General features: G+C 57.6%; 48 protein-coding genes and 1 riboswitch (1 of these 49 running past the window's edge). Of the genes, 34 read left to right on the plus strand and 14 right to left on the minus strand.

Going from position 1 to position 57,671, the window contains the following annotated elements; genetic code table 11:
* Positions 1-208 precede the first annotated feature (208 nt).
* The 5 genes from G6L28_RS11415 (at position 209) to G6L28_RS11435 (ending at position 7,931) form a co-directional block, all read left to right on the plus strand.
* Positions 209-1,159 carry a phosphoribosylaminoimidazolesuccinocarboxamide synthase gene (locus G6L28_RS11415; RefSeq protein WP_174063900.1) on the plus strand — a complete coding sequence of 317 codons (951 nt, stop codon included), beginning with the start codon at positions 209-211 and terminating at the stop codon, positions 1,157-1,159.
* Positions 1,160-1,275: 116 nt separating this feature from the next.
* Positions 1,276-1,836, plus strand: a complete 561-nt coding sequence (locus G6L28_RS11420; RefSeq protein WP_337795761.1) for a TetR family transcriptional regulator — start codon at positions 1,276-1,278, stop codon at positions 1,834-1,836.
* A 166-nt stretch (positions 1,837-2,002) separates the two neighbouring features.
* Positions 2,003-3,199: an efflux RND transporter periplasmic adaptor subunit gene (locus tag G6L28_RS11425; RefSeq protein WP_174063902.1), complete on the plus strand. Its 1,197-nt coding sequence runs from the start codon at positions 2,003-2,005 to the stop codon at positions 3,197-3,199.
* Positions 3,200-3,244: 45 nt separating this feature from the next.
* Positions 3,245-6,334: an efflux RND transporter permease subunit gene (locus G6L28_RS11430; protein ID WP_174063903.1), complete on the plus strand. Its 3,090-nt coding sequence runs from the start codon at positions 3,245-3,247 to the stop codon at positions 6,332-6,334.
* 148 nt (positions 6,335-6,482) lie between these two features.
* A complete protein-coding gene (locus tag G6L28_RS11435) occupies positions 6,483-7,931 on the plus strand; it encodes an efflux transporter outer membrane subunit (RefSeq protein WP_174063904.1) in 1,449 nt (482 codons plus the stop codon).
* 379 nt (positions 7,932-8,310) lie between these two features.
* On the opposite strand, the gene efp is transcribed toward G6L28_RS11435, so the two are convergent.
* Positions 8,311-8,880 carry an elongation factor P gene (efp, locus tag G6L28_RS11440; RefSeq protein WP_174063905.1) on the minus strand — a complete coding sequence of 190 codons (570 nt, stop codon included), beginning with the start codon at positions 8,878-8,880 and terminating at the stop codon, positions 8,311-8,313.
* A gap of 243 nt (positions 8,881-9,123) precedes the next feature.
* Between efp and epmA the strand changes: the two genes are divergently transcribed.
* The 3 genes from epmA (at position 9,124) to G6L28_RS11455 (ending at position 11,818) form a co-directional block, all read left to right on the plus strand.
* Complete coding sequence (gene epmA, locus G6L28_RS11445; RefSeq protein WP_174063906.1) at positions 9,124-10,188, plus strand: EF-P lysine aminoacylase EpmA; 1,065 nt, start codon at positions 9,124-9,126, stop codon at positions 10,186-10,188.
* On the plus strand, positions 10,185-11,237 hold the full coding sequence (locus tag G6L28_RS11450; RefSeq protein ID WP_174063907.1) for a lysine-2,3-aminomutase-like protein: 1,053 nt from the start codon (positions 10,185-10,187) through the stop codon (positions 11,235-11,237). Before epmA ends, G6L28_RS11450 begins: the two co-directional genes overlap by 4 nt.
* Positions 11,238-11,626: 389 nt before the next feature.
* The gene (locus tag G6L28_RS11455) at positions 11,627-11,818 is read left to right on the plus strand and encodes a hypothetical protein (RefSeq protein WP_174063908.1); all 192 of its coding nucleotides are present in this window, start codon (positions 11,627-11,629) and stop codon (positions 11,816-11,818) included.
* A 99-nt stretch (positions 11,819-11,917) separates the two neighbouring features.
* Here the strand turns inward: G6L28_RS11455 and G6L28_RS11460 are convergent, their stop codons facing one another.
* Positions 11,918-12,154 (minus strand): Lrp/AsnC ligand binding domain-containing protein, encoded by a 237-nt coding sequence (locus tag G6L28_RS11460; protein ID WP_174063909.1) that lies wholly within the window; start codon positions 12,152-12,154, stop codon positions 11,918-11,920.
* Positions 12,155-12,427: 273 nt separating this feature from the next.
* On the opposite strand from G6L28_RS11460, the gene modA reads away from it, so the two are divergent.
* The 3 genes from modA (at position 12,428) to modC (ending at position 15,084) form a co-directional block, all read left to right on the plus strand.
* Positions 12,428-13,222, plus strand: a complete 795-nt coding sequence (gene modA, locus G6L28_RS11465; RefSeq protein ID WP_174063910.1) for a molybdate ABC transporter substrate-binding protein — start codon at positions 12,428-12,430, stop codon at positions 13,220-13,222.
* An 87-nt stretch (positions 13,223-13,309) separates the two neighbouring features.
* A complete protein-coding gene (modB, locus tag G6L28_RS11470; protein ID WP_174063911.1) occupies positions 13,310-14,011 on the plus strand; it encodes a molybdate ABC transporter permease subunit in 702 nt (233 codons plus the stop codon).
* A complete protein-coding gene (modC, locus tag G6L28_RS11475; RefSeq protein WP_174063912.1) occupies positions 14,008-15,084 on the plus strand; it encodes a molybdenum ABC transporter ATP-binding protein in 1,077 nt (358 codons plus the stop codon). The genes modB and modC overlap by 4 nt, the downstream gene beginning before the upstream one ends.
* Here modC and G6L28_RS11480 read toward each other — a convergent pair.
* Genes G6L28_RS11480 through thiC form a run of 6 tightly spaced genes read right to left on the minus strand, consistent with a single transcriptional unit; the run spans position 15,078 to position 20,257 of the window.
* Positions 15,078-15,443 (minus strand): winged helix-turn-helix domain-containing protein, encoded by a 366-nt coding sequence (locus tag G6L28_RS11480; protein WP_174063913.1) that lies wholly within the window; start codon positions 15,441-15,443, stop codon positions 15,078-15,080. The two genes, modC and G6L28_RS11480, sit on opposite strands and share 7 nt — an antisense overlap.
* On the minus strand, positions 15,440-16,447 hold the full coding sequence (locus G6L28_RS11485) for a P1 family peptidase (protein WP_174063914.1): 1,008 nt from the start codon (positions 16,445-16,447) through the stop codon (positions 15,440-15,442). The genes G6L28_RS11480 and G6L28_RS11485 overlap by 4 nt, the downstream gene beginning before the upstream one ends.
* 51 nt (positions 16,448-16,498) lie before the next feature.
* Positions 16,499-17,272: a thiazole synthase gene (locus tag G6L28_RS11490; protein ID WP_174063915.1), complete on the minus strand. Its 774-nt coding sequence runs from the start codon at positions 17,270-17,272 to the stop codon at positions 16,499-16,501.
* A gap of 1 nt (position 17,273) precedes the next feature.
* The gene (gene thiS, locus G6L28_RS11495; RefSeq protein ID WP_174063916.1) at positions 17,274-17,471 is read right to left on the minus strand and encodes a sulfur carrier protein ThiS; all 198 of its coding nucleotides are present in this window, start codon (positions 17,469-17,471) and stop codon (positions 17,274-17,276) included.
* On the minus strand, positions 17,440-18,432 hold the full coding sequence (thiO, locus tag G6L28_RS11500) for a glycine oxidase ThiO (protein WP_174063917.1): 993 nt from the start codon (positions 18,430-18,432) through the stop codon (positions 17,440-17,442). Before thiO ends, thiS begins: the two co-directional genes overlap by 32 nt.
* A 1-nt stretch (position 18,433) precedes the next feature.
* Positions 18,434-20,257 carry a phosphomethylpyrimidine synthase ThiC gene (gene thiC / locus G6L28_RS11505; RefSeq protein WP_174063918.1) on the minus strand — a complete coding sequence of 608 codons (1,824 nt, stop codon included), beginning with the start codon at positions 20,255-20,257 and terminating at the stop codon, positions 18,434-18,436.
* 107 nt (positions 20,258-20,364) lie between these two features.
* Positions 20,365-20,477: riboswitch (TPP riboswitch) on the minus strand.
* A gap of 172 nt (positions 20,478-20,649) precedes the next feature.
* Here thiC and G6L28_RS11510 point away from each other — a divergent pair.
* From G6L28_RS11510 to G6L28_RS11550, 9 genes are all read left to right on the plus strand, one after another.
* Positions 20,650-20,901: an acyl carrier protein gene (locus G6L28_RS11510; RefSeq protein WP_174063919.1), complete on the plus strand. Its 252-nt coding sequence runs from the start codon at positions 20,650-20,652 to the stop codon at positions 20,899-20,901.
* Complete coding sequence (locus tag G6L28_RS11515; RefSeq protein ID WP_174063920.1) at positions 20,901-22,082, plus strand: acyl-CoA dehydrogenase family protein; 1,182 nt, start codon at positions 20,901-20,903, stop codon at positions 22,080-22,082. Before G6L28_RS11510 ends, G6L28_RS11515 begins: the two co-directional genes overlap by 1 nt.
* A gap of 4 nt (positions 22,083-22,086) precedes the next feature.
* Positions 22,087-22,995 (plus strand): amino acid--[acyl-carrier-protein] ligase, encoded by a 909-nt coding sequence (locus G6L28_RS11520; RefSeq protein WP_174063921.1) that lies wholly within the window; start codon positions 22,087-22,089, stop codon positions 22,993-22,995.
* 7 nt (positions 22,996-23,002) lie between these two features.
* A complete protein-coding gene (locus G6L28_RS11525) occupies positions 23,003-23,989 on the plus strand; it encodes a DUF1839 family protein (RefSeq protein WP_174063922.1) in 987 nt (328 codons plus the stop codon).
* Positions 23,986-26,475: a glycoside hydrolase family 2 protein gene (locus G6L28_RS11530; RefSeq protein ID WP_174063923.1), complete on the plus strand. Its 2,490-nt coding sequence runs from the start codon at positions 23,986-23,988 to the stop codon at positions 26,473-26,475. Before G6L28_RS11525 ends, G6L28_RS11530 begins: the two co-directional genes overlap by 4 nt.
* A gap of 208 nt (positions 26,476-26,683) precedes the next feature.
* Positions 26,684-29,401 (plus strand): ABC transporter ATP-binding protein, encoded by a 2,718-nt coding sequence (locus G6L28_RS11535; RefSeq protein ID WP_174063924.1) that lies wholly within the window; start codon positions 26,684-26,686, stop codon positions 29,399-29,401.
* A 46-nt stretch (positions 29,402-29,447) separates the two neighbouring features.
* The gene (locus tag G6L28_RS11540) at positions 29,448-29,900 is read left to right on the plus strand and encodes a cyclic nucleotide-binding domain-containing protein (RefSeq protein ID WP_174063925.1); all 453 of its coding nucleotides are present in this window, start codon (positions 29,448-29,450) and stop codon (positions 29,898-29,900) included.
* Positions 29,901-30,102: 202 nt separating this feature from the next.
* Complete coding sequence (locus G6L28_RS11545; RefSeq protein WP_174063926.1) at positions 30,103-30,963, plus strand: MBL fold metallo-hydrolase; 861 nt, start codon at positions 30,103-30,105, stop codon at positions 30,961-30,963.
* A gap of 212 nt (positions 30,964-31,175) precedes the next feature.
* Complete coding sequence (locus G6L28_RS11550) at positions 31,176-32,834, plus strand: adenylate/guanylate cyclase domain-containing protein (RefSeq protein WP_174063927.1); 1,659 nt, start codon at positions 31,176-31,178, stop codon at positions 32,832-32,834.
* A 3-nt stretch (positions 32,835-32,837) separates the two neighbouring features.
* Here the strand turns inward: G6L28_RS11550 and G6L28_RS11555 are convergent, their stop codons facing one another.
* Together G6L28_RS11555 and G6L28_RS11560 are read right to left on the minus strand one after the other, a co-directional pair.
* Positions 32,838-33,320 carry a class I SAM-dependent methyltransferase gene (locus G6L28_RS11555; RefSeq protein WP_174063928.1) on the minus strand — a complete coding sequence of 161 codons (483 nt, stop codon included), beginning with the start codon at positions 33,318-33,320 and terminating at the stop codon, positions 32,838-32,840.
* 13 nt (positions 33,321-33,333) lie between these two features.
* A complete protein-coding gene (locus G6L28_RS11560) occupies positions 33,334-34,695 on the minus strand; it encodes a nucleotide sugar dehydrogenase (RefSeq protein WP_174063929.1) in 1,362 nt (453 codons plus the stop codon).
* A gap of 106 nt (positions 34,696-34,801) precedes the next feature.
* Here G6L28_RS11560 and G6L28_RS11565 point away from each other — a divergent pair, with 106 nt between their 5' ends.
* Both G6L28_RS11565 and G6L28_RS11570 read left to right on the plus strand, forming a co-directional pair.
* On the plus strand, positions 34,802-35,899 hold the full coding sequence (locus G6L28_RS11565) for a glycosyltransferase family 4 protein (RefSeq protein WP_174063930.1): 1,098 nt from the start codon (positions 34,802-34,804) through the stop codon (positions 35,897-35,899).
* Entirely contained in the window at positions 35,896-36,639 is a 744-nt protein-coding gene (locus G6L28_RS11570) for a polysaccharide deacetylase family protein (protein WP_174063931.1), read from the plus strand. Before G6L28_RS11565 ends, G6L28_RS11570 begins: the two co-directional genes overlap by 4 nt.
* Here the strand turns inward: G6L28_RS11570 and G6L28_RS11575 are convergent.
* On the minus strand, positions 36,631-37,593 hold the full coding sequence (locus G6L28_RS11575) for a glycosyltransferase family 32 protein (RefSeq protein WP_174063932.1): 963 nt from the start codon (positions 37,591-37,593) through the stop codon (positions 36,631-36,633). The genes G6L28_RS11570 and G6L28_RS11575 overlap by 9 nt on opposite strands.
* 186 nt (positions 37,594-37,779) lie before the next feature.
* Here G6L28_RS11575 and G6L28_RS11580 point away from each other — a divergent pair, with 186 nt between their 5' ends.
* The 7 genes from G6L28_RS11580 to G6L28_RS11610 all read left to right on the plus strand — a co-directional run bounded on the left by G6L28_RS11580 (position 37,780) and on the right by G6L28_RS11610 (position 47,479).
* Positions 37,780-39,672 carry an ABC transporter ATP-binding protein gene (locus G6L28_RS11580; RefSeq protein ID WP_174063933.1) on the plus strand — a complete coding sequence of 631 codons (1,893 nt, stop codon included), beginning with the start codon at positions 37,780-37,782 and terminating at the stop codon, positions 39,670-39,672.
* On the plus strand, positions 39,669-41,570 hold the full coding sequence (locus G6L28_RS11585) for an ABC transporter substrate-binding protein (protein WP_174063934.1): 1,902 nt from the start codon (positions 39,669-39,671) through the stop codon (positions 41,568-41,570). Before G6L28_RS11580 ends, G6L28_RS11585 begins: the two co-directional genes overlap by 4 nt.
* A gap of 1 nt (position 41,571) precedes the next feature.
* Complete coding sequence (locus G6L28_RS11590) at positions 41,572-42,570, plus strand: ABC transporter permease (RefSeq protein WP_174063935.1); 999 nt, start codon at positions 41,572-41,574, stop codon at positions 42,568-42,570.
* Positions 42,567-43,742 carry an ABC transporter permease gene (locus G6L28_RS11595; RefSeq protein WP_174063936.1) on the plus strand — a complete coding sequence of 392 codons (1,176 nt, stop codon included), beginning with the start codon at positions 42,567-42,569 and terminating at the stop codon, positions 43,740-43,742. Before G6L28_RS11590 ends, G6L28_RS11595 begins: the two co-directional genes overlap by 4 nt.
* An 87-nt stretch (positions 43,743-43,829) precedes the next feature.
* Positions 43,830-45,035, plus strand: a complete 1,206-nt coding sequence (locus G6L28_RS11600) for a glycosyltransferase (RefSeq protein ID WP_174063937.1) — start codon at positions 43,830-43,832, stop codon at positions 45,033-45,035.
* A 36-nt stretch (positions 45,036-45,071) separates the two neighbouring features.
* Positions 45,072-46,319, plus strand: a complete 1,248-nt coding sequence (locus G6L28_RS11605) for a glycosyltransferase (protein WP_174063938.1) — start codon at positions 45,072-45,074, stop codon at positions 46,317-46,319.
* The gene (locus tag G6L28_RS11610; RefSeq protein ID WP_174063939.1) at positions 46,301-47,479 is read left to right on the plus strand and encodes a glycosyltransferase family protein; all 1,179 of its coding nucleotides are present in this window, start codon (positions 46,301-46,303) and stop codon (positions 47,477-47,479) included. The genes G6L28_RS11605 and G6L28_RS11610 overlap by 19 nt, the downstream gene beginning before the upstream one ends.
* Before the next feature lie 12 nt (positions 47,480-47,491).
* On the opposite strand, the gene G6L28_RS11615 is transcribed toward G6L28_RS11610, so the two are convergent.
* Entirely contained in the window at positions 47,492-48,733 is a 1,242-nt protein-coding gene (locus G6L28_RS11615; protein WP_174063940.1) for an FAD-dependent oxidoreductase, read from the minus strand.
* A 12-nt stretch (positions 48,734-48,745) separates the two neighbouring features.
* Positions 48,746-49,438, minus strand: coding sequence for a phosphatase PAP2 family protein (locus tag G6L28_RS11620; protein ID WP_174063941.1), 693 nt, complete (start codon positions 49,436-49,438; stop codon positions 48,746-48,748).
* Positions 49,439-49,578: 140 nt separating this feature from the next.
* Here G6L28_RS11620 and dxr point away from each other — a divergent pair, with 140 nt between their 5' ends.
* Together dxr and G6L28_RS11630 are read left to right on the plus strand one after the other, a co-directional pair.
* Positions 49,579-50,772, plus strand: a complete 1,194-nt coding sequence (dxr, locus tag G6L28_RS11625) for a 1-deoxy-D-xylulose-5-phosphate reductoisomerase (RefSeq protein ID WP_425292672.1) — start codon at positions 49,579-49,581, stop codon at positions 50,770-50,772.
* A 115-nt stretch (positions 50,773-50,887) separates the two neighbouring features.
* Positions 50,888-51,556: a ZinT family metal-binding protein gene (locus G6L28_RS11630; RefSeq protein WP_174063943.1), complete on the plus strand. Its 669-nt coding sequence runs from the start codon at positions 50,888-50,890 to the stop codon at positions 51,554-51,556.
* A 61-nt stretch (positions 51,557-51,617) separates the two neighbouring features.
* Here the strand turns inward: G6L28_RS11630 and hemA are convergent, their stop codons facing one another.
* Positions 51,618-52,835: a 5-aminolevulinate synthase gene (gene hemA, locus G6L28_RS11635; protein ID WP_174063944.1), complete on the minus strand. Its 1,218-nt coding sequence runs from the start codon at positions 52,833-52,835 to the stop codon at positions 51,618-51,620.
* 376 nt (positions 52,836-53,211) lie between these two features.
* Between hemA and G6L28_RS11640 the strand changes: the two genes are divergently transcribed.
* The 3 genes from G6L28_RS11640 to G6L28_RS11650 form a co-directional block, all read left to right on the plus strand.
* Positions 53,212-53,463, plus strand: coding sequence for a glycine zipper domain-containing protein (locus G6L28_RS11640; protein WP_174063945.1), 252 nt, complete (start codon positions 53,212-53,214; stop codon positions 53,461-53,463).
* Positions 53,464-53,632: 169 nt separating this feature from the next.
* Entirely contained in the window at positions 53,633-55,558 is a 1,926-nt protein-coding gene (locus tag G6L28_RS11645) for an autotransporter assembly complex protein TamA (protein WP_174063946.1), read from the plus strand.
* Between the two features lie 121 nt (positions 55,559-55,679).
* Positions 55,680-57,671, plus strand: partial view of a translocation/assembly module TamB domain-containing protein gene (locus G6L28_RS11650; RefSeq protein ID WP_174063947.1) — the beginning only. Its footprint extends 2,169 nt past the window's final position; only the first 1,992 of its 4,161 coding nucleotides appear in the window; its start codon is at positions 55,680-55,682; the stop codon falls past the right edge of the window.

A 57,671-nucleotide genomic window follows, 5' to 3' on the forward strand; every position in this document is an offset into this window, starting at 1 on the left:
ATAGTCAACAGCGCTTTTTCATAAAAATGAGAAAAACAAATATCCATATGTTTTTGCTAGGCTATTTCAAATTTTACCACCAACTCACCTAACGAAAGCCCCTCAAACACCTCTTCTGGCCCTTCAAACGGAAACATGCGATAGGTGATCTCGATATCCCGGTGCGAAAAGCACCCCGAGGCAGCTATTATAAGAGATTGGAAAAGCCGTGCGTGTTCTGCAAGAAGCCGTCATCCCCGAACTTCCCAACTATTATCGCGGCAAGGTTCGCGAGAATTACGATCTGCCAGACGGCAACCGCATTATCATTTCCACGGATCGACTGAGCGCCTTCGACCGTATTCTGACCTGCATTCCCTATAAGGGCCAAGTGCTGACGCAGACGGCTCACTACTGGTTCGAGCAGACACAAGACATCTGCCCCAACCATGTCGTCTCCTATCCTGATCCGAATGTGGTCATTGGAAAGCGGCTGAATATCCTTCCGGTGGAAGTGGTCGTTCGCGGATATCTGGCTGGGACGACGGGCACGTCCATCCTTACGCTCTATAAGAAGGGCGAGCGGTCGATGTATGGCGTAACCTTCCCCGATGGTATGCGCGACAATCAGGCCCTTCCCGAGCCGATAATCACGCCGACCAGCAAGGAGTTCGACGGCGGTCACGATGAGCCGTTGACGCCTGCCGAGATCATCGAAAAGAAACTTCTGAGCGAGGAGCAATGGCAGACGCTGTCCACCTATGCGTTGGCGCTCTTCAAACGCGGGCAGGAGATTGCTGCCAAGCGCGGCCTTATTCTGGTCGATACCAAATATGAGTTCGGCACGGATGAGACCGGTAAGATCATTCTGGCGGATGAAATCCACACCCCCGACAGCAGCCGCTACTGGATGGCCGACAGCTATCAGGACGCCTTCGAAAAGGGGACCCGCCCGACGAGCTTCGACAAGGATTTCGTGCGCGCGTGGGTGGCCGAACGCTGCGACCCTTACAAGGATGAGATTCCCGAGATACCACAGGAACTGGTGTCGGAAACCGCCCGCGTCTATATAGAAGCCTATGAGCGCATTACCGGCCAGACTTTCCAGCCGGATGACAGCGGGGCAACGCCGCTGGAACGGGTAAGAACCAATCTGGAGCCTTTTTTCGCGAGGGCATGAGCTTGACCAGAACATCGGCAGTCAAATCGAACCCTTGTAAAGAGGACGCGAGCCAAGCAGAAGCGGGCAAACGCCATGTCCGCCCTCGCCGCTCGGCCGAGGAAACACGCCGACATATTCTCATTACGGCCGAAGCGCTTTTCCGCAAACGCGGCTTCGCTGCGGTATCGATTGCCGATATCGCGACGGCCATGGACATGTCACCCGCAAACGTCTTCAAGCATTTCCACTCCAAGAATGCGCTCGTCGACGCTATTTTCATGCAGCAGATTCGTCTGCTCGAACAGAAAATCCATACTCTGGACGGCACGCACCCACCGTTGGAGCGGTTACGCCACCTGGCACGCGCCCTGATGGAGAACCACCGGGGGGATCTGAACGACAATCCATATTTGTTCGAGATGATTTTGCTGACGGTGAAGAAAGAACTGGCCTGCGGTGTCGTCTATCGGGACATCATGGTGGCGCATGTTGCCGCGATCATCCGCGACGGGGTAAAGACAGGCGATTATCATGCCGACGATGCGGTGCATGCGGCATCAACGGTGCTCGACGCGCTCAAGGGCGTTCTGCACCCGCTTATGATCGCTCATGAAGATATCGAAGAGTTGAACGCGCGCTGTGAAGCTCTCGTTGTTTTGATTGATGCTGCACTGCGATATAAGCTTGCCAAGTGACGATTTCGGTACTACGTCACTTCAGCTCTTTCGGATGGCTGGTTCCAGCGCCCAGAGCGGCCATTGCAACTTTGATGTAATTGATCGCTAATAACAGACTTTGCAGCCATACGATCTACCCTGCCAAAACGGTCATTCTGGATTTTCGACGCCGATGAGAAAAACGATGAAAAGACGTATCTTTCCTCTGTTCACCACTTTGCTCATGGCAGGCGTCATCGCCGGATGCAGCGATAGCGGCGACGGCAAGCAGGTTGGTGCGCAAACCAACCAGCGGCCGCCATCTCCCGTCAGTGTCGTGACAATGAAGACGGGCGAGCATCCGCTGACCACGGTTCTGCCGGGGCGCGCCAGTGCCTACCAGATGGCTGAAATTCGCCCGCGCGTGACCGGCATCATCCGTGAAATCCCATTCAAGGAAGGCAGCGAAGTCCGACAGGGCGACGTTCTCTACCAGATCGAAGACAATACATACCGTGCCGAGGTTGCCCAGGCAGAGGCAACGCTTGCCAGAGCGCAGGCCGGGATTCCCGGCGCGCAGGCCAACCTCACCCGCTATGAGCGGCTGGTAAACAGTGGCGCGACGCAGATCGAATTCGAAAACGCCAAGACGACGCTGGCGCAGGCGCAGGCCGATGTAGCACAGGCGAAGGCCACGCTGGAAACGGCGCAGATCAATCTCGACCTGACGAAGATCCGCGCGCCATTCGACGGTATCACCTCGTCCACCGCCTTCAGCATCGGCAACGTGGTGACCGCCAACCAGACATCTGCACTGACGTCGTTGCGTCGCATCGATCCGATTTATATCGAACTGATCGAGTCCAGCGCCAATCTGCTGCGCCTTCGTAGCGCAATCGCGTCTGGCCGTCTCGGCAGCACGGACCAGAGAGCCGACATTCATCTGACACTGGAAGATGGAACCGAGTATTCCCAGAAGGGCGAACTCGACATGGCGGACATGGCGGTGAGCGAAACGACCGGTACCTACTCCATCCGCACCCTGTTCCAGAATCCGAACGACCTGATCCTGCCAGGCATGTATGTGCGTGCAACACTCAATATCGGCAGCGAAACGGGCTTTCTCATTCCCCAGCGCGCCGCCACGAGAAGCGCCAATGGCGAGCTGACGGCGAAATTCGTCAGCGCCGACAACAAGGTCGAGACGCGGACGTTTCCAGACGGGCAGCAATCCGGCAATTCCTGGCTGGTGGCGGAAAACATAAAGGATGGCGACAAGCTGATCGTCGATGGCTTCCAGTGGATCGCCGATGGCGCGACAGTGGCCCCCGTCGAAGCCACCATCGATGAGCGCGGTATCGTCGTGCCCCAGCAACCGGCTCAGCCGGCTGCGTCCAAATAATCGCGACCCATCGTCAGATATTCATAAAGGTAAGGCGCAGCTCCTATGGCTCACTTCTTTATAACGCGCCCCGTTTTTGCATGGGTTATTGCAATCGTCATCATGCTGGGTGGCGTCCTGGCGATTTCCACGCTGTCCATTTCGCAATATCCCGATATCGCCCCGACCACGGTCCGCATCAGCACCAGCTATAATGGTGCGAGCGCGGAAACCGTCGAGAAATCGGTGACGACCATTATCGAAGACGGCATGACCGGTCTGGACGATCTGACCTACATGACGTCGACCTCCTCAACCGGCAGCTCCAGTGTGACGCTGACTTTCGGCAACAGCATCATGCCGGATATTGCGCAGGTGCAGGTGCAGAACAAGCTTCAGCTCGTCCAGTCCCAATTGCCTGACGTGGTGCAGCAACAGGGCGTCGACGTCAGCCGGTCCACCTCCAGTATCCTGATGGTCGGCGCGCTGATCTCAACCGATGGCAAACGCTCATCCGTCGATCTCGGCGATATCTTTTCCAGCCGTATCGAAGACCAGATCAAACGCCTCGAAGGCGTCGGCAACATCAACATCTTCGGCACCGGTTACGCCATGCGCGTCTGGCTCGACCCCTTCAAGCTGAACAAGTACCAGTTGACGACCTCTGACGTAACCGGCGCGATCCAGAGCCAGAACACGCAGGTTTCCGTGGGTTCGCTCGGCGCGCTGCCAGCCGTGCAGGGTCAGCAGTTGAACGTGACCATCACCGCGCAAAGCCAGCTGACCACGGTTTCGGACTTCGAAAATATCATTCTCAGGGTTGAACGCGACGGCGCAACCGTGCGCTTGAGCGATGTCGCACGTGTCGAAATCGGCCAGGAAACCTATGGCGGCGGCTCCCGCTCCAACAGCAGACCGTCGGCGGGCTTTGCCGTAAACCTTGCGACCGGTGCGAACGCCCTCGATACGGCAGCGCGCGTCCGGGAGGCGCTCAACGCGTCCGCAGGCTCGCTGCCGGAAAACGTCGTAATCGAATATCCTTACGACACGACCCCTTTCGTTCAGCTTTCCATCGAGAAAGTGGTTCACACGCTGATCGAGGCCATCGTTCTGGTCTTCGTTGTTCTGCTGGTCTTCCTCCAGAACCTGCGAGCCACACTCATTCCCATGATTGCAGTGCCAGTCGTGCTGTTGGGAACCTTTGGGGTTCTGGCGTTGACCGGATATTCCATCAACACGCTCACCATGTTCGCCATGGTGCTTGCCATCGGCCTTCTCGTCGATGACGCCATCGTGGTGGTCGAAAACGTCGAACGCATCATGTCCGAGGAGGGCTTGTCGCCGCTGGAAGCGACGGAAAAATCCATGGGTGAAATCACCGGCGCCATCATCGGCATCGCGCTGGTTCTGACCGCCGTGTTCATCCCAATGGCCTTCTTCGGTGGCTCGACCGGCATCATCTATCGCCAGTTCTCCGTTACCATCGTTTCGGCCATGCTACTTTCCGCGGTCGTCGCCATCGTGCTGACACCAGCGCTTTGCGCGACGATGCTGAAGCCGATCGACCATCACAAAAAGCAGCGTGGACCCGGAGCATGGTTCAACCGCAACTTCAATCGCACCACTGACGGCTACGTATCGAGCATCGGCTATCTGCTGGGTCGTCCGCTTCGCGTCATGATCATGTTCGCGATCATCATCGGCGGATGCGTCTGGTTCTTCACGAAACTGCCAAGCTCGTTCCTGCCACAGGAAGACCAGGGCGTTCTCTTTACCATCATCCAGACGCCAACGGGTTCGACCATGGAGCGCACCAATGAGGTGATGAAGCAGGTGGAAACCTATTTCCGTGAAAAGGAAGGCAACAACGTCGACTCGGTGTTTGGCGTTCTCGGCTTCAGCTTCACCGGTTCCGGTCAGAACAACGCTATGGTCTTCACCAAGCTCAAGGACTTTTCCGTACGCACGGCACCCGAACAGCACGCAGGCGCCATCGTGCAGCGGGCGATGGGAACATTCCTGACATTCCGCGATGCGCAGGTCTTCCCGCTCCTGCCTCCTGCCATTCAGGGCATGGGTACTTCCAGCGGATTTTCCATGTATCTGGTCGATAGCGGCCGGAACGGTACGGAGGCCCTGACTGCTGCATCGAAGGAGCTGATCGGTCTCGCCACCGGCAATTCGAACATCAGTTCGCTGCGTTCCAACAGCCGCGACGCGGAATCGCAGATGAAGATCAATCTTGATCAGGAAAAGATGGGAGCGATGGGTGTGGATCTGGCCTCCGTCAACCTTATGCTGTCCACGATCTTTGCGGGCCGCGATGTCAACGACTTCACGCTGAACGGCGAATTGAAGCCGGTCTACGTGCAGGGCGACGCGCCCTACCGCATGCAGCCGGACGACCTGAAATACTGGTATGCCCGTAACGCCAACGGCGAAATGGTCCCCTTCTCCTCATTCAGCGAGATCAGCTGGATCAACGGCCCGCCCACGCTTGCGCGTTATAACGGCACCAGCGCCATTTCTATGGAAGGTGCTGCGGGTCCGGGCATCGCATCGGGTGTGGCCATGGATGAGATGGAGCGTCTGACGGCCTCGATGCCTGGCGGCTATACCGTCGCTTGGCAGGGCATTTCCTATCAGGAACGCCTTTCCGGCTCCCAGGCCCCAATGCTCTATGCGCTTTCCGTCCTGATCGTATTCCTCTGCCTGGCCGCTCTTTATGAAAGCTGGTCCATCCCGTTCTCGGTCATCATGGCCGTGCCGGTGGGCGTGCTCGGGGCACTCGCGGCGGCGCACTTCTTTGGTCAGTCGAACGACGTCTACTTCAAGGTGGGCCTACTGACGACCATCGGCCTTGCCGCGAAGAACGCGATCCTCATCGTGGAATTTGCCAAGGAGAGGCAGGAACACGGGCTTAGTCTCATGGAGGCGACGCTGGAAGCGGCAAAACTGCGCCTGCGTCCAATCATCATGACCTCTCTTGCCTTCATCCTCGGCGTCGTGCCTCTGGCAATCGCCAGCGGTGCGGGCTCTGCGGCACAAAATGCAATCGGTTTGGGCGTTCTGGGTGGTATGCTTTCTGCAACACTCCTCGGAATTTTCTTCGTACCATCGTTTTTCGTCATTATTCGGCGGCTATCAAAGCGTTAACAAACTTAAAATATGCTAGTAATGGATGAGTTCGCTGGTAAGAAGTGTGACGGATTCGTAAACCCGCATGTTTCATCAGCACACAGCTACGCTACGCTCGCTTTGACTGAGGCTGCTAAAGGCGCCAACATAAATTTGGGATAACTACATGCTGTCTATTCGCGCTACCATTCCTCTCACGATGCTTCTGCTTTCCGGTTGCGTCGTAGGCCCAGACCACAAGGCGCCTGAAATTTCTCTTCCAGCAAAATTTGGTGAGGGTGGCAAAACCAGCAATGGCGACGTAGCAACCGTTGCTTGGTGGAATGCCTTCAACGACAGCCGCTTGAATGGCTACGTGTCGACAGGCCTCGTTCAGAACCTTACCGTGCTGCAGGCCATCGAGCGTATCAACCAGGCGGAATCCAACATCACGGTTGCCGGCGCAGGTGCATTGCCAAGCCTGACCACGACGTTCCGTCATAATACGCAGGGCAGCGGTGGCAGCCTTCCCTCGACGAACGACCGCGTCAACAACACGACCAGCAACGCATTCAACGTTTCCTGGCTGTTTGATCTGTTCGGTCAGTACCGCCGCGCCAAGGAAAGCGCGAGCGCGTCTCTCGATGCGGCATATGCGGGTGCAGATGTCCAGCGCCTGACGCTGATCTCTGCCGTGACGTCTGCCTATATCGACGTGCGTTACTATCAGGAACGCCTCGCAATTGCCCGCCAGAACCTCGGTTCCCGCCGTGAAACGTTGAACCTGACGAAGCTTCAGCTGGAAGCTGGCGCAGCGTCCCGTCTGGATGTCGTCCAGTCCGAAGGTCTGGTAAACTCCACGCTGGCCGAAATGCCGGCGCTGGAAACCAACTTCCGCCGCGCGGCGCATCGCATCGCAACCCTTCTCGGCATGCCAGCGGATTCGCTCGTCGTCGAACTTCAGCGTGGTTCGCGTCAGCCAGTGGCGCGCAGCATTCCGCGCACCGGCATTCCGGCAGATCTGATCCGCAACCGTCCGGATATTCGCGCGGCAGAGCGCAATCTGGCTGCTGCAATCGCCGATATTGGTGTTGCCGAGTCGCAGCTTTACCCAAGCATCACACTTAGCGGTTCGATTACGCCAAGCTTTACCCGCATCAGCGGCGGTGCCAGCGGCACTGCAAACGGCTGGGGCTTCGGTCCGACCATCACCTTGCCGATCCTTGATGGCGGCAGACTGCGTGCCGGTGTCGATATCCAGAAATCTGTTGCACGCGAGCAGTATCTCGCCTGGAAGTCGACCGTTCTTAACGCCGTCGAAGAAGTCGAAAACGCTCTGACCGCGCTCAATCGCGATCAGCAGACCGTCAATGCATATCGCAGAACCGTAACGTCCTATCAGGAAGCCCTGTCGCTCGCGACGGCCAGCTATCGTGACGGCGCGTCCTCGCTGCTGGACGTTCTCGATGCACAGCGTCAGGTCTCCACGGCCCAGTCCAACCTCGCAACAGCGATCCAGCAGGCGGCGCAGGATTATGTCGCGCTCAGCATCGCGCTCGGCGGCGGCTATGCCGTCGGCGCACCGAACTCCGTTGCTGCCGTAAAGGTTGCTGCGAACGTGCCCAAGGGCCTGTAAGCGGTTTTCAGCTTGACCAATCAGAAAATCCCGCGACCTCGGTTGCGGGATTTTTTTATTATCTGTTTGCGCCATCCTGATGAATGACGCTGCCTGAGAGCGCTTCCTCGCCTCCTCATTCCTGTCCCTGTGACAGAAATCCAACCAGCCCAAATCCTTGGTTGAAAAGGCTCTACCCCGTTGAGCAGACGCGCAACTGCTGAATCCCTGTGACTGATCCCCGGATCAGGTCCGAGGACAGGGATGAGGACGAGGCGGCGTATGAACCTATGACGTCATGTGCCGAAACCGTCTAAACCAGACCACTCGCACCATCACCGCAAAACAAAAAGCCCCGGATCGCTCCGAGGCTTCTGATATTCCAAATGATACGGACCAATCAGTTCTTGGCGCGCTCGACGTAGGAATTGTCTTCGGTCGCGATGACGACGCGGATGCCGGCGTCGATATGCGGCGGAACCATGGTGCGGATGCCGTTGGAGAGGATCGCAGGCTTGTAGGAAGACGATGCCGTCTGGCCCTTTACGACCGGCTCCGTTTCCGTGATTTCCAGCGTGACGTGACGCGGCAGTTCGACGGCGAGCGGATTGCCTTCATGGATCGACAGAACGCATGTCATGCCTTCCTGGAGATAAGCCTTCTGCTCACCCATGGTTTCGGCATCGACCACGACCTGATCGTAGTTTTCCGGGTTCATGAAGTGGAAGCCTTCGCCGTCTTCATAGAGGAACTGGAAGTTCAGGTCTTCGACGAATGCGCGTTCGACCTGCTCGGTCGTGCGCCAGCGCTCGGAAACCTTTACGCCATCGACGATGCGACGCATATCGACCTGCGTAACAGGCGTGCCCTTGCCGGGGTGGAAGTTGTTGGCGGTAAGAACCACGTAGAGCTTGCCGTCAACTTCAAGAACATTACCCTTGCGAACGGATGAGGCGATAACCTTGACCATATGATTTCCTTGTAACTCAATGAAATGCGTCGTAAGGACGGCGCGGCTGCACTGACCCGATGGACGTTTTATCTGTTTTCTGGGGCGCAACTACCTTAAATCCGGGACAATTGCCAGCCTTTCAGACGTACGAACCGAAACTCTTGCGGTTTCTGGTGAATTCGATGCTGAAACATCCATTTTAACATCGGAACGGCGGCCTCCCACTGCCAGTTCGGCGACAGACAGCGGAAACGGCGGGCGATGGGCACAGCTTCAAACACAACGTCACCATGGTGGACACCGGATGTTCATCTGGACCGCCGCCCGTTTTTGATGGGCCGAAACGCTATTCAGGCAGCGTTTCGCAGCTTCTTCGCCTCCCAGGATTTCATTGAGGTCGACACAGCGACGCTGCAAATCTCTCCCGGCAATGAAGCGCATCTCCACGCATTCGCGACCACCGGCATCACGACCAGCGGAGAGCAGTCGCCGCTTTATCTACACACCTCGCCGGAGTTTGCCTGCAAGAAGCTGCTCGCCGCTGGTGAACAGCGGATCGCCTGCTTCGCGCATGTCTATCGAAACCGCGAGCGCGGGCCGCTCCACCACCCCGAATTCACCATGCTGGAATGGTATCGGGCAGATGAAACCTACGAAGCCCTGATGCGCGACAGTGCGGAACTACTGGCACTTGCAGCCGAAACGGCAAAAACGAAATCCTTCAGCTACCGCGGTGGCGAGGCCGATCCCTTTCTGGAACCGGAGCGTCTCAGCGTCGCTGAAGCATTCCAGCGCCATGCGAAGATCGATCTGCTCGCGACCATCGACCAGAACGGTGAGACGGATCGCGATCATCTTGCGCGGATTACAAAAGACGCAGGCATCCGCGTTTCGGATGACGACAGCTGGGCCGATATTTTCAGCCGTGTGATCGTTGAGCGGGTGGAGCCAAAGCTCGGCTTCGGCAGGACGACAATTCTGGACGAGTACCCGACCAGCGAGGCGGCGCTGGCCCGTCCTTCGCCGCGCGACAGCCGCGTGTCTGAACGTTTCGAGCTATACGCCTGCGGTGTGGAACTGGCGAATGCCTTCGGGGAATTGACGGACGCAACGGAACAGCGCCGCCGTTTCGAGATGGAGATGCGTGAGAAGCAGCGTGTCTATGGCGAGACCTATCCACTGGACGAAGACTTTCTGGCGGCGCTCTCGATCATGCCCGCCGCTAGCGGCATCGCGCTCGGTTTCGATCGTCTGGTGATGCTGGCCACGGGTGCGCCGCGCATAGACCTCGTCATGTGGGCGCCAGTCGCTATATATGGGTCATGAAATCACAAGCGCTGAAATCGGTTGACGATCTTTTGGGTGCAGGTCTGATCGACCGCGCCACGCTGGAGCGCGTGCGCCCGGTCGCGGAACGTTATGCGGTCGCGCTAACGCCCGCCATCGCCAGCCTGATCGATCCGCAGGATGTCAACGACCCGATCGCACGGCAATTCATCCCCAGCGAAGTCGAACTGATCCAGACCAATGAAGAGCGCGGCGACCCGATTGGCGATGAGGCACACAGCCCCGTTCCCGGGATTGTCCACCGTTATCCAGACCGGGTGCTGCTGAAGGCGGTCCACGTCTGCCCCGTTTATTGCCGCTTCTGCTTCCGCCGCGAAATGGTCGGCCCGCAAGGCAATGGCACGATGAGCAATGACGAGTTGAATGTCGCCTTTGATTATATCCGCGCCAACAGCCAGATCTGGGAGGTGATACTCACCGGTGGCGACCCGCTGGTGCTCTCCCCGCGCCGCCTGACAGCCATTATGGAAGGGCTGCACGCCATTCAACATGTGAAAATCGTGCGCTTCCACACACGCGTGCCGGTGGTCGATCCCTTGAAGGTCGATGGCGAACTCATCGCCGCATTGAAAGCCAGCGGCAAGACCACCTATGTCGCGCTCCACGCCAACCACGCAAAAGAATTTACGGACGAGGCGAAACAGGCCTGCGCGCGGCTGGTCGATGCCGGTATCGCGATAGTCAGCCAGACCGTGCTGCTCAAGGGTATCAACGACGACCCAGAGACGCTGGCGGCGCTGATGCGTGTATTCGTGGAAAACCGCATCAAGCCCTATTACCTGCACCACCCTGATCTTGCCCCTGGGACCAGCCATTTCCGGCTGGATATAGAAGAAGGACAACGGATCGTCGCCGCTCTGCGCGGTCGTGTCTCAGGTCTCTGCCAGCCGACCTATGTGCTTGATATTCCCGGCGGTCATGGAAAAGCCGTCATCGGTCAGAATGCGGCGACGAAACATGCCGAAGGTTGCTACTCCGTGTCGGATTTCAACGGCAACGATCACACCTATCCGCCGTCCGCAGAATAAAACTTGGGCTTAAGTTTCGTGTTTTCAGGCAAAGTTAGCACAACCGGATACACGAAATAAAAATTTCACAATTCCGCCTCGATCCTGTCATCGTAAAGAAAAATATTCTACCTATATTGATAATCGTTGATCCAGACTGAAATCCGGTATATCAGTTACTCAACTGGAGAGTGATTCTTCGGTATTCCGGGCAAAACACGAGCGAAAGGGAGAGTGTCATGTCGAAATCTACGCGCATTATCACGATCCCTGATCATCGGGTCGTGAAAGCCGGACACACATCCATGTGTTCCCGCTGCTGTCGAATGTGGCGACTTTAACAGTCCCTCAATCCTGAAATTCAGTTCGACGAAATGCTGTGCGATCAAGCCACAGCGGGAGTATGTACTATGCAAAAGCAAGTTATCGAATTCGCGGGCGAACCTGTTGGTATCGTCGTACCGGACAACAACCGTCTGAAGTTCATCGCCGTGAAATTCCACGTTCACGATCTCGACGAGCAACGCTTTGACAGCGCGGACGATGTCCGCATCGCAATCCGCAACCTCGTGCGCGACCGCAACGTGGCAGCTCTGGTTTGAAAAAAACCGAAGCGGCTGGCACATGTTATCGGGCAATGAGCGCCCCTACACCAAAACACCAGGCGTTGCCCGCATGAAGCCGGCGGCGCCTTCGACTTTTTAGAACGCCGTAAACGTCAAGGTCGTAAGAGACCGCGCAATGCCGGGAATATTGACGATATTCTCATTGATGAACTTGCCGATATCCTGTTCCGGCTCCAGATAAATCTTCAAAAGCAGATCGAATTCGCCACTGGTCGAATAAAGCTCGGACACCAGTTCCGTCTTGTAAATGGCATCGGCTACCTCATAGGTCTTGCCCGGTGCGCATTGGAGCTGAACGAAAATGGGCTTCATGGATTTTTTCCCCGTCGATATGCTGTGCCAAGCGGCACTATTGTCTGAGGCAGGCATCTCTTTCAAGCCCGCAAACAAGCTTGCACTGTAACGTCGGCCACATTCCAGGTGGAATGAAGGAGTGCAATATTCGGCATACTTAGACTCATGCGAGATTTGTAACGTCAGAATTCTAGTCCTCCCCCACCAGTGTCGTTATATCCTTGAAAACATAATGCTCGCCCTTTATCACCGATATATCTGGATGGATATTTCGATTGAGAGGGCTGAGTTATGGGAATTTTGAAACGTATCGTTCTAAAAACTGCATTCGCCGCCGTTGCGGGTGCATGGCTGTCGATGGCTGGACTTTCGACAACCGCCGTGGCGCAGGACAAGGTGACTGTCTTTGCTGCCGCCAGCATGAAAAATGCGCTGGATGCCGCCAATGCGGAATGGGCCAAGGAGAGCGGCAATGAGGCAACCGCTTCCTATGCCGCAAGTTCGGCGCTGGCAAAGCAGATCGAGGCCGGTGCGCCCGCCGATCTCTTCATCTCCGCCGATCTGGCGTGGATGGATTATGTCGCGGGCAAGAAGCTGATCAGGCAAGATACGCGCAGCAATCTGCTCGGCAACCGCCTCGTTCTGGTGGCCCCAGCAGACAAGGCAAAGCCGGTCGAGATCAAACAGGGCTTCGATCTTGCTGCCCTCGTGGGTGACGGCAAGCTCGCCATGGGCGCGGTCGATTCAGTCCCGGCTGGCAAATACGGCAAGGCTGCGCTCGAAAAGCTCGGCGTATGGTCTTCCGTCGAGAGCAAGGTTGCCGGTGCGGAAAGCGTGCGCGCTGCCCTCGTTCTGGTATCACGCGGCGAAGCGCCCTACGGCATCGTATATCAGACGGATGCCGCCGCCGATCCCGGCGTGAAAATCGTCGGCACTTTTCCGCAGGACAGCCACGAGCCGATCATCTATCCGGTTGCTGTGCTTACCGAATCCAAGAGCCCGGCAGCGGCGGCTTATCTTGAGTTTCTCAAATCCGCCAAGGCTGCCCCGTTCTTCGAAAGCCAAGGCTTTACCATTTTGAAATAAGCTTGGATTTCAGTGTTTGTCTCAACCCTCTGCCCGTACACGCGGCAGAGGGACACATGCACAACATAAAACCATGGGAACGGCAATTTGGACTGGCTATCGCTGAGCGCGGAAGAATGGACGGCGATACGGCTTAGCCTTTGGGTTTCCACCATCGCGATGTTCGCAAGCCTTCCCTTCGGCATTCTGATTGCGCTGGCGCTGGCCCGTGGCCGGTTCTGGGGAAAATCGCTTCTGAACGGAATCGTCCATCTGCCGCTGATCCTGCCGCCGGTGGTGACCGGCTTCATTCTGCTGGTCATGTTCGGGCGGCGCGGCGTGATCGGCCAGTTTCTGGATCAGTATTTCGGCATCGTCTTTTCCTTCCGCTGGACGGGCGCGGCACTGGCCTGCGCCGTCATGGCCTTCCCCTTGATGGTTCGCTCCATAAGGCTTTCGATAGACGCCGTTGATCGCAAGCTGGAAGAAGCGGCAGAAACGCTTGGGGCAAGCCCCCTTTGGGTGTTTCTGACCGTAACGCTGCCATTGACGCTACCCGGCATTATCGCAGGCATGATCCTCGCCTTCGCCAAGGCCATGGGTGAGTTCGGCGCAACGATTACCTTCGTGTCCAACATTCCCGGTGAAACGCAGACACTCTCGGCAGCCATCTACACCTTCACACAGGTACCGGGTGGCGATGCAGGGGCACTGAGGCTGACACTTGTGGCTGTCGCCATCTCGATGGCTGCGCTGCTGGCCTCCGAATTTCTGGCGCGCATTATCGGCAGAAGAGTGATGGCCGAATGACACTTCTTTTTGATGTCAAACACACGCTGGGTTCCTTTGCGCTGGAAGCGAAGCTGACGGCGGAAGGAGGCGTTACCGCTCTTTTCGGTCGCTCGGGTTCTGGCAAAACGTCGGTCATCCGCATGATTGCTGGCCTGACGAAACCGCATCAGGGTCGGATCGCGCTTGATGGAGAGGTTCTGAGCGATAGCGACAGACGCATCTTCACTGCATGCCACAGACGGCGTTTCGGCTATGTGTTTCAAGAGGCGCGGCTGTTTCCACACCTCACCGTGGAGCAAAACCTGCATTATGGCCGATGGTTTTCCAACCAGACGACAGCAACGAATGAAAGTACGAAAGTCGTAGAAATGCTCGGCATCGGCGACGTGTTGAAACGCCGCCCGGAGAAACTGTCGGGCGGGGAAAAGCAGCGGGTTGCCATCGGTCGCGCGCTTTTGTCTTCCCCACGGCTGCTATTGATGGATGAGCCGCTCGCGGCGCTGGACGAGGCGCGTAAGGCAGAGATCATTCCCTATCTGGAGCGGCTGCGTGACGAGACAAAAATCCCCATCATCTATGTCAGCCATTCGGTCAGCGAAGTGTCCCGGTTGGCTGACCGCGTTGTCGTGATGAAGGATGGCAGGGTGGATGCGGAAGGCCCAGCGGCGCAAATCCTGTCGCGTCCCGCCTTCAGCGGATATCTCGAGCGTCGCGAAGCAGGCAGCATTCTTTCAGGCAGAGTGGAGACATTCGACGGTCAACACGGTCTGGCTACCGTTCGGCTGAACGGGACGAGCCTGCAGGTTCCGGCAAAGGCGGCAGAGCCCGGCAAGGCGGTGCGCGTTCATGTGCCCGCGCGCGATGTGATGCTGGCAACGGTGCGGCCCGAGGGGCTGAGTGCCCTGAACATTCTCCAAGGTCGCATCGTGGATATCGCGATATCCGATGACGGCATGGCCATGGTCCAGGTGGATTGCGGCGGTGACATCATCATGTCCCGCATCACAAAACTCTCTGTCGAGCGGCTGTCGCTCACCCCCGGAAGCGAGATCTTTGCCATCGTCAAATCGGCGGCGCTCGATCCCTACTGATCGGCTCTGGAGCTCTTCCGGTTCGCTTCCAACCAGTCGAGATCGGCATTAATCGCGTCGCGCATACGGCTTTCCATAGCGCGACATCGTGCTAGCAATTCTTCTCCGAAGGGCGTGAGACCGGCACCGCCACCCTGCTTTCCGCCGCGTTGGGATTCGATGACGGGCTGGGTGAACATGTGGTTCAACGCATCTACCAGAAGCCACGCCCGACGATAGGACATATCCATGGCCCGCCCCGCCGCGGAGATGGAGCCGGTGGAGGCGATCAGTTCCATCAACTCGATCTTGCCGCGTCCAAGGCGTTCGCCCGAAGGAAAATCGACGCGCAGGACGGGCTTTAAAGGCTGATCGCTCATGGATGCACCGCTCCAAACCAATCCCGCCATGACGGCTGCGCACCCTCATGCGGCAGTGCCGTTGCCTCGAACACGCCGCGCGCGATGGCACGGGCCATGACGAGCGCGGTGAGGTGGCAAAGTTCATGAAACTCAGAAGCCTCTCGCAGCGTTGCCCGGCACGTTGCGGCAGCAAACATTGTGTCGCCATCGCTCGCAAGATGCGAAGGCAGGATGGCGCGTGCCAAACCGCCATGTGCCATGATAGACAGGCGATGCACCTGCGCCTTGGTCAAAACCGCATCCGTCACCACCGCGCCGATGGTGGTTGCAGTCAGCGTGACGCCCTTGATGCGCATAGCGCTGTCAACGTCTGTGAATTGCGGTGGCAAGCTGAGCCCACCAAATTCGCCATTCTTCTCAAAAGGCGCAGCCCAGAAATGCTTGCCGGAGCCGACCGTCGCAGAGCCCATGGCATTGACGGCGACGATAGCCGCTACGGTGATCCCGAACGATGTTTTCGCGCTGGCGGAGCCGAGACCGCCTTTGAAGGTAGCGGTCGTGGCGCCGGTACCCGCACCCACGGTTCCGAGCAAAAATGGATCGCGGGATACAGCCTTGAAGGCATCATAGCCCATGTCCCTATAGGGCGAATGAAGACCCCAATCCTTGTTTCCACCATTCAGCAAATCCATCAAAATGGCCTGCGGGACGATGGGAACGCGCGTGGCTCCGACCTGAAAACCGCGCCCGATTTCCCGCAAGCCCGCCTGCACCCCACCGGCTGCATCCAGACCGAAAGCGGAACCACCGGACAGAACGAAAGCATCGACGGTTTCCACCGTCATCGATGGATCGAGCAATGCCGTATCACGCCCACCCGGCGCACCGCCGAGCGTGGAGCCGGAGGCGATTGCGGGCTCATCGAAGACAATAGCGGTGACGCCAGAACCGAGCGTAAGGTCCGTCGCATGACCCACCGAAACGCCGTCGATATCGATCAGGAGATTGTGCAAGGGCGGCATTCCTTCTCTATAGTTATGCCGGTATCCCGCCCCTGCTCAATCTTGTCAACGTCAGGAGAACACTGCCGTACCGATGACAGGGGTGGAGGGAACCGCCATATCGCGTGGTTCCAGCATGCCCGAAAGGAACGCTTCACGCCCAGCCGTTACGGCCTTGGCGAATGCACCGGCCATGATGACAGGGTTACCCGCCCCAGCCACCGCCGTATTCAGCAGCACGGCATCATAACCAAGCTCCATCACGGTTGCCGCATGGGATGGACGGCCAAGGCCTGCATCCACGATCATCGGCACATCGGGGAAATGCGCCCGCATGGATCGAAGCGCGGATATATTGAGCGGCCCCATGGCGCTGCCGATGGGCGCGCACCACGGCATCAGCACCTTGCAGCCCGCATCGATCAGCTTTTCCGCCACGACCAGATCGTCGGTCGTATAGGGGAAGACCTCGAAACCTTCGTCGGAGAGAATACGTGCAGCTTCCACCAGCCCGAACACATCCGGCTGAAGCGTATCGTGATGGCCGATCACTTCCAGCTTGATCCAGTTGGTTTTAAATACCTCCCGCGCCATCTTCGCCGTCAGCACGGCTTCCTTTGCCGTGTGGCATCCTGCCGTGTTGGATAGAATAAGGCGGTCCAGCTCGCGGATGAGTTCAAAAAACTGCCCGCCCTTTTTACCACCCGCGGTTTCGCGACGGAGAGAAATGGTCAGAATATCCGTCTTGGCTGCGCGCACGGCATCGGCAAGCACGGCAGGCGACGGGTAACGAGCAGTGCCGAGCAGGAGCCGGGAACTGACGTCGCGATCATAAAGTCTCAGCATATCATCCTCCCTGCATGGGCGAGAGAATTTCGATCCTGTCGAAATCCTTGAGGTGGAAACCGGGGCGGTCCTCGGCATGGACGAGATCGCCATTCACCGCGGTTGCCAGCCAGTCGCCTTCATATTCGAGCGTTGCCAAGAGCTGGGAAAGAGTTTCTGCGGCGAGATCATGCTCTTCGCCGTTGACGTGAATCCGCATGGGAAACCTCCTTTTTCTCGATAATATCGGCAGCCTGCCGCGCCATGGCAGGCGAGAGCAAAAATCCGTGCCGATGCGCACCATTGATGAAGAGCGTGTTGCCCTCCTCTTTGATGCAGGGAAGATTGTTGGGAAAAGCGGGCCGGATACCGGTTCCCGTCTCGATGATTTGCGCTTCACCGAAGGAAGGATGAAGTGCGTAAGCGGCGTTGAGAAACTCCATCATCGAACGCGCCGAAATCGGTCCTTCGTCTTCGGACTCGATCATGGTCGCGCCGACCATGAAGCGCCCCGGCTCTCGCGGCACGATATAAAGCGGGATGCGTGGATGCAGCAGGCGTATTGGCCGGGAGAGCGAAATCTCGTTGCTTGCAAGATAGAGCATCTCGCCGCGCACACCGCGAAGCGCTGGCAGTGAACCCACCTGCGCAGGGCCGGTGCAATCCACGATAAGGTCGAAGTCATTTTCATCGATGGTCGCGCCAAGATGGAACGCTACACCCATCGACACCAGCCGGTGATGCAACGCATATATGGCAAGGCGCGGATCGAGATGGCCTTCGCCTTCGAAGAAAAGCCCGTGCCGGAAGCGACCGGCAAGATCGGGCTCCAGCGCAGCAATCTCATCCTCCCCGACAGGACGATAGCCCGAAGTGCGCGAGGCGAAGCGGGAAAGCTCAGCCCTGTCACGCGCGGGTGCGACGACCAGCGTGCCGTTGCGGGTGACAAGCCCCGGCGTAGCCTCCTCCCACCAGTCGAGCGCGGATTGGCCAAGTGTGAGAACGGCCTCTTCGGCACTCTCCCGCTCGCACCACGGTGCCAGCATTCCGCCCGCATACCATGACGCCCCACGGCCGATTCCCGGCGAGATGTCGAACACCTCCACCGAGACACCACGCTTCGCCAGTTCAAGGGCAGCCGTCAGACCGGCGACGCCTGCCCCCTTGATGAGAATACGCATCTCACTCTCCGGCTACGGGGTGGTTCAGCGGCATATAGAGCTCGCCGCCCTGCTTGAACTTCTCCGCCATGGCCTCAAGCCCCTCCTTCTGCGCCTCGGCCCGGATGTCGTGAGAAATCCGCATGGAGCAGAATTTTGGCCCGCACATGGAGCAGAAATGTGCGACCTTGTGCGCTTCTTTCGGCAAGGTCTCATCATGGAAGGACCGCGCCGTTTCCGGGTCGAGCGAAAGGTTGAACTGGTCTTCCCAACGGAACTCGAAACGGGCGCGTGATAGCGCATCGTCACGCACCTGCGCTGCCGGATGGCCCTTGGCAAGATCGGCTGCATGGGCGGCGATCTTGTAGGTGATGACGCCCACTTTCACGTCGTTACGGTCAGGCAGACCCAGATGCTCCTTCGGTGTCACGTAGCACAGCATGGCGGTGCCGAACCAGCCGATCATCGCCGCACCTATGCCGGAGGTGATGTGGTCGTAACCGGGCGCGATATCGGTCGTCAGCGGTCCAAGCGTGTAGAACGGCGCTTCGCCGCAGGTCTTCAGCTGCTTGTCCATGTTTTCCTTGATCTTGTGCATCGGCACATGGCCGGGGCCTTCGATCATGACCTGGCAATCCTTGGCCCAGGCGATCTGCGTGAGCTCGCCCAGCGCTTCCAGCTCGGCAAACTGCGCCGCATCGTTTGCATCGGCAATGGAGCCCGGACGCAGGCCATCGCCCAGCGAGAAGGACACGTCGTAGGCGCGACAAATATCGCAAATCTCGTCGAAATGCTCGTAAAGGAAGCTTTCCTTGTGATGATGCAGACACCACTTCGCCATGATCGAGCCGCCGCGCGAGACGATGCCCGTGACACGATTGACGGTGAGCGGGATATAGTGGAGCCGCACACCGGCATGGATCGTGAAGTAATCCACCCCCTGCTCCGCCTGCTCGATCAGCGTATCGCGGAAAACCTCCCAGGTCAGGTCTTCGGCAATGCCATTGACCTTCTCCAGCGCCTGATAGAGCGGCACCGTACCAATCGGCACCGGCGAATTGCGGATGATCCATTCGCGGATATTGTGAATGTTGCGACCGGTGGACAGGTCCATCACCGTATCGGCACCCCAGCGGGTGGCCCAGACCATCTTCTCTACCTCTTCCGCCATGGAGGAGGTGACCGCCGAATTACCGATATTGGCGTTGATCTTCACCAGAAAATTCCGCCCGATGATCATCGGCTCGGCTTCCGGGTGGTTGATGTTGGCGGGGATGATGGCGCGGCCCGAGGCTACTTCATGCCGCACAAACTCTGGTGTCACGAAGTCCGGCACATTTGCTCCAAAACTTTCGCCATCGCGGATGAGCTTTTCCTTCGCAGCCTCGCGTCCGAGATTTTCGCGGATCGCGATATATTCCATTTCCGGCGTGATGATACCGGCCCGCGCATAGGCAAGCTGCGTCACTGCCTTGCCGTCTCTGGCGCGCAGGGGCTGGTTGCGAACGGGAAATTCCGGCGTCAGGCGTTCGCCGGTAGCAAAACCGTTGTCTTCCGGCTTGACGTGGCGACCCTCGTAAATCTCGACATCCCCACGCGCCAGAACCCATTGCTGGCGAAGGCGTGGCAGACCACCGTCAATATCGAGCAAATGCGAGGGATCGGTATAGGGACCGGAAGAATCGTAGACCGTAACCGGCGGCTCACCCGCAGTCGGATGCACCGCGATTTCCCGCATCGGTACACGGATGTGAGGATGGAGGATGCCCGGCTTATGGACCTTGGTGGAGGCGGGCAACTGACCGGTGGTAACGGTTGGTGTGATAGTCTTGGCAGCAATGTTCATCGTGAGGCTCCAAAGCAAAACATTTGGAGACCCAGTTCGAGCATGAAGACGAAAAAGCGCGGATGATAGACAATGGCAGTTGTCCGACGCTTGGCCGATACTGCTGTTCTTCCGCGTTTGCACCGTCCCTACGCCAGTATGAACTGGATCAGGTTCAACGGGTCACTGCGCTTCGATAGCAGTATCTCAGCCCCTTGACGGGACACCCCTGGTTAACGCGACAATGAGAAACCTGACACGATGATTTGTCAAGCTGTACTGATGACAGCTTATGGAGAGGAAAAATTGGCGGTCATACCAAATTAACCTCACCATTTATTAGAATGTTATTTTTTCGGGTTTAACTCCAAGAATGCGTTATGATGACGCCTGTTCAGGGGAGATTACTTGGGATGAATTCAACTATTCGTGAAATACTGTCGAAATTCGGCCAGCTCCCGGTGCCTGTCGATACCATCGCAGACGATGCCGATCTTTACGCTGCCGGTCTTTCTTCTTTCGCATCGGTGCAGTTGATGCTTGGTCTGGAAGAAGCTTTCGACATAGAGTTTCCAGATAGCATGCTGAACCGCAAATCTTTTGCGAGCGTCGGGGCCATCGAATCTACCGTTAAGGCAATTCTCGACGGTAAAGAGGCCGCCTGATGGACGCGGCCGTCGTTACACTGGACGCAGCATTAGCAGTGCGCGCCAAGCGCGTCGCCGCCATTGCCGCAAAATTTGCCGACGATGTGGACGCGGCTGGACGTTTTCCAAAAGAAGCAGTCGATGCCTTGAAGAGCGAGCGCCTGCTTGGCATTCAGGTTCCCCGTCATCTGGGTGGTGAAGGCGCAAGTCTTCTGGAGATCGCAGATATTTGCTGCACGCTGGGTCAGGCCTGCTCCGCGACCGCGATGATTTTCGCCATGCACCATATCAAGGCATCCAGTCTTGTAGAGCATGGAGAGGAAAGCGCGTGGCACGCAGGGTTCATGCGCCGCGTGGCGAGCGAACAGCTGCTTCTCGGCTCCGCAACGACCGAAGGCGGCATCGGCGGAAATCTGCGTAATTCAATTTGTGCCATCGAAGTCGACGGTGACCAGTGCCGTCTGGAAAAGGACGCGACTGTCATTTCCTACGGCAGCGAGGCAGATGCCATTCTCATCACCTCCCGCGCTCGCGCGGATGCGGCGCCTGCCGATCAGGTGATGACGGTTTTCCTGAAGAGCCAGTACACGCTGGAAAAGACGCATGTCTGGAACACGCTCGGCATGCGTGGAACCTGCTCGGACGGGTTTCTGTTCAAGGGGCAAGCGCCTGCCGAACAAATCTTCCAGAAGCCATTTGCTGAAATCGCGGCGCAATCCATGCTCGCCACCTCGCATCTTTTGTGGAGCGGTGTTTGGTACGGCATTGCAGCCGATGCAGTTGCCCGCGCTCAAAGTTTCATCCGCGCCGCCGCCCGCAAGTCTCCCGGTGTCGCACCGCCCGGCGCGCTCCGGCTGGCGGAAGTCTCGAACAAGCTGCAGATCGTCAAATCCAACGTCATTGCCGGCATCAAGGCTTACGAAGACACAAAGACGGACCCGGACAAATTGATGTCCATGGCTTTCGCTATCGCCATGAACAATGTTAAAATCTGCTCTTCCGAGACCATTCTCGAAATCATCAACCATGCCATGCTGATCTGCGGCATCATGGGTTACAAGAACGGCACGCCTTACAGCTTGGGACGGCACTTGCGCGACGCGCATTCGGCCCAGCTGATGATTTCAAACGACAGAATCCTGAGCAATTCCGCCAATCTCCTGCTGGTTCAGAAGCAGGACACGAGCCTTCTGGGATAAGACCATGGACATGCAAACATCGTTTCTCGATCGCCTGTTCGACAAGGGCCTGCTGATCGATACCGGCGTGGATGGACTTTATGGCCGTAGCGGTCAGTTCGAAGACGTCATTACCGCGTTCGAACGGCTGATCGACAAGGTCGGCGGTGGCGACAAGGCGGAAGCCATCCGCTTCCCGCCTGGCATCAACCGCGCCTATTTCGAAAAAAGCGGTTACATGAAAAGCTTCCCGCAGCTCGCTGGCACCGTTCATTCCTTTTGCGGCTGCGAGCTCGATCATGTCAGCCTGATCAAAAGCATGGATGAAGGTACCGACTGGACGAAAGACCAGAAGATCACCGATATCGTTCTGACGCCAGCCGCCTGCTATCCGCTTTATCCGACCATCGCAAAACGCGGAAACCTGCCGGAAAATGGCGGTCTTTACGACATCCAGTCCTATTGCTTCCGCCACGAGCCTTCCAAGGACCCGGCGCGCCAGCAGCTTTTCCGCATGCGCGAATATGTGCGCATGGGCACCGAAAGCGACGTCACCGAATTCCGCCAGATCTGGATGGATCGCGGCGTCGAGATGATGGAGAAGCTCGGTCTCGATGTGAAGATCGACATCGCCAATGACCCGTTCTTCGGGCGCGCTGGCCGAATGCTGGTCAACAATCAGCGCGATCAGAACCTCAAATTCGAGCTGCTGATCCCGGTCACGTCCACGACCAACCTGACCGCCTGCATGAGCTTCAACTACCATCAGGATTCTTTCGGCACAAAATGGGGTCTGAACCTTGCCGATGGCGAAGTTGCCCACACGGCCTGCGTCGGCTTCGGTCTCGAGCGCATCGCGCTGGCGCTGTTCGCCAAGCATGGTCTGGATGTGGATCAGTGGCCGCAATCGGTTCGCGAAACGCTCTGGGGCTGAGGTCTGCATGACGGCAATATTTCCGAGCTTGAGCGCTGAAAACTACGCCCCTCACCCGCTCCATGCGTCTGACCGGATGTGGCCGGAAACCAACTGCTATGTCGATCTCTGGATCGAGCTTCTGGCATCCAGCGGATTGCCGCCGGAAGCCATGCTCGGCTTTACGCTGACACAGGATTTCGAGGGCGACCAGTTCACCTTCTTCAAGGTGCCGCTGGAAGACCTCGAAGCACTCTACGGCATCCGCGTCACCGAACTTGCCATTTTCGACAGCATCGAAAACCACGTCGAAACCCAGCTGGAACGCGGCCGCATCTGCCTCATCGAAATGGACAGCTTCTACATGCCCGATACTCAAGGGGTCGGCTACCGCAAGGAGCATGGCAAGACGACGGTCGCGATCAACCGAATGGATCGCGAAAATCGCAGGCTGGAATATTTCCACAATGCGGGTTACTTCGCGCTGGAAGGCGACGATTATGCCGGCATCTTCCAGCATCACCTCAGCGAAGCGGATGCGCCATTCCTGCCCTATACGGAATTCGCCAAATTTGCCGATGAGCGTATGTCCAAGAAGCATCGGCAGGCTGTCGCAGAGCGTCTTCTGGCCCAGCATTTTGCCAAGCGCCCAAGAGAGAACCCTATCCGCGCCTTTGCAAAAGTGTTTCCGGCGCAGGTGGAAAAGGTGGCGGATCGGCCCTTCGGCTATTTCCACAAATATGCTTTCAATACGCTGAGGCAATTCGGGGCGAATTTCGAGCTTCTGGCCAGCCATCTGGAGTGGCTGGGCGGCGAGCAGCGTTTCGGCAATGCGCAGGCTCAGGCGCTTCGTATTTCGGAAGTGGCAAAATCCGTGCAATTCCAGCTTGCCCGCGCAGTCACCCGCCGCAAGTTCGATGCTTTGGCGACCGTGCTCGCTCCCGCCGCCGATGCATGGGACGAGTTGATGGCCACACTCGCCACCTCCCTTGACAAGAGCAGTGAGGCGGCGTGACGGCGCAAGCTTCCACCCCCAGCACGCTTCAGCCTTCATACGGGGGCGAGCTCTTGAGCGAGGGCTGGACGCTGACGCTGACGCCTGCCGACGCCTACGCACGACCTGCCGATATTCCGCCCGATGCCGACACTATCACCGCACCGGTGCCGGGAACGGTGGCCCAAGCGCTGGAAGCGGTCGGCCAGTTCGACCGTCTCGCACCGAAACCATTGAACGGTCTCGACGCATGGTATCGGCTGACGCTGATTTCCGATGAAGCGGGACGCGGCACGCTTCATTTCCGCGGGCTTGCCACCATTGCTGAAATTTTCCTGAATGGCGCATTGGTCGCCAACAGCTCCAGCATGTTCGAGGCGCAAGATGTGTCCGTCGAACTGACCGGCGCGGACGAGCTTGCTATCTGCTTTCGCGCACTCGCTCCACGGCTGGAAAGAACCGGTCCCCGTGCCCGCTGGCGACCGCAGATGATGAGCACGCAGGGCCTGCGCCTCATCAGAACGACAGCGCTCGGCTACATGCCCGGCTGGTGCCCCGAAATCCACGCCGCCGGACCCTGGCGGCCTATCCGCCTGCTGCGCGACATCCAACGTCGTTTCGATCTTCGCTCGTTTCATTCGGAATTGAGTTCAGACGGCACAGGCATTGTGCGGGTGTCGATCAATGTTGCCAACGCCCCCGCCTCCGTGGAAATCGGTTGCGGGGATCAATGGAGCGCACTGGCGACATCAGGCAACGGCGTCGTGTTCGAAGGCGAGATTAGGCTCGTTGATGTCGAGCCATGGTGGCCAGCCACCCATGGCAAACCAGCGCTTCACGAGATTACCCTACGCATCGATGGCGAGATTTTTCCTCTCGGCAGAACCGGTTTTCGCCGCATCGAGATCGACCATGGTTTAGATGGCAAGGGCTTTGGGCTCAAGATCAACGGCGCGCCGGTGTTCTGCCGCGGTGCAGTCTGGACCAATGCCGATATCGTTCGCTTGCCTGGCCGCCGACAGGATTACGAACCGTGGCTGCGCCTTGCCGCAGAAGCCGGAATGAACATGATCCGCATCGGCGGCACCATGGCCTACGAGACGCCGGAGTTCTTCGCTTTGTGCGACGAGTTGGGTCTGATGGTGTGGCAGGATATGATGCTCGCCAATTTCGATTATCCGGCTAAGGATCAAGCGTTTCTCAGCCATATCGAAACAGAAATCACCCAGTTTCTGCGCAATACCGCCCTCTCGCCTTCGCTCGTCGTTTCGTGCGGCGGCAGCGAAATGTACCAGCAGGGCGCTATGCTGGGACTATCCGAGCAGTTCTGGAAAGGCCCGCTGACGGAGGAAATCCTTCCGGCGCGTGTGCGCGAACTTCGCCCTGACATCGCTTACGTTCCCAACTCTCCGTTTGGCGGCGCTCTTCCGTTCTTCCCGAACGAGAAAGTCGGCCACTACTATGGTGTCGGAGCCTATTGCCGTCCACTGGAGGACGCACGTCGCGCGGACCTCCGGTTTGCAGGTGAGTGTCTGGCCTTTGCCAACATCCCGCAACAAAGAACCCTCGACATGCATCTATCCGCAAGGCCTGTCCATGATCCGGCCTGGAAGGCCCGCGTGCCGAGAGACAGGGGCGCGTCATGGGATTTCGAAGATGTGCGCGACCATTATCTGTCGCTTCTCTACGATGTCGATCCGGCGAAGCTGCGCCGGGAAAACGTCGAAAAATACCTCGACCTCTCCCGTGCCGCCATTGCCGAGGTAATGGAGGCGACGTTCGGAGAATGGCGTCGGAACGGCTCTTCCTGCCAGGGCGCGCTGGTGTGGACGCTTCAGGATCTGGTTCCCGGTCCCGGCTGGGGCGTGATCGATGCAACGGGCGAACCGAAATCCACCTGGTATGCGCTAAAACGGGCGTTCCGTCCGGTTCAGATCATATTGACCGACGAAGGCACCAATGGGCTCCATGTGCATCTCGTCAACGAAACATCGAATGACCTCCAACTGATCCTGGAGCTCACCTGCCTGCGTGACGGCGCGCAGCCGGTCGTGACCGGGAGACGACAACTGAACCTTACTGCGCGAAGCAAGGAGACGATAGCCGCAACCGATCTATTCGGTGCTTTCTTCGATACGACGTATGCCTATCGCTTCGGCCCTCCGTCGCATGATGTGACAGTGGCAAAGCTGCGCCACGCGGAAACAGGGGAGCTGGTTGCCGACGCGTTTCACTTCCCGCTGGGCAGGGGCTCGGCAATGCACCCGACAACGCTTGCAACGACCGTCGAGCGAAAAGATGGACGGTGGTTCATCAATGTCGCGACCGACCGCTTCGCGCAGTCGGTGCATATCGACGCGGAAGGCTATCGCCCAGCCGAAGACTGGTTTCATTTGGACCCCGGCGAGACCCGCAGCATAGAACTTTTGCCCCTCGACCCCAGCCAGACACACGAGCCCCATGGGGAAATTCGCTCTGTTGGCGGTGGGCAGCGGTTCCGTTTTTGAAGAAATGCGCTATAACTCAGCGCAACCGACAGTGCCGGGACGAACCGGATCGTTCGACAGAAGCAGTCGTGCGCCGTTTCACCGCTGGCAAAACATGCATTCATCCCCATTTCCCCGCGATACTGGCCGCTTCTCCCACAAGCGGTTTTGACGCAACCGAAAACATCAATTACCTTCCAGTCAGTCCGGCAAGGCATAGAAGTCCTACATGGAAAAAAGTCTGACGCGTTACATATGGACGCATACGAAGCGCCAGCAGCTTTACATTCTGCTGATCGTCGCCTTGTCCATGATACCCTATTTTCTGGCGTTCGATCTTCCCAAGCAGATCGTCAACGGACCCATTCAGGGCGACGGCTTCGAAGGCGCGAGCGCAACGCAGCTGTTCATGCACCTCACGGTGGACATTCCCTATCTCGGAACGATCACCCTTTTTCCGGGCATCGAACTGGACCGCATGTCGACGCTGATGGGGCTTAGCCTGACGTTTCTTGCGCTCGTCATCGTCAACGGCCTCTTCAAATACTATATCAATACCTACAAGGGCCGCCTCGGGGAGCGCCTGCTTCGCCGTATCCGCTTCGAACTGATCGACCGGATCCTGCTGTTTCCACCTTCTCACTTCAAGCGGGTGAAGGGCGCGGAAATCTCCAGCATGATCAAGGACGAGGTCGAGCCTATGGGTGGCTTTACCGGAGACGCCTTCGTTCAACCCGCGCTTCTTGGCGGACAGGCGCTTGCCGCGCTGTTCTTCATCCTCATCCAGAACTTCTGGCTGGGTCTGATCGCCGCCTTCATGGCGGCCATCCAGGTCGGTATCATTCCGAAGATGCGCCGCCGCCTGATCGATCTCGGTCGCCAACGGCAATTGACCGCAAGACAGCTTGCAGGTCGCATCGGTGAAATGGTCGAGGGCATCGGCACCATTCACGCCTATGATACATCCAATTACGAGCGTGCGGACGCGGCCCACCGTCTGGGTGAAATGTTCAAGATCCGTTACGACCTCTATCAGTGGAAGTTTCTGGTCAAGTTCATCAACAATTTCCTGGCCCAGCTGACGCCGTTCTTCTTCTATGCGCTTGGTGGTTATCTGACGCTACGCGGCAGCCTCGATGTCGGTCAGCTGGTGGCCGTCATCAATGCCTACAAGGAGCTTCCCGGCCCGCTGAAGGAGCTGATAGACTGGGATCAGGCGCGGCAGGACGTGCAGGTCAAATACGAACAGGTCTTCGAACAGTTCGATAGCCCGAGCATGATCGATCCGAAGATTCAGGCCGTTTCCGCAGCCTCTGCTGCCGCAATCGCGGGCCCGATCGTGATCCAGGGTCTCTCGCTGGACGATGACAGCGGCACGCGGTTGCTGGATCAGGCCAACCTGACCATCAATCCCGGAGAAACGATTGCCGTCGTCGGCAGCGCGGGTGGGGAAGCGCTGGCCGATGCGCTGGGGCGCACGCTCTGGCCGACATCGGGAAAGATTTCCATCGGCGATATCGACCTGCACGAACTGCCGGAATCCGTCACCGGTCGACGTATCTCCTACGTATCCGCCGAAACCTATTTTTTCCATGCAAGCCTGAAAGACAACCTGCTTTACGGCCTCAAGCACGCCCCTCTCAAGCCCAGGGAATACGAAGGCAAGGAGCTGGAACATCGCAACTGGGAAATCCGCGAGGCCAAGCTGGCGGAAAACCCGGATATCGACGTGCATAGCGACTGGATCGACTATGAAGCGAGCCCCGCCGGCAGTGACGAACAGGAGCGCTTCCTCAAGGGCATGCTCGATGTTCTGGACACGGTGCAGCTTTCACCGGACATTCTCGAATTTGCACTGCGCTCCACCATCGATCCCCTGAACGACCTGCATCTCGCCGCCCGCATCGTCGAGTTGCGCCAGGTGTTGCGAAGCGAGATGGAACGGGAAAACCTGAGCGGCCTCATCGTGCCGTTCGAGCCCAACAGCTACAACACCGAAGCGACGGTGGGTGAGAACATCCTGTTCGGCACCATGCGCGATGCATCGACCACCAGCCGCGAGATTATCCAGAGCGACTATTTCCGCTCGCTGATGCGGGAGACAGGCCTTTCGACCACGCTTTTCGATATGGGTTACGCGATTGCGGAAAACATCGTGGACATTTTCAGCGACCTGCCTCCGGACCACCCGCTGTTCCAGCAACTGACCTTCATGACCGCGGATGAAATTCCGACTTATCAGCAGATGTTGCAGCGACTTCAAGGCAAGGGCTATGGTGATGCGACGGAGGCTGAACGGCGCGCCATGCTGCGGCTCAGCTTCTTCTACATCGAACCGCGCCAGCGTCTCGGTCTCCTGTCGGATGACGTGATGAACCGGATCGTGGAAGTGCGTCACATGTTCTATGAAAAAATGCCGGATGAGCTTCGTAACCTGATCGAGCCTTACGATCCGGACAAGTACGCCACGTCCACGAGCCTGCTCGACAACATTCTTTTCGGCAAGATCAGCCACCGCTACACGGATGCCTCGCGACGCATCACGCGCATCGTGGCGGATGCGATGCACAAGCAGGGCCTCTATGAACGCGTGCTGGCGGTCGGGCTGGAATTCAATCTGGGCGCAGGCGGAAAACGCCTCGGCCCGTTGCAGCGGCAGAAGCTCAATCTGGCGCGCGCACTTATCCGCCGCTCTGACTATTATATCCTCAATCGCCCGCTCCCCGGGCTCGATCACAGACTGCAACAGGAAATCGTCGACAATGTCTTCGCCTTTCTGCGGCAAGACGGAGCAAACCCGACGATCATGTGGGTGCTGTCCAACCCGGCGCTGGCGAAAATGTTTGACCGCGTTATCGTCGTCGCGCAGGCGTGTGTTGTCGCAGACGGAACATACGAGACTCTTGTGGAAGAAAACGGTACATTCAAGGAAATGATTGCGGCTTAAGCTATGCGTCGCATTCAGACTAGGGAAACACCAACAGGACAAGGCGATGCTTCTCAAAGATGAAATTCAGATGCTGAAGCGTGTTCCATTCTTTAGCGAGATGGAACCGTCGAAACTCAAACTTCTCGCCTTCGCATCGGATCGCGTTTCCTACCGCTCCGGCGACGAGTTGTTCCGGCAGGGCGATCTCGGCGATGCCGCCTATGTGCTGTTGACGGGCAAGGTGGACGTCCTGATCGACTCGCCAGCGGGTCAGATAAAGCTCACGGAAATGAGCGGCAACGCCATCGTCGGTGAAATCGCCATCCTCTGCGATAGCGTGAGAACGGCGACCGTCATAGCATCCACTGAGGTGGAGGCGCTGCGGATCGGCAAGGAGCAGTTCTTCAAGTTGATGTCCGACTTCCCGGATGTTACGATCAAGGTCATGCGGGTTCTGGCCGAGCGACTGACCCAGACGACCACCGAACTCAGCAAAGCCAGATCGCTTTCGTTATAATATGCGCAATACTCTTCTCGAACGACGGTTGAGCAAAAGAAAAATAAAAGTGGCGCGACTGTAATAAAACTGAAATGCTGCATGGCTTAGTAGGGCGCGGTAGAACATCGCCGCGCAAATTGGAGCAACGGCAGCAGAAAACAAGAACGGAGCCTATCGGAGGAAAGCTTGAAGGGGTTACCGTTACAGGTTGGGGTGTATTATGGCGTTGAAGTCCGACACCGAGCGTCGGGACAATAAGCAGGAATTCCGCGTAAAGATCTGGGGAGCAAGGGGAACGCTGCCCGTATCAGGAGAGAAATTCCAGAAATACGGTGGCAACACGATCTGCATCGAGGTTCGATGCGGCGATCACGTTCTGCTTTTCGATGCCGGTTCCGGCCTGCAACCCGCAGGTATGGCGCTCAGAGCCGAAGGCGTGACGAACGTCGACCTGTTCTTTTCGCACTGCCACTACGACCACATCATTGGTTTTCCCTATTTCAAGCCCTTCTTCAAACAGGAAAACGATATCCGTATCTGGTCCGGCCACCTTGCGGGACAGAAAACGACCCGCCAGATGCTGCGCGAATTCATGAGCCCGCCGTGGTTTCCGGCACCTCTCGATATTTGCTGCGCCCATATCGGCACTCAGGATTTCGAAGCAGAAGACACGCTTTCCGTTCATCCCGAGCTTTCGATAAGGACGGGTCTGCTGAACCACCCCGGCAAAGCCATCGGCTACCGGATCGACTGGCAGGGTCGCAGTCTGGCGATTATCACCGATACGGAACATGAGCCCGGCAAGCTGGACAAGGCGGTGCTGAAGCTGATCGAAGACGTCGATCTTTTCCTCTATGACGCAAGCTTCTCCGATGCGGAGATGGAGCTTTACAAGGGCTATGGTCACTCGTCATGGCAGCAGGGCATAAGGCTGGCGAAAACGGCCAACGCGAAGAATATCGGCTTCATTCATCACGCTCCGTTCCGGACCGATGAGGAACTCGACCAGATCGATGCCGATGCCCGCAAGGAATTCGACGGGGCTTTTGCTGCCTATGATGGTCAAACGATAGATTTGTGATCTCTCCGGCTGGTCGCTTCGCTTTGCGCGGTACCGGAGATTTGATCGGTTATCGACAAATGAAAGCCTTATTGTCTTTGGCATTCTGGCATCTGCTGCGCTATGTGCGCAGCAATACTGAAAATCATATCCAAGACGACTCGGTGAGCTCCCTTATTACCAGGGCAGTGCATCAAAGAGACTGCTGATCCTGTTTAAGCCGGAGATAATGTATGGCGCAATTCGTGTCGGAGACTACGTTGAGGCGCGTGCGTCTGCTCTCCGGCCTTGTCATGCTATCCTTCGTCGCAACGCATCTTTCCAACCATGCATTGGCATTGATTTCCGTCGACACCGCCGAATATGGGCGCATGTGGTTTACGCTGGTGTGGCTCAACCCCATCAGCAGCATCATACTTTACGGCTCCGTCCTAACGCACCTCATTCTGGTGCTGCGCTCGATATATCTGCGGCAAACCCTTCGTATGCCGCTTCGGGAAGCGCTTCAGATCATCGCCGGACTGATGATCCCCTATCTCATCATTGACCACGCTGGCAGCATCCGTCTCTCCCGCGTGCTGTTCGGGATCGACACCAGTTACGAGATCGTCATCTACAATTACTGGATTCGAAATCCACAACGCGGAATCTGGCAAAGCACGGCGCTGCTGGTGGTATGGTTTCACGGCTGTCTCGGCGTGTTTTTCTGGCTCCGCTATCGTGACTGGTACAAGAGGGTGTCCCCCTACCTCCTGACGGTTGCCGTCCTGCTGCCTATTCTCGCCCTTTTGGGTTTCAGCGATGCAGGCCGGGCGATGGAGTACAATCCCCCGCCACCGCACATCCGCCCCACCAATCAGGCTTCTGTGGATACCCGCGTCGGGACTTATACCGACATCATGAAAGGCCTTTTCGGTGGATCGGTGCTACTGGTTTTCGCCATGCGTGGAGTGCGAAGCTGGCGGCGACGCTCGAGCGCCATCGAAGTCCGCTATGATCACGGCGCACTGGTTCGAGCACCCCTGGGTCTCAGCGTGCTCGAAGCAAGCCGCCTCGGCGGAGTTTCGCATTTTTCCGCGTGTGGAGGAAAAGGGCGCTGTTCGACCTGTCGCGTCAGAATCCTTGGGAGCGATGGCCCCCTGCCCGCGCCCTCATCGATGGAAAGTGCGACGCTTCAACGTATCCACGCAGATTCCGATGTAAGACTGGGGTGCCAGCTTCGACCGAAACACGGGCTGAATGTCGCGCTGCTTCTGGCATCGAAGCAACAGGCCGATATTCCAGCAAGAGACGAACCTATTCGACCCGGTCGCGAAGAAGACATCGCCGTGCTCTTCTGCGATCTTCGCAATTTCACAGCTATTTCCGAGGCGCGCCTGCCTTACGATATGGTCTTTCTGCTGAACCGTTACTTCACTGTCGTCGGTCAGGCAGTGGAGCAGGCGGGCGGCCGGCTGGACAAGTTCATCGGAGACGGCGCAATGGCGTTGTTCGGGCTTGAGGGTAACAAGGAGACTGCCAGCCGCGACGCCATGAAAGCTGCGGCGCATATCCTTCGCTCGATAGAAGAACTGAACGAAGAGTTGGAAAACCAGTTCGCCGTGCGCTTTCGCATTGTCATCGGCATTCACGCCGGGCCCTCCATCGTCGGCATCATGGGCTATGGCGCGGCCAAAAACCTGACCGCGATTGGTGATACCGTGAATGTGGCAAGCAGGCTTGAAACAGCTGCGAAGGAGTTCGGGACGTCGATCGTCATCTCGGAACCGGCTATAATCCAGTCCGGGCAGGATACAGGCTCGCTGCAAAGCCGCACCATTCCCATCCGTGGACGCAGCTCCGAGATGAAGGTTTTCCTGATTTCCGAAGAGGAAAGCAGACGTTTCCTGTAGGCCTCAGATCTTGCGGTAAAGGAAGTATCTGTCCTGCGGCACCGATTGCGGAACCGGGATCGGGTTGAGGCTTGGCTCCAGCAAAGGAAGACCGCTGACGGCAATGCCGCCCGGCGCGAGCATGCCGGCCACAATCTGCGGCAGCCATGTCAGCGTAATAGCGTCCTTCTCGTCGTAACCGGTGCCGATATCGGCATGAACGAGGGCGGCACCGATACCGATATAGGCGCGGGCGGTCTGGTCGATTTCGCCCAGCACCAGATTGCCTTCCTCCGGCACGGAGGATGCATGCGCGCCCATCGCCCTGTCGAAAGCGACGATACGGCGGTCTGGAAAGAGTTCGCGCAAATGATTGAAGGTCCGTCCGTTGCCGAGACCGATTTCCATGACTGGACCTTCGTCCGAAAGATCGAGATCACCGTGGACATGGTTGAGAATGTCGCGTTGCGCGCTGAGGCGGCGAATGAAGCTGTCCAGTCTGCTCATGAATGAGGCTCCATCAGGCCTTTATGATGTGGGAAGCGGAAATACCACGCCGTGCAAAAGCATTGCGCGTATCGATGATCAGTGGTGCCCAATCGGCAAGCGCCTGATAGTCAATATTGTCGTGATCGGTCGCGACCAGAACGGCATCATAGGCAGCGATGCTGTCCCTGCCCCACTCGACCGACTTCATGCCCATCAGATCGCTATAGTCGCGGGTTTTCGGAATTTCAGCCACGTAAGGGTCGAAGAAGGAGGGGTTGCCGCCACGCTCGAGAATAAGTTCGATCAGCTTGAGCGACGGGCTTTCGCGAATATCCGGTACGTTCTTCTTATAGGCGAGACCCACGATCAGCACCTTGGAACGACTGAGCGCCTTGCCCTGATGAAGATCCAGTGCTTCCGCCAGACGCCCGATGACGTGGCGCGGCATGGCTGTGTTGATCTGCCCCGCAAGCTCGATGAAGCGGGTCGGCAGTTCATATTCCTTGGATTTCCAGGTCAGATAGAAAGGATCGATGGGAATGCAATGTCCGCCTAATCCCGGTCCCGGATAGAACGGCATGAAACCGAAGGGCTTGGTTTTCGCCGCATCGATGACTTCCCATATGTCGATACCCATCGCCTCGTAGACGACCTTCAATTCATTGACGAGCGCGATATTGACGGCGCGGAAGACGTTTTCGGTTATCTTCACCGCTTCCGCCGTCGCATTGGTCGAAACAGGGATGACCGTTTTGACGACCGCTCCGTAGAACGATGTCATCAGTTCGGACGCATCGGACCCATCACCGGCAACAACCTTTGGAATGGTCGAAGTCTGGAAATCGCGGTTGCCGGGGTCTTCCCGCTCCGGCGAGAAACCGAGGAAAAAGTCCTCCGCGGATTTCAGCCCGGTCTTTTCGAGGATGGTCTTGACCACGCCATCGGTCGTGCCGGGGTATGTGGTGGATTCCAGGACCACAAGCTGTCCCGGGCGAAGTGTTTTGGCGATTTCGCGGCAGGTGTTTTCGACATAGGAAAGGTCGGGATCGCGATATTTCGTCAGCGGGGTTGGAACGCAGATGGCGATCACATCGCAATCGCCAAGTTTCGAGAAATCGCAGGTCGCTTCGAAGGTTGCGTTATCGCAGGCCGTTTTCAGGATGTCGTCAGGCACCGCTTCGATGTAGCTTTTGCGCGCCTCGATCGCCGTGATCTTGGCCGGATCGATATCGAAACCCGTCACACGGAAGCCGGCATTGGCAATCGTCATGGCAAGCGGAAGGCCGACATAGCCGAGGCCGATGACGCCCGCTCTGGCTTTTCTGGACTGGATGAGTTCGAGAAGTTTTGGTGCGTTTTGAGAGGAAGTCAAAGCGTTTTGCGCCCCGCGCATGAATAAGAGATGTTCATCAGTTGGGCGAGAACACCCGCACTGTCAAGGTTGGGCCGGTTCAAATTCCGGTTGACGAAGCGTTCAGCGCCAACGCAAAACTCACATCATGAAAATCGCCATCTATTGCCCGCTGAAATCTTCTTACCACCCCGTACCATCCGGCGACCGCCTGATGGCGCGGCTGTTGATGAAGGCGATGCGGATTTCAGGGCATGAGGTGGAGGTGGTGTCGGAGTTGCGGTCGTTTGTGCGCGAGCCGGATAGCGCTGAAGCGGACGATTTGCAGAGCAGGGCCGCTACGGAAATCGACCGCATTTCAGCTTTGTGGAAAGCGGATGGAAAGCCGGATATCTGGTTTTGCTATCACCCCTATTACAAGGCGCTGGATTTGCTTGGACCGGAGCTTTGCAAGCGCTTCGGCCTGCCCTACGTGACGGCGGAGACCTCCTATTCCCCCAAACGAAACGCCACTGGCTGGGCAAATGTTCAGGCGAGTCTTTTGGACGATCTGCGATTTGCTTCCAGCAATATCTGCTTCACCGAGCGCGACCGCGAAGGGCTGTCGAAGGCTGACGCAACAATTCGTACAGAGATGCTGCCGCCTTTCATCGATGCCTCTCTGTTCAAGGCAAAAGCACCAAATCCCGTTAGAAACCGGCTGGCGACCGTGGCCATGATGCGCGCTGGCGACAAGCTTAGCAGCTACCGCGCACTGGCGGAAGCGCTGGCATTGTTACCCGATCATCTCGAATGGACGCTGGATATCGTCGGCGATGGGCCCGAAAGCGAGACAGTAAAGGGCCTGTTCAGCTCGATAAAGCCAAAACGCCTGATCTGGCATGGCGAGAAAACGGCTGAAGAAATCGCCGCCATTCTCTCTCAAGTCTCGCTTTATCTCTGGCCAGGTCATGGCGAGGCTTACGGTCTCGCCTACCTCGAAGCGCAGGCAGCGGGATTACCCATCATCGCGGAAAGAATCGCTGGCGTGCCGGAGGTCGTGATGGATGGTGAAACGGGCGTCCTGACACCTCCCGGCGACCCGCAGGCCTACGCAACAGCTATTCAGGAACTGCTGCAGAACGATGCGAGGCGACAGGCCATGGCCGAAAAAGCCCACCATTTTGCCACCGTCGAACGCTCGCTGGACAAAGCGGCGGTCCGGCTAGACAACATTCTCAAAAGCGCGCAGGAGCGCCAGCCATGACCGAAAAGCTTCTGCTGGAAACGCTCGATGACTTCGCTACCAAAGGCCGTATTGCCGATTTCTGGCTGCGCGACGACGATGCGATAGAACCGACTGCCGCACTGGATCGGCTGCTTGATCTTTCGGAGCAATTCTCCGTTCCGATGACGCTCGCCGTCATACCTCAACCGACCGGCGAGGCGCTGGCGGGGCATCTGGATGGAAACGCAAAAATCGATATTGCCGTACACGGATGGGCGCATCGCAACCATGCAGGAGCGGGTGAGAAAAAGCGTGAACTCGGCCTGCACAGGCCGAAAGACGTTGTTCTCGATGAACTGAAGGCCGGTTATAACAAGCTTGCGAAGCTGTACGGCAGCCGCTTCGTGCCGATGCTGGTGCCGCCTTGGAATCGTATCGATGATGCTATTGTTGAGGCACTGCCGGATTTTGGCTATGAGGCGCTCTCGGTTTTCGGGCCAGAAAAATCTGCCCCGGTTTCCCTCATCAACACGCATGTGGATGTGATCGACTGGCGCGGAACGCGTGGTGGACGAAACCATGATGTCCTGTTTGCCGAGACCGCCGCCAGGATCGAGGAAGCGCATGAGACCGGCGGTACGACCGGCATTCTGACGCATCACCTTGACCACGATGAAAGCGTTTGGTTGTTCCTGCAAAGGCTCTTTACACTGACTGCGAACCATCCTGGATGCCGCTGGCGCGCATCGTCCGATATCGTCAAAAACCTTTCACCATGATTTCCAGGCAATCAGCAAACCATCACCAGAAAGCGATGCGTGCTGGCGCGCCAACTCGACATCGCTGAACGGCGCTCCATCTTGCAGAAAAGCGGCAACGAAATCGGCATTTGCGAGACTAATGGACCCGGCGCGCGCCACCACCGTAAAGATCAACGGACCCGTCGCCCACCACGCGGGAGCCTTTGGCAAGGCTTCGAGAATGTGGGGAAAGGCTTCAAGCATACGGGAAAAAACCGGATGGCCCGGTGGTGAAGCGATGAAGGAATTGGCAAGCAGCAGACTACCTCTCCCGGTCTTGCGTGGTACGTCTTCCGCAAAGGCCGTCAGCCCGATCATCGGCAGCACATCACTGAAACTCAGATCGTCGCGTGCCGGATAAAAATCGCAGTCGAGATAAATACCCCCGAAGCGGGACAGAATGACGTAGCGCGCCACATCGACCGCACCGGGATAATCGCCGCCCGCAAGCATTCGGGCAAAAATGGGATTCGAGGCGATACCCTCCTGCTCCAGATCGGCCTCGCGCCACAGACGATAAGTGTAGCCTTGGGCCTCAGCGTGACGCGCCCACGCTTCAGTCGAAACCGGAACCGGCTTTTCTCCGATCCATATCTGATGGATGACCTTCGGCACCGCCTCACGGTTCTTCCGAGCAATCGCCCGCTTCTCTTGAACTGAGAAGCGCCCATATGGCTCGAATGTTTCCGGCGGCGGGACGAGCAGATATTGATATCCGATCCGGCTCAGCGCATTGCCTTCCGCTTTGGCAAGACGAAGATGCGCCGAGTGAAGCCTGCGCGGCAGACCAAGCGCGGTTTCCTCACCCATCAGACGTTGGTCTTCTTCGCGCGACAGAAGAGCGAGAAGAGCACGCGCACCGGCAAAATCTCCGGCTGCCGCCATCTGCCGGATTTCAACAAGTTTCGTGTCGAAATAAGCTTTGTCAGGCATCTTGGCTCCGTTGCTTTAATAAGACAGACATATCTTCGAAATAGATGTTTCTGCGCAAGCCCCGGAACATCATGGAAGCCTGAAGTTTTCGTGGTTTCAAGAGCATGGACAGAACCGGAACCGTGCGATAACGTGAATATTAACAGCCGCGCAGTGTAATAAACGAGACGGCAAGGGAACCTCGGCATGAGCGCAGGCACTGATCTGCTTCGCATAGAAAACCTGCAAGTCTCCTTTTCGCTGATGGGCGGAAAAATAGATGCCGTAAGAAATGCCAGTCTTCGTATATTGCCTGGAAAAGTAACGGCTCTCGTCGGTGAATCCGGCTCCGGAAAATCCGTGATTGGACAGACCGTTATGGGCATCCAGCCGCGCACGGCAAGCGTCAATGGTCGCGTGCTGTTCACCGACCCGGCGCGCCCCTCAGATATTCCCGTCGATCTTCTGCAACTGGAACCGGATGGCAAGCCCATGCGGGCGATCCGTGGCAATCGCATCGGCCTGATCTTTCAGGAGCCGATGACGTCATTCTCGCCGCTCCACACCATCGGCAACCAGATCGATGAGGCACTGCGCATCCATAGCGTCCTGACGCCAAAGGAGCGGCAGGAAAAAATAGAAGAAACGCTTGATCTCGTCGGATTTTCCAATCCGAAAAAGATCTGCAATATGTATCCGTTCGAGCTTTCCGGAGGTATGCGCCAGCGCGCCATGATCGCCATGGCGTTGATCTGTCGCCCGGCGCTGTTGATCGCCGATGAGCCGACAACCGCGCTCGACGTGACGATACAGGCGCAGATCCTCAAGCTCTTGCGAGACCTGCAAAGCCGGCTCAACATGAGCATGCTGCTGATCACCCACGATCTCGGCGTCGTCGCCAATATCGCCGATGAAGTCGCCGTCATCTATCAGGGCGAGATCATGGAAGCGGGCAAGGTGGACGACATCTTCCGCGCGCCCGCACACCCATACCTCAAGGGCCTGATGGCCGCCGTACCGCATTTCGACATGAAGCCGGGGGAGCGCCTGAAGGCGCTTCGCGAAGTGACGGTCGACAAGGAAAGCCTGATCGGCAAGAAAACCGAGACCGTCGACAAGGCGCCCGGCGTATTGCTGAAAGTCGACAACATCAGCAAGACCTTCACCACGCGCAAATCCAGCTGGTTCACCTCCGGCAAATCCAGCGCGACGAAGGCGGTGGACGGCGTCAGCTTCGAGATCATGCGTGGTGAGTGCCTTGGCCTTGTGGGTGAAAGCGGCAGCGGCAAAACGACCGTCAGTAAAATCCTGATGCGCGCCGTGCGCCCCGATGAGGGCTCCATCACCTTCCACAGCAAAAGCGGCGATATAGACGTCCTCAACGCCAACGACGACAATCTGCGCGAGTTGCGGACGAAAATCCAGATGGTGTTTCAGGACCCTATCTCCTCACTGTCTCCGCGCATGACGGTCGGCAACATCCTGAGCGAGCCACTGCAAATCCATGGGCGCGGCGATTCCAAATATCGCTCGACGCGGGTGCGCAACCTGCTGCGCGCCATCGGCCTCGGCGACAGCGCTCTCAACCGTTATCCGCACAGTTTCTCCGGCGGCCAGCGCCAGCGTATCGGCATTGCCCGCGCGTTGATGCTCGGCCCGGAGCTGCTGATCTGCGATGAGCCCGTATCCGCGCTGGATGTCTCCGTGCAGGCGCAAATCCTTAATCTGTTGAAGGATTTGCAGAAGGATCTGGGACTGACTTACCTCTTCATCTCCCACAATCTCGCCGTGGTCGATTACATGGCGGATCGCGTGGCGGTGATGTGCGAGGGTAAGATCGTCGAGCTTGCGCCGCGTGAAACGCTGATGCGCAATCCCGTGCATCCCTATACGAAATCTCTTCTGGCTGCCGTTCCCTTCCCTGATCTCGACCGGCCTCTGGATTTCAACACCATCGGCAAGATCAGTGCGACCGGCAAGTTCGACTGGGGCAAACAGTTCCGCGATGAGCGTGACGGGAAACTCGTTACTGCCGATCTGGGCGGCGGGCATCTGGTGCTTGCCAATGCCAATGCCGATGTGCGGGAGTTACGGTCTTGATCACGCGCCGCACCACCCTTGCGCTTCTGGCCTCGGTCTTCCTTCCCTTGAAGGCGTTCGCCGCCTACAAGGATTCGGAATTCTTCAAGGAAAAGATCGAGAAGGGCGAACTTCCTCCGCTCGATCAGCGCCTGCCGAAGAACCCGCGTGTCGTGAACCTGAGCCAACTCGGCCGCGAACCGGGCAAACACGGCGGCACAGCGCGTATCCTGATTGGCGGACAGCGCGACATCCGCCTTATGCCGATCAATAGCTACGCCCGGCTGGTGGGCTATAACGAGAAGTTCGAGTTTCAGCCGGATATTCTGGAATCCTATACCATCGATGCGGAGCGTATTTTCACGCTGAAACTGCGCGACGGCCACAAATGGTCGGATGGCAGCGATTTCACCACGGAAGACTTCCGCTATTTCTGGGAGGACGTGGCGCTCAACCGGGAAATCCACAAGGGCGGGCCACCGATCGAGCTTCTGGTGTATGGCAAGCCGCCAGTGGTCGAGGTCATCGACAAACTCACCGTGAAATATACATGGGAAGGTCCGAACCCGGACTTTCTGGCCAAGCTGGCTGGTGCAACGCCTGCGCGCCTGTTCCTGCCAGCCGCTTACATGAAGCAGTTCCACAGCAAGTATCAGACACCGGAAAACCTTGCCAAACTGGCGAAGAAGAACAAGGTCGATGACTGGAGCAGCCTGCACATCAAAATGTCGCGGCAGCTACGCCCTGAAAATCCCGACCTACCGACGCTGGATGCCTGGCGCGTCGTCAACGCCCCGCCTGCCGAACAGTTCATATTCGAGCGCAATGCCTATTATCACCGTGTCGACGAAAACGGCCTGCAGCTGCCCTATATCGACCGATTCCTCCTCAACGTCACCTCATCGGAGATCATCGCCGCCAAGACGGCATCGGGCGACAGCGACTTGCAGTTCATGGGGCTCGATTTCAACGACTATACCTTCCTAAAGGACGCGGAAGACCGCTACCCGGTGAAGGTCAGTCTGTGGAAGCGCAGCCAAGGCTCGCGCGTCTGCCTGCTGCCCAATCTCAATAGCGGCGATGAGGTATGGCGCAATCTGTTTCGCGATGTGCGAATGCGCCGGGCGCTTTCGGTTGCCATAAACCGGCATGAGATCAATATGGTCTGCTTCTATGGGCTGGCCAAGGAAAGTGCCGACAGCATTTTGCCGGACAGCCCTCTGTTCAAGCCGGAATTTGCTACCGCGTGGGCGCAGTTCGACCCTGATCTGGCAAATCGGTTGCTTGATGAAATCGGGCTGACGAACCGCAACGACAAAGGCATAAGGCTGCTGCCGGATGGCCGACAGGCGCATATCATCGTGGAGACCTCCGGCGAAAGCACGCTGGAAACCGATGTGCTGGAGCTGATCACCGATCATTGGCGCCACATCGGCATTTCGCTCTCCAGCAGGCCGACGCAGCGCGATGTTTTCCGCAAGCGCGCCATGGGCGGCGAGGTGATGATGTCTGTGTGGTTCGGTATGGACAACGCCATTCCAACCGCAGACATGCTGCCCTCGGGGCTTGCGCCAACGGGCGACGACCAGCTTCAGTGGCCGGTATGGGGCGTGCATTATCTTTCCGGGGGACGAGAGGGCAAGGAGCCCGACCTGCCGGAAGCCATCCGTCTTCTCGAACTCTTCAAGCAGTGGCGACGCAGCGTGACGGACGAGGAGCGCCGGGCGATCTGGCTGGAAATGCTTTCGCTTTACACCGACCAGGTCTTTTCCATCGGCACCGTCAATAGCGCGCTTCAGCCCATCGTGCATGTGAAGAAAATGCGCAACGTGCCGGAAAAGGCGCTCTACGGTTTCGAGCCGACTTCCTATCTCGGTGTCTATATGCCGGATGCATTCTGGTATGACGGGGACGCGTGACATGCTGAGATATATCATCGGTCGCATCCTCGTCATGATCCCGACCCTGATCCTCATTTCGATGCTGGTTTTCACCATCATCGAACTGCCGCCGGGGGACTACTTCGAAAGCTATGTCGCTGAAATGCGAGCGCTGGGCGAAACCGCCAACATGGCCGAAATCGAAGAGTTGCGCGTTCGCTACGGCTTCGATCAGCCAGCGCCGATCCGCTATTTCCGCTGGGCGACCGGTATGCTGGTCGGCGACTTCGGGTACTCGTTCGAATACCAGCTTCCGGTCAACGAGGTTGTAGGTGATCGCCTGTGGCTGACCATTCTGGTGTCGTTCTGCACGATCATCGTCACCTGGGTTCTAGCATTCCCGATCGGCATCTATTCCGCCACGCACAAATACAGCTGGGGCGATTACGGCCTCACCTTCTTCGGGCTTCTCGGCATCGCCATTCCAAACTTCATGCTGGCGCTGATCCTGATGTATTTCGCCAATGTCTGGTTCGGCACATCCATCGGCCATCTGATGGATCGCGAATATCTGAACCAGCCGATGAGCTGGGACAAATTCAAGTCCATTCTCGAGCATCTTTGGATCCCGGTTCTCATCATCGGCACGGCGGGAACGGCGGGCATGATCCGCCGCCTTCGGGCCAATCTGCTGGATGAGTTGCAGAAGCAATATGTGGTGACGGCGCGCGCGAAAGGACTTCATCCCTTCAAGGTGCTGATGAAATATCCGCTGCGCATGTCGCTCAACTTCTTCATTTCGGATATCGGCTCAATTCTGCCCGCGATCATCTCCGGTGCCGAAATCACCGCCGTCGTCCTGTCTCTGGAGACGACCGGCCCGATGCTGATCCGTGCTTTGCAAAGTCAGGACATGTATCTGGCGGGCTCGTTCCTGATGTTCCTCGCCTTCCTCACCGTCATCGGCGTGCTGGTGTCAGATATCGCGCTTGCCATTCTCGACCCTCGCATTCGCTTTGGAGGCGGTAACGTCAAATGACTTCTTCCATTCCAAAGCCCGGCGAAGATTTGCCGCACTACGTCTCAACCGCGCCATTCGACCCCTATCTGGTGGAACCGGCAACCGGCGGTCTGGCGATGGTTGGTCGTGCCTCGCAATTGAAGTTGATGTGGTGGCAGTTCAAGCAGCACAAGCTTGCGCTCTATTCCGGCATCTTCTTGCTTTTCATGTATTTTTCGATCGTGGTCTGCGAGTTTCTTGCCCCGTATAATCTGCACACCCGCGACGTCGAAAACATCTATGCCCCGCCGCAGCGCATCCACCTGTTCCACGATGGGCAATTCGTCGGTCCCTTCGTATATGGCCGCACCCAAAGCCTCGACATGGAAAACCTTCGCCGGGTTTATGTGGACGTGCCGACGGACGTACAAAAGCTGCGGTTCTTCTGCCGGGGAGACGACTATCGTTTCTGGGGCCTGTTCGACAGCAACGTACATCTCGTCTGCCCTGCCAAAGACGGTAATATGTTCCTGCTCGGCACGGACCGTCTGGGTCGGGACGTGCTATCGCGCATCATCTACGGCGCGCGCATTTCGCTGACCATCGGCCTTCTGGGCGTCGCCATGAGCTTCGTTCTCGGTATCGTGATCGGTGGGCTTGCCGGGTATCGCGGTGGCGTTTGCGATCTCATCGTTCAACGCATCATCGAGGTTCTCCAATCCATCCCCAGCATTCCGCTCTGGCTTGCGCTTGCGGCCATCATGCCGGTAACATGGAGCCCTATCCTCGTTTATCTCGGCATAACCATTATCCTCGGACTTCTGGACTGGACCGGACTTGCGCGTGCCGTTCGCTCAAAACTTCTGGCGCTGCGTGAAGAAGACTATGTTCTCGCCGCGCAATTGATGGGCGCGAAAACGAGCCGTATCATCGGCAGGCATCTCATTCCCGGCTTCATGTCCCACCTCATCGCGTCGGCGACATTGACCATTCCGGGCATGATTTTGGGCGAGACCGCGCTCAGTTTCCTAGGGTTGGGCCTTCGTCCACCGATCACAAGTTGGGGCATTTTGCTCACGGAAGCGCGAAGTGTGAGCGTGATTGCGCTTTATCCGTGGCTTTTGCTTCCTGTTATCCCCGTGGTTCTTGTGGTGCTTGCCTTTAATTTCCTTGGCGATGGACTACGTGATGCGGCAGATCCTTTTAAATGAACTGGACGACCTTATGAGCCATAGCCGAAAATTCGACACACGGCCCCTATGTGCCAAGGCCCTGCGCGGTAAAAGAAGGTTTTCCCTGTGACCCCTCGTTTGAACGATGCCCGCATTCTCATGTACAGCCATGATTCTTTCGGGCTGGGACACCTGCGCCGTTGCCGGACCATCGCCCATGCGCTGGTGGAAGACTATCGCGGCCTGAATGTCCTGATCATTTCCGGTGCAACCATCGCCGGTGCTTTCGACTATCGGACGCGGGTGGATTTTGTAAAAATCCCAAGCGTCATCAAGTTGAGGAACGGGGAATATACCTCGCTCGATCAGCACATTGACCTTCAGGAAACCCTGAAGATGCGCCGCTCAATCATCTATCATACGGCGGAAAGTTTTCAGCCGGACATCTTCATCGTCGACAAGGAGCCGATGGGCCTGCGTGGCGAGGTCGAGGAAACGCTGACCTATCTCAAATCCAGGGGCACGAAACTCGTGATCGGCCTGCGCGACGTCATGGATGCGCCGCAGTTGCTGGAGGCCGAATGGAAGCGCAATGATGTGCTCAACAAGATCGAGCGTTACTACGATCACGTCTGGGTTTACGGCCCCCCGGATTTCCACGATCCGCTGACGGGCCTCGATGTCCCGCAACCGGTGCGCGACAAGATGGATTTCGTGGGCTTTTTGCAGCGTTCCAAGACGCAGGCCGAACCGAGCCATCGGCATGACGGCGACTACATTCTGGTGACGACGGGCGGCGGCGGCGATGGCAGCGAGCTAATCGATGACGTCATCCGCGCCTATAAGGCTGACCGCAGCCTGACGCAGAAGGCACTTGTGGTTCTTGGACCCTACATGCCAGCAGAGCAGCGCCAGAAATTTGCCCACAGCGTCGCCGATATTCCGCATATGGAAATCATCGAATTCGACAACCGTATGGAAGACCTCGTCGCAGGCGCGCAGGCCGTCGTCTCCATGGGTGGCTACAACACGGTCTGCGAAATTCTCTCCTTCGACAAGCCAGCGCTGGTGGTACCGCGCATCGTTCCGCGTGAGGAGCAGTTGATCCGGGCCAGCCGGGCATCTGAACTCGGCCTGTTCGACATGCTTTCACCGGAAGACGCAGAAAATCCGCTGCGTATGGCGCAAGCGCTGAAAGCAGTGCTGAAGCGTCCGCCGCCATCGGCAAACGGCAGAAATCTCAAGCTGGATGGACTGGAGAACATCTCCCGTCGTATAGCCGAGTGGCTTCAGCCGGACGACACGTCCCAGATCATGTCGGCGACCGCGTGACGCGCCGTCTCCCATTTTGAAAGAAGGCACGCAGCCGTGACCGCAGCCAAGAAAATCGTGGTGCTCCTCAAGGGCTATCCACGTCTTTCCGAAACATTCATCGCACAGGAACTGCTTGGGCTGGAGAGAGCCGGACTGGAGCTGGAACTCATGTCCATGCGCCGCCCGACCGACAAAAAGCGGCATCCGGTGCATGACGAAATCCGCGCGCCCGTGACCTACCTGCCGGAATATCTGCATGAAGAACCGCTCCGGGTTCTAAAGGCACTCTGGGCGTGTCGAACGAAGCCCGGCTTCGGCAAAGCTGTGCGCCAGTTCTTCCGTGATCTGCGGCACGATTTTACCCGCAACCGTTTTCGCCGGTTTGGGCAGGCCGCCGTCCTTTCCAATGAATGGCCCGCCGATGCCGGATGGATGCATGTGCACTTCATTCACACACCCGCCTCGGTCGCCGCCTACACGCATCTGATCACAGGCATTCCGTGGACGATTTCGGCCCATGCCAAGGATATCTGGACATCCAGCGATGCCGACCTTTCGCATAAACTCGACAGCGCCCGCTGGGCCGTGACCTGTACCGCGAGCGGCTTTCAGCACCTGCTGAATCTTTCCGCCGATAAAACCAAGGTACATCTCAGCTACCATGGACTGGACCTTACCCGTTTTCCGCATTTCGAAGGCGTGCGCCCTGCACGCGACGGTTCCGACCCCGCCGATCCGGTGCGTATCTTAAGCGTTGGCCGTGCGGTGAAGAAAAAGGGTATAGACATTCTGCTCAATGCTCTCGCCGCCCTGCCGCCTTCGCTGCACTGGCGCTTGACCCATATCGGTGGCGGTGACGAACTATCAGTGCTCAAGCCCCTTGCTGAAAAACTCGGTCTTTCCGACCGGATTGTCTGGACCGGCGCAATGGACCAGAAGCAGGTGCTTGAACACTATCGGCAGGCGGACCTCTTTGCGCTTGCTTGTCGCATCACCGCCGACGGCGACCGCGATGGCTTGCCGAACGTACTGGTAGAAGCATCAAGCCAGGCACTTGCCTGCATCTCCACAAATATCTCCGGAATCCCAGAATTCTTCGTGGACGGCGAAAACGGACTACTGAACGAACCAGAAAATCCGTTAGCTTTCTCGAAAGCGTTGCAGAGCGCAATTACCGATCCAACGCTTCGGACAAGACTTGGCGATGCTGCGGAAAACCGTGTGCGTAAGTCCTTCGATCACCGCACCAGCATCACCGACCTGAAAAATCTGTTCGAACAGGAATGGGAGAAAACGCCGTGACAGTGGCCCGCTCCAACCCGCGTATTTTCTTCTATGTCCAGCACTTGCTCGGCATCGGCCACATTGCGCGCGCCAGCCGTGTCGCCCACGCGCTTGTCGCTAACGGCTTCGATGTGACGATGGTGACGGGTGGAACGCCGGTTCCGGGTTTTCCGGGCGAAGGTATCCACCACATCGAACTGCCACCGATTGCAGTTGCCGACGGCAATTTCTCCGGCCTCATGGATGCAAACGGCCAGCCGGTCGATGACGTCTTCAAGGATAATCGAACCAGCATGTTGCTCGGCGCCTATCACGGCACGATGCCGGACATCGTCATCATCGAGGCATTTCCATTCGGTCGAAGGCAGGTACGTTTCGAGCTGTTACCTTTGCTTGCGGCAATCGAGAAAAGCGTCAAGCGCCCGCTGGTGATGACATCGCTGCGCGACATTTTGCAGGAGCGCGCAAAGCCCGGTCGCGATGAAGAAACCATCGACCTGGTGAAGAAACATTTCGACAATGTGCTGGTTCATGGCGATCCGAATTTCGTGCGACTTGAAGAGACATTTCCGCTGGCGCAGCACATCAGCCAGCGCATCGTCTATACCGGCCTTGTTGCGCCGGCCAAACCGGCGGCACCGCAGGAACGTTTCGACGTAGTGGTATCCGCAGGCGGCGGGGCGGTCGGCGGGACATTGCTGAAATCAGCTCTGGAAGCTGCGCCACAGATACCCGAACTCAAAAGCTGGTGCTTCATCACCGGCCCCAACATGCCACAGGCGGATTTCGATGCGATTTCAGCACAGGCAGGCGACAACATTTCAATCTTCCGCTTCCGCAAGGATTTTGCCAGCCTGCTTTCCGGTGCCCACCTCTCAATCTCTCAGGCAGGCTACAACACCGTTTGCGATGTTCTGCAGGCCAGATGCCGCTCGTTGCTGATCCCATTTGCGGCAAGCGGTGAGACAGAACAGGGCGCACGCGCCTCCCGTCTTCAAAAACTTGGCCTTGCGCAGGTGCTGGAGGAAAACGCGATTTCCCCGCAGTCGATGGTGCAAGCAATCGAAGCAACGCTGGCGCTGCCCGAACCCGGCGAAACCGGCCTTGATCTTGACGGTGCGGCGGGAACGGCGCGTGTGCTGAAACGTCTCTACGTGGAACATCGGCAGGATGCGTGAGATGGGCTCGAACTATAATCGATAGGTGATTTTTTCCCGCCGGAAACCCAGCCCGATCAGGCGACCGGCGAGATGCGCCAGCAGCGGAACACGGAGGATGGCGCGCACAAAGGCGGGCGGCCCTTTCGCCTTCTTCGCATCGGCGTCGTCTGTCCTGTTGCGGCTCTTCATCATCAATTGCAGACGCTGCGTCGCCTTTGTCGGAAACGTCCGGCGGCGTTCGATAGCCGCGAGATCCGCATCCGAAACGGAGCCTCGATCCCTGAGCGCAGGCACCAGCACATTGGCGGCGGCGACCGCATCCTGAATGGCGAGATTGACGCCCACCCCGCCAATCGGAGACATGGCGTGGGCCGCATCTCCAATACAGATCAGCCCCGGCCTCCACCACCGCTTCAGCCGTTCGATCCGCACTGTCAGCAGATGCGCGTCGTCAAAACTGCGGATTTCCTCAAGCCTGTCTTTGGGCAACGGGCAAACTTCAGCCACTCGCTCGCGAAACGCCTCGATCCCCTTCTGCCTGATGTCGGCGAAGAAGCCTTTGCGCACGACATAGCCGCACTGCCAGTAGTCCCCACGGTCGATCAGAACGAAGCCCTGCCTTGGCCCGGCATGACCCATCGTTTCCGTTGGATCGCCCGGCTGTTTGGAAAGTCGCATCCACAGCACTTCCGTCGGCACGCCGAAGCGCTCGACCTCCAGTCCCGCCTTTTGCCGGACCACCGAATCGCGGCCATCCCCACCGACCACGAGATCGGCCTCCACCAACAGCTTTCCCTCTCGCGTCGAAATCGCAAGCCCGCGAACCCTGCCACCGCTCTCAATCAGATCGATGACAGGCGCGCTCATTAGCAGCCGGAAATTCTCGTATTGACCTGCCTTGCCTGCGATGAAGTTGAGGAAATCCCATTGGGGCATGAAAGCAATGAATTTGTTTTTCACTGGCAGCCAGGAAAAATCGGCAATCGTTATCTTCTCGGTGCCGATCTCTGCATGCAGCTTCTCAGCCCTGGTATGGGGCAGACCCAGAAACTCCTTGATGAAACCCAGCTGCTCAATGAGTTCCAACGTCGACGGATGGATCGTATCGCCACGGAAATCACGCAGGAAATCTCCGTGTTTCTCAATCACGGTCACATCGACACCGGCGCGAGCAAGAAGCAGGCCCAGCATCATTCCCGCTGGACCACCGCCCGCGATTGCTACCGTCGTTTTGATACGTTGTTGGTCCTCGCTGCCGTCCGTTTGCTGCATGTGTCCGAACGCTCAATCGGTGTGAGGAAGTGGTGCATTCTTGGGGTGCGGCCAGCCCTTGACGAAACGGAACAGCCACTCTTTGCGGGCGAAGATAAAGGCAAGAAGCACGGCAGTCCATATGCCCAACAGAAGACCGGCAGCCACATCGCTCGGGTAGTGCGCACCGACGATTACGCGCGAAATGCCGATGACCAGTGCAAGCACCATGAAGACATAGCGAAAGCGTGGAACGAGCATGGCGAAAGCCCCAAAGAAGGAGCCGGCGGCGGCAGAATGACCTGAAGGGAAGCTTTCGTAGAGGATATCGCCTGTAAACGGCGTCAAGCTATAGGCGCCGACATCGACGAACAGTTCCGGCCTTGCACGGCCTATCAGGAATTTCAGCAGATGCACGAAGATGCTGGCGCTGCCGATGGTCAGGAAGAAATAGGCAAATAGCCGCCACGCGGTTCGAACACGCGCTGAATAAGGGCTGCTCATCAAAAACCGACCGGCAATATAGGCAACGATGGCGAACAGGCCGGTGCTATAAAGCATCCAGCGGAAGGTGCCAAAATCGGTGATTGCCTTGTTGAAGCCGACGATTTGACCAGGCAAAGCCTGGGCTTTTTGCGAAAGGCCCGGATCGAAGGGTATGAAGACCAGCACGAGCACGAAGGTTGCTAGAAAAATCCAACCGCTGGAGATCAAAAAGCGCTGCATGCCGTCCCTCTGTTTTTATGGACTGGGATATGGAGCGACATAGTGCCGGAAACAATAGCCAGCTTCCATCTTGTTCTGCCCATGTTTCGCTTGTAGAGCCTTGAAATATAAACTTTTGAAAGCCGGATGTGCAGATGACGATTGTCCAGGGTCAATCCTTCCCTGAAAAGCTGAGCGTGCTGGGGTCCACCGGCTCGATCGGCACGAACACACTCGATGTCATTCGTCAGCTTGGCGGCAGGGACCGTTTCGAGCTTCTGGCCGTAACGGGTGCTGGCAATATCACGCTGTTGGCCGAGCAGGCCCGCAGTTTTGGTGCAAAGCTGGCCGTGACGGCGCAGGACGAGAATTATCAGGCCCTGAAAGATGCTCTTTCCGGCACGGGCATCACCGTCGCCTCTGGCAAAAGCGGCTTGCAGGAAGCAGCCGAGATGGACGCCGATTGGGTGATGGCGGCAATTGCCGGAACGCCGGGGCTGGAGCCGACGCTGACGGCTGCGCGGCGCGGGGCCAACATCGCACTCGCCAACAAGGAATGCCTTGTGTCCGGCGGCGACCTGTTCATCGCCACCATCCGGCAGGGCGGAGGCAATCTCATCCCTGTCGATAGCGAACACAGCGCCATCTTTCAGTGTCTGGAACCGCACAACCGGGATAGTATCGAACGTATCGTCCTCACGGCCTCCGGCGGGCCATTCCGTACATGGAGCCGTGAGCAGATGGCGGGCGTGACGGCAGAGATCGCCCGTGCTCATCCCAACTGGTCGATGGGCCTGAAAGTCTCGATCGGCAGCGCCTCCATGTTCAACAAGGCGCTGGAAATGATCGAGGCCAAATATCTGTTCGATCTGATGCCGGAACAGATCGAGGTGATCGTTCATCCACAATCGATCATTCATTCGATGGTCGCTTACACCGATGGTTCGGTGATCGCGCAGTTGGGTTGCCCCGATATGCGCACCGCAATCTCCTACGCACTGACATACCCATCACGGGGCGAGATCGATGTCGAACGGCTGGATTTTGCCAAGCTGTCACGACTGGATTTCGAAGCGCCGGATGAAGACCGTTTCCCCGCTTTGCGGCTTGCCCGCTTGGCGCTTGAACGTGGCGGCGTGCAGGGCGCTGTTCTCAATGCAGCAGATGAAACGGCGTTTCATGCCTTTGTCGACGGCCGGATCGGTTTCCTCGACATGGCGGAGATCGTGGAAACGGTGATGAATCGCATGGACGACGCCCGCACGGCAAGCACGATGGAAGATGTGCTGACCGCGGACGAGGAAGCACGCGCCCACGCCGAAACCGCCATTCTGCAGAAACAGAAGGCGGCCTGAAGCCCCATCCACTCCAACTCCTCTAAAACCTGTCTTCGTTCGAAACGGAGTTGATCAATCACGCAAATACCGCTACCAAATGTAACGTTATTACATGACAAAGAGGATTTAGACGATGATCATCAGGAGGGCGCTTGCCCTGACGCTTGGCTCCGCGCTGGTTTTTTCCACCGCTACACTCGCACACGCAACACAGACCCAAGCCGATAGTCACGAACACAGCCATTCGCATGACCATTCCGAGGAGGCGAAGAAGGTCTATGACGGCTATTTCGACGACAGTCAGATCAAGCCACGCCCGCTCTCCGACTGGGATGGAGATTGGCAATCCGTTTATCCGTATCTGATGGACGGCGCGCTTGATCCAGTCATGCAGCACAAGGCGGAACATGGCGGTAAAAGTGCCAAGGAATACCGCGACTACTACGAGATCGGCTACAAGACCGACGTCTATCGCATCGTTATAGAAGGCGACGATGTTACGTTCTATCGTAACGAAAAGGCTCTGAAAGCGACGTATGCGAGCGATGGCTTCGAGGTACTGACTTACGAAAAAGGCAATCGCGGCGTTCGTTTCATCTTCAAGAAAACCGGAGGCGATGAAGCGGCGCCGAAGTTCATCCAGTTTAGCGATCACATAATCGCGCCGGAAAAGGCGGGCCATTACCATCTTTATTGGGGCGACGACCGGGCAAAGCTGTTGAAGGAGTTGACCAACTGGCCAACGTATTATCCTGCGTCACTCAGCGGAAAGCAGATCGTTCACGAGATGCTGGAGCACTGAAGACAGCAGAAGGGCGCGGGCATATCCAGACTGCGCCCTTGGCAAAGAAAGATTCAGGGCCTCAAGCGACAGCGCGCGCCAGCGCGCAACGTGACCAGAGCTGATGCACAACGCCGACCAGGTGCTCCATATCCGCATCGCTGTGCAGCGGTGTCGGGGTGATGCGCAGACGTTCGGTTTTGCGCGGAACGGTCGGATAGTTGATCGGCTGGACGTAGATGCCGTGGTCGTCCAGCAGGATGTCCGAAATCCACTTGCACTTGGCCGCATCGCCAACGATGACCGGCACGATGTGGCTCGGATTAGGCAGGTGCGGAATTCCGCTCGCATCCAGCATGGAGCGCAGCGTGCGAACCCGTTCCTGATGACGGGCGCGCTCAAACGGGCTCGCCTTGAGGTGTTGGATAGACGCCACCGCACCGGCAGCGAGCGATGGCGGCAATGCCGTGGTGAAGATAAAGCCGGACGCGAAAGAGCGAACGAAATCGCAAAGCGCTTCGGAAGCGGCAATGTAACCACCCATCACGCCAAAGGCCTTGCCGAGGGTACCTTCGATGATGGTCAAACGGTGCATCAGGCCTTCGCGCTCTGCAACACCGCCGCCGCGAGGGCCGTACATGCCGACTGCATGGACCTCGTCGAGATAGGTCATTGCACCGTACTTATCGGCGAGATCACAAATTTCCTCGATGGGCGCAATGTCGCCATCCATCGAATAAACCGACTCGAAGGCAATCAACTTCGGCGCGCGGGGATCTGCAGCCTTCAGCTTGGCTTCCAGATCTTCGAGGTCGTTGTGCTTCCAGATGACTTTTTCACAGCGGCCATAACGAATGCCTTCGATCATCGAGGCATGATTGAGCGCATCCGAGAAGATAATGAGGCCGGGGATTTTCTGACCGAGCGTGCCGAGCGTCGCCCAGTTGGATACATATCCCGAGGTGAAAATGAGCGCCGATTCCTTGCCGTGCAGATCGGCAAGTTCCTGCTCCAGCTTGACGTGGAAGTGGTTGGTACCAGAGATATTCCGGGTGCCTCCCGCACCCGCGCCACAGTGGTCGATGGCGGCTTTCATCGCCTCTATCACCTTGGGGTTCTGGCCCATGCCGAGATAGTCGTTGGAGCACCAGACCGTCACTTCTCGCTGCTCACCGTCTGCGGTGTACCGGGTTGCCCGGGGGAATTTGCCCTGCTGCCGCTCCAGATCGGCGAAAACGCGATAACGACCTTCTGAATGCAAGCCATCCAGCTCGGTCTTGAAGTATGCCTCGAAGTCCATTCCATGCTCCAGAAATTCTAGCAGTCGTTGTCGGCTCACCTCCCTGAACCGTCAACCCCCTTGACGCAGTTTGAAGGATACTGCGTCAATTCGCCTCCACTTTTGAACTATTCCAAGAAACACTTATAAGAGATTCACCGAACCGCAAAATTGATTCACATCAAGCCCATAAAAAATATTGGAACTTTTCTGAAAATTCGCCGTTGAGTAGGGCACAATCGATTGGCGCGGGGAGCGTGCCTGATAAGGGAAGGCTTCCATAAACACATTCGACTTGTTAGATATCTGTAGCGGGTCGGAATTAGCAGTCGCCGCAGATATGTATGGGACGCCTACCAAGAGCCACTAGAGCTCATATGTAACGTGGAGAGAGTTCATGAAAAAGGCTGTTATTTTTGCCGTAATCGGTCTGGCGCTTGCGAGCTGCACCCAGACGGAAAAGACGACCAGCGGCGGCGCAGTGATCGGCGCACTTGCTGGCGGTGCTATTACCGGTAACGTTCGTGGTGCAGCCGTTGGCGGCCTCATCGGCGGTGCAACCGGCTACCTCGTTGGCCGCGCTTCCGAGCCTGGCATGTGCTACTATCGCGACCGTTACGGCGAGCGCTATACCGCACGTTGCCGCTAATAAGGCAATTCGCGCAAGATGCGCGGCACAACTGCAACGCAAGCCCCGGCATCGTCCGGGGCTTTTCGTATTTTAGGGTGTTGCCTCCGGCCTTTTGTGCTTAGACTGTCATATTAACGGACAAGAAACCTGGAAGGGCAATAATAAATGCTCAACCATAAAGTAGCGTATGCCAAAAAGACGGACTGACCCAAGGAAGAGTACTGCGTACTGGAAGGCAGGCACTGCAATGGCGGTAGCGGCAACGCTTACGCTATATCCCGGTTTTGCCCGCGAGGCCTTTGCACTCAAGATCTTCGGTATCAACATTTTCGGTTCGGATGAGGAAGAGAAGCAGGTTCTCGACCCTGTTCCTTTCGCCGTTACGCTGAATGCTCCAGGCAGCGATCCCAAGCTTCAGACCAGTCTCGAAAACAGCTCCTTGCTCGTTTCGGAACCGGAAAAGCCTGCGTCCGGCGATCTCGGCCTTCTGATACGCGCGCGAGACGACCGCGAAAGATTGGTTGCCGCGCTTTATGAAAACGCACGATATGGCGGCACTGTTAAAATTACCGTCGCAGGCCAGGATATCGACTCGATACCGCCCAACCCCACTTTCCAGAAATCCGGCCCGGTTCCTGTGGTCATCGATGTTACGCCCGGCCCTGTTTTCACACTGGGCAACGTTCGGCTCGAAGGCGATGTGACGAACCGTAACTTAGCCGACTATGGGCTGGAAACGGGTGGAAATGCGGGCTCGCTCGCGATTATCCGCGCGGGCAACAAGCTGATCGATGACCTGAAAGCCAAAGGCCGCCCACTTGCAGAACTGACCAAGCGCGAGGCAGTCGCCAACCACGCCAACAATACGGTTGACCTTACCATGTCGGCAGAGGGCGGGCCCATCGCACCACTTGGCGATGTAGCCGTCAAAGGACCACGCACGGTCGACGCGGATTTCGTTCGACGCTATTCGCGCCTTAATGGCGGCGAACCCTATTCGCCGGAAAAATTGCGCAAGGCCTCTGATCGCCTGCGCAAACTTGGTGTGTTTTCGAGCATCACCATCAAGGAAGCCAATGCGCTGGCACCGAACGGCACGATCCCTCTGACCATTGAAGTGTCGGAAGGCAAGCATCGTTATTTCGGCCTTGGCGCACAATATTCGACCACCGAGGGCGCTGGTCTGCAAGGCTATTGGGGCCACCGCAACCTTTTCGGCAAGGCCGAATCGCTGCGCATCGAAGGTGCAGTTTCACGGCTGGGTGAAGCTTCCAACGTGCAGGATATGGATTACTCTGCGGGTATCACCTTCGTCAAACCGGGCATCTTCAACCCGGAAACCACGTTCACGACGAGCTTGAAGGCCAAGACCGAGCATCCCGATACCTATGACGCCCGTTCCATCACAGGCTTTGCCGGCTTCGCCTATGAGTTCAACGACTACGATACGGCAGCCGCTGGTTTTGAAGTCGAGTGGACGGATACGGATGATGCCTTCGGCAACAACCAGTATCTGACCGCTTCGATCCCGCTGGAATTCGTGCGTGACATGCGCGACGACAAGCTGAACCCGACGGATGGTTTCCGCGCATCGATCTCGGCCAAACCGAGCTTCGAAGCATTGAACGGGACTTTCTTCACCTCGTTCGAGGCATCCACGACAGGCTACAAGGGTCTTGGATCAGACGATCAGGTGGTGCTGGCGGGCAAGGTTGCCGGCGGGCTGCTGGTCGGGGCAAGTTCATTGCAGGACGTTCCGGCGACGCGACGTTTCTATGCTGGCGGCGGCGGCTCGGTTCGCGGTTACAGCTATCAGGAAATTTCGCCATATAACGCTGAAAACGAGGCGACCGGCGGGCGCTCATACATCGTCACCTCACTGGAAGCGCGCTTCAAGGTGACGGAAACCATCGGGCTGGTACCCTTCGTCGATGCGGGCATAGTCTCTTCCGATCTGGCACCTGATTTTTCCGATATTCGCGCAGGCGCGGGTATCGGCCTGCGTTATCAGACGCCTTTTGGCCCTCTACGTCTTGATGTCGCCATGCCTCTACAGAAATATGATGGCGGCAACAGCTTCGGAATATATGCTGGCATCGGCCAGTCTTTCTGAGGCGAAACAATCGTAATGACGAGAATAACTGGCTCACGTGCTGAAGAAGCCGCGGGGCATATAGCCATATCGAGCAGGACGGAACTGTCCCGGCCGAACCGTAAAGTGTAGATTGCCGCCCATGAATATTCTGATTCGACTGTTGAAGTGGTTGGTTTACGCAGCGTTCGCTAGCGTGGTGTTGCTGGTGCTTGTCGTTCTGTTCATCGGCTTCACCTCAACCGGCGCAAATATCGTGGCCGATCAGGTATCGAAACTCGCCTCTACGCCGGATCAAACCATCACTATCACGCCGCCGCGCGGTCTGTTGACGGGCGATCTGCGGCTGGACAGCGTTACTCTTGCGGATCGCGATGGTGTCTATGCGCGCATCGAAGGCATCGAGCTTGACTGGTCACCGCTCGATCTGCTTGGAGGCACCTTTCACGCCGAGCGCTTGACCGCTGCCAATGTCGTGTTCGACCGCCCTCCTCTGCCCTCAACGCAGCCTGCTGAACCAAGCTCAGGGAGTTTTTCGCTGCCGGTGGAGGTCTCTGTCGATAGCCTTTCGCTGCCCAATATAGAACTCGGCGAAAAGCTCGGTGGCCGCGCCTTCAATCTGGCGGCGGAAGGCCGTGGACGGGCAACCGCCGATACGATCACCGCTTCGCTCGCCGCATCCCGCAAGGATGAGCAGAACGCGTCGATCAAGGCCGATATCGCCTATATTCCAAACGAAAACGTCCTGAAGCTTCAAGCCCTTCTGAATGAACCGCAAGGTGGGCTGCTTGCCAATCTCCTGCGTCTTCCCGGTGTTCCGGCGGTTTCCCTGAATCTCAGCGGCGAAGGTCCGCTTTCGGACTGGTCGGGCAGGCTGGCAGGCACGGTTGCGGGTAACGAAGTCCTGGCGCTCACCGGGCATCACAGCCTTGCAAGCGACGGAACGCGCAAGATCGAATTACAGGGCGGCGGACAGCCGGATCAGTTGCTACCGCCTCTCGTGCGACAACTCTTCACCGGCGAGACGAAAATCGATCTGGCGGCGACAATCTCGCCGCAGGGCCGCATCAGTGTCGAAAACGGCGATCTGGAAACCGGCGCGCTGATCCTCACCGCATCGGGCGCTCTTGACCCTCGGGGCCAGAACGATCTTTCCGCCAACCTCATCGGCACCAACGGTCCAGTGGATTTCCGCCTCCCGGTTGGAGAAAGCGAAGTGCAGGCGTTGGTGGATGGAATCGACCTTACCCTGCGCGGCAATGCAAACGCCGCCCGGCTCAATACGACCGTCTCTCTGCGCTCGCTGCAAATGCCGCAAGGGCAACTTCAAGGCGTTCGTCTGAATGCCGCCAGCGACGATCTGAACGTCGCAAGCCGCACGGGTACGGTCCGCACCGCGCTTTCAGTCGAGCAATCCACCCTGACCTCGCCCGATCTGGAACGTGCGGTAAAGGCACCGCTGAAGCTGAACGCGCCGCTGCGCGTATCGCCGCAATCGATCGCATTCGAAGGCGCAACGCTGGAGAGTGCAAGCATCGGCGGAACCGCAAGCGGTACATACGATCTCTCCACCAACAGCATTTCATCCAATCTGCGCCTGTTCGTTCTTCCCGCCGTCCTGCCGCCGGCACTGGCTGAAAAATTCGACACGACCATCGCCATCGATGGATATGTCAGCAGCGTCATCGGCGGACGCACCATTGTCGAAAACCTCATCGTTAAATCCGGCACGCTCGAAGCCAACGGCAATCTTTCGCTCGAAAACGGCAATATCGTTGCCAAGCTTGGCGGTAGACTGCCAGCTTTGGAGAAACTGACGCCACAGGCCGCAGGTGCACTCGGCTTTTCGCTGGAGGCCAATGGCCCGATCACTGCAGCCGATTTTAGTGCAACATTGAATTCCGAACGCGCCAATCTTGCGGGCCGCGCGCTTGAGGCTCTGAAGGTATCGGCAACCGGCAAGGCGGATATGAATGCACCGCAAGCCCGGTTCGAAGCCAGCGGGACACTGGACAAGCAAGTGATCGATGTTTCTGCGGCATTGGTACAGACCGACGCCGGGACGGCCATACCCGAGCTGAACATCAAGGTCGGCTCCAATGTGCTGACCGGCAACCTGCAACTCACACAGCAG

The sequence above is a fragment of the Agrobacterium larrymoorei genome, assembly GCF_013322225.1.
Classification (GTDB): Bacteria; Pseudomonadota; Alphaproteobacteria; order Rhizobiales; family Rhizobiaceae; genus Agrobacterium; species Agrobacterium larrymoorei_A.

Coding starts and splice junctions, on each gene's coding strand:
- G6L28_RS11425 (WP_174063902.1), top strand. CDS start 2,003: ATGAAAAGACGTATCTTTCCTCTGTTCACCACTTTGCTCATGGCAGGC.
- G6L28_RS11430 (WP_174063903.1), top strand. CDS start 3,245: ATGGCTCACTTCTTTATAACGCGCCCCGTTTTTGCATGGGTTATTGCA.
- G6L28_RS11435 (WP_174063904.1), top strand. CDS start 6,483: ATGCTGTCTATTCGCGCTACCATTCCTCTCACGATGCTTCTGCTTTCC.
- efp (WP_174063905.1), bottom strand. CDS start 8,880: ATGGTCAAGGTTATCGCCTCATCCGTTCGCAAGGGTAATGTTCTTGAA.
- epmA (WP_174063906.1), top strand. CDS start 9,124: ATGGGCACAGCTTCAAACACAACGTCACCATGGTGGACACCGGATGTT.
- G6L28_RS11450 (WP_174063907.1), top strand. CDS start 10,185: ATGAAATCACAAGCGCTGAAATCGGTTGACGATCTTTTGGGTGCAGGT.
- G6L28_RS11455 (WP_174063908.1), top strand. CDS start 11,627: ATGCAAAAGCAAGTTATCGAATTCGCGGGCGAACCTGTTGGTATCGTC.
- G6L28_RS11460 (WP_174063909.1), bottom strand. CDS start 12,154: ATGAAGCCCATTTTCGTTCAGCTCCAATGCGCACCGGGCAAGACCTAT.
- modA (WP_174063910.1), top strand. CDS start 12,428: ATGGGAATTTTGAAACGTATCGTTCTAAAAACTGCATTCGCCGCCGTT.
- modC (WP_174063912.1), top strand. CDS start 14,008: ATGACACTTCTTTTTGATGTCAAACACACGCTGGGTTCCTTTGCGCTG.
- G6L28_RS11480 (WP_174063913.1), bottom strand. CDS start 15,443: ATGAGCGATCAGCCTTTAAAGCCCGTCCTGCGCGTCGATTTTCCTTCG.
- G6L28_RS11485 (WP_174063914.1), bottom strand. CDS start 16,447: ATGCCGCCCTTGCACAATCTCCTGATCGATATCGACGGCGTTTCGGTG.
- G6L28_RS11490 (WP_174063915.1), bottom strand. CDS start 17,272: ATGCTGAGACTTTATGATCGCGACGTCAGTTCCCGGCTCCTGCTCGGC.
- thiS (WP_174063916.1), bottom strand. CDS start 17,471: ATGCGGATTCACGTCAACGGCGAAGAGCATGATCTCGCCGCAGAAACT.
- thiO (WP_174063917.1), bottom strand. CDS start 18,432: ATGCGTATTCTCATCAAGGGGGCAGGCGTCGCCGGTCTGACGGCTGCC.
- thiC (WP_174063918.1), bottom strand. CDS start 20,257: ATGAACATTGCTGCCAAGACTATCACACCAACCGTTACCACCGGTCAG.
- G6L28_RS11510 (WP_174063919.1), top strand. CDS start 20,650: ATGAATTCAACTATTCGTGAAATACTGTCGAAATTCGGCCAGCTCCCG.
- G6L28_RS11515 (WP_174063920.1), top strand. CDS start 20,901: ATGGACGCGGCCGTCGTTACACTGGACGCAGCATTAGCAGTGCGCGCC.
- G6L28_RS11520 (WP_174063921.1), top strand. CDS start 22,087: ATGGACATGCAAACATCGTTTCTCGATCGCCTGTTCGACAAGGGCCTG.
- G6L28_RS11525 (WP_174063922.1), top strand. CDS start 23,003: ATGACGGCAATATTTCCGAGCTTGAGCGCTGAAAACTACGCCCCTCAC.
- G6L28_RS11535 (WP_174063924.1), top strand. CDS start 26,684: ATGGAAAAAAGTCTGACGCGTTACATATGGACGCATACGAAGCGCCAG.
- G6L28_RS11540 (WP_174063925.1), top strand. CDS start 29,448: ATGCTTCTCAAAGATGAAATTCAGATGCTGAAGCGTGTTCCATTCTTT.
- G6L28_RS11545 (WP_174063926.1), top strand. CDS start 30,103: ATGGCGTTGAAGTCCGACACCGAGCGTCGGGACAATAAGCAGGAATTC.
- G6L28_RS11550 (WP_174063927.1), top strand. CDS start 31,176: ATGGCGCAATTCGTGTCGGAGACTACGTTGAGGCGCGTGCGTCTGCTC.
- G6L28_RS11555 (WP_174063928.1), bottom strand. CDS start 33,320: ATGAGCAGACTGGACAGCTTCATTCGCCGCCTCAGCGCGCAACGCGAC.
- G6L28_RS11560 (WP_174063929.1), bottom strand. CDS start 34,695: ATGCGCGGGGCGCAAAACGCTTTGACTTCCTCTCAAAACGCACCAAAA.
- G6L28_RS11565 (WP_174063930.1), top strand. CDS start 34,802: ATGAAAATCGCCATCTATTGCCCGCTGAAATCTTCTTACCACCCCGTA.
- G6L28_RS11570 (WP_174063931.1), top strand. CDS start 35,896: ATGACCGAAAAGCTTCTGCTGGAAACGCTCGATGACTTCGCTACCAAA.
- G6L28_RS11575 (WP_174063932.1), bottom strand. CDS start 37,593: ATGCCTGACAAAGCTTATTTCGACACGAAACTTGTTGAAATCCGGCAG.
- G6L28_RS11580 (WP_174063933.1), top strand. CDS start 37,780: ATGAGCGCAGGCACTGATCTGCTTCGCATAGAAAACCTGCAAGTCTCC.
- G6L28_RS11590 (WP_174063935.1), top strand. CDS start 41,572: ATGCTGAGATATATCATCGGTCGCATCCTCGTCATGATCCCGACCCTG.
- G6L28_RS11595 (WP_174063936.1), top strand. CDS start 42,567: ATGACTTCTTCCATTCCAAAGCCCGGCGAAGATTTGCCGCACTACGTC.
- G6L28_RS11610 (WP_174063939.1), top strand. CDS start 46,301: ATGGGAGAAAACGCCGTGACAGTGGCCCGCTCCAACCCGCGTATTTTC.
- G6L28_RS11615 (WP_174063940.1), bottom strand. CDS start 48,733: ATGCAGCAAACGGACGGCAGCGAGGACCAACAACGTATCAAAACGACG.
- G6L28_RS11620 (WP_174063941.1), bottom strand. CDS start 49,438: ATGCAGCGCTTTTTGATCTCCAGCGGTTGGATTTTTCTAGCAACCTTC.
- G6L28_RS11630 (WP_174063943.1), top strand. CDS start 50,888: ATGATCATCAGGAGGGCGCTTGCCCTGACGCTTGGCTCCGCGCTGGTT.
- hemA (WP_174063944.1), bottom strand. CDS start 52,835: ATGGACTTCGAGGCATACTTCAAGACCGAGCTGGATGGCTTGCATTCA.
- G6L28_RS11640 (WP_174063945.1), top strand. CDS start 53,212: ATGAAAAAGGCTGTTATTTTTGCCGTAATCGGTCTGGCGCTTGCGAGC.
- G6L28_RS11645 (WP_174063946.1), top strand. CDS start 53,633: ATGCCAAAAAGACGGACTGACCCAAGGAAGAGTACTGCGTACTGGAAG.